This is a genomic window from Candidatus Edwardsbacteria bacterium, assembly GCA_031082425.1.
Taxonomy (GTDB): Bacteria; Edwardsbacteria; AC1; order AC1; family EtOH8; genus UBA2226.
Window position 1 is genome coordinate 213,784 of sequence record JAVHLB010000002.1, and the last position, 57,671, is coordinate 271,454.

At 50.3% G+C, this 57,671-nt stretch carries 42 protein-coding genes, 1 other RNA gene and 1 pseudogene (1 of these 44 running past the window's edge); 4 read left to right on the forward strand and 40 right to left on the reverse strand.

Translation table 11 applies throughout. The annotated features are described in order from the left end of the window. Positions 1–347: 347 nt before the first annotated feature. The 15 genes and pseudogenes from RDU76_02740 to thrS form a co-directional block, all read right to left on the reverse strand. On the reverse strand, positions 348–1,424 hold the full coding sequence (locus tag RDU76_02740) for an MraY family glycosyltransferase (protein MDQ7797847.1): 1,077 nt from the start codon (positions 1,422–1,424) through the stop codon (positions 348–350). A 414-nt stretch (positions 1,425–1,838) separates the two neighbouring features. Then, positions 1,839–2,066, reverse strand: a pseudogene (locus RDU76_02745) (phage antirepressor protein). Between the two features lie 144 nt (positions 2,067–2,210). Then, a complete protein-coding gene (locus tag RDU76_02750; GenBank protein MDQ7797848.1) occupies positions 2,211–3,719 on the reverse strand; it encodes a glycosyltransferase family 2 protein in 1,509 nt (502 codons plus the stop codon). A gap of 101 nt (positions 3,720–3,820) precedes the next feature. Next, entirely contained in the window at positions 3,821–4,801 is a 981-nt protein-coding gene (locus RDU76_02755) for a glycosyltransferase family 4 protein (GenBank protein ID MDQ7797849.1), read from the reverse strand. Between the two features lie 6 nt (positions 4,802–4,807). Next, positions 4,808–5,938, reverse strand: coding sequence for a glycosyltransferase (locus RDU76_02760; GenBank protein MDQ7797850.1), 1,131 nt, complete (start codon positions 5,936–5,938; stop codon positions 4,808–4,810). 56 nt (positions 5,939–5,994) lie between these two features. Continuing rightward, positions 5,995–6,543 (reverse strand): acyltransferase, encoded by a 549-nt coding sequence (locus RDU76_02765; GenBank protein MDQ7797851.1) that lies wholly within the window; start codon positions 6,541–6,543, stop codon positions 5,995–5,997. Beyond that, entirely contained in the window at positions 6,540–7,595 is a 1,056-nt protein-coding gene (locus RDU76_02770) for a glycosyltransferase (protein ID MDQ7797852.1), read from the reverse strand. Before RDU76_02770 ends, RDU76_02765 begins: the two co-directional genes overlap by 4 nt. A gap of 84 nt (positions 7,596–7,679) precedes the next feature. Further along, on the reverse strand, positions 7,680–8,534 hold the full coding sequence (locus RDU76_02775) for a class I SAM-dependent methyltransferase (GenBank protein ID MDQ7797853.1): 855 nt from the start codon (positions 8,532–8,534) through the stop codon (positions 7,680–7,682). Positions 8,535–8,574: 40 nt separating this feature from the next. Beyond that, positions 8,575–9,285 (reverse strand): class I SAM-dependent methyltransferase, encoded by a 711-nt coding sequence (locus RDU76_02780; protein ID MDQ7797854.1) that lies wholly within the window; start codon positions 9,283–9,285, stop codon positions 8,575–8,577. Positions 9,286–9,300: 15 nt separating this feature from the next. Continuing rightward, positions 9,301–10,416 (reverse strand): glycosyltransferase family 4 protein, encoded by a 1,116-nt coding sequence (locus RDU76_02785; GenBank protein ID MDQ7797855.1) that lies wholly within the window; start codon positions 10,414–10,416, stop codon positions 9,301–9,303. Positions 10,417–10,560: 144 nt separating this feature from the next. Continuing rightward, positions 10,561–11,853 carry an O-antigen ligase family protein gene (locus tag RDU76_02790; GenBank protein ID MDQ7797856.1) on the reverse strand — a complete coding sequence of 431 codons (1,293 nt, stop codon included), beginning with the start codon at positions 11,851–11,853 and terminating at the stop codon, positions 10,561–10,563. A gap of 3 nt (positions 11,854–11,856) precedes the next feature. Next, positions 11,857–13,188 carry an oligosaccharide flippase family protein gene (locus RDU76_02795; GenBank protein MDQ7797857.1) on the reverse strand — a complete coding sequence of 444 codons (1,332 nt, stop codon included), beginning with the start codon at positions 13,186–13,188 and terminating at the stop codon, positions 11,857–11,859. A 1,251-nt stretch (positions 13,189–14,439) separates the two neighbouring features. Then, entirely contained in the window at positions 14,440–14,625 is a 186-nt protein-coding gene (locus RDU76_02800) for a hypothetical protein (protein MDQ7797858.1), read from the reverse strand. Positions 14,626–14,827: 202 nt separating this feature from the next. Then, complete coding sequence (galE, locus tag RDU76_02805; GenBank protein MDQ7797859.1) at positions 14,828–15,847, reverse strand: UDP-glucose 4-epimerase GalE; 1,020 nt, start codon at positions 15,845–15,847, stop codon at positions 14,828–14,830. 836 nt (positions 15,848–16,683) lie between these two features. After that, positions 16,684–18,621: a threonine--tRNA ligase gene (thrS, locus tag RDU76_02810; GenBank protein MDQ7797860.1), complete on the reverse strand. Its 1,938-nt coding sequence runs from the start codon at positions 18,619–18,621 to the stop codon at positions 16,684–16,686. Positions 18,622–19,462: 841 nt separating this feature from the next. Here thrS and ssrA point away from each other — a divergent pair. Continuing rightward, positions 19,463–19,815: a transfer-messenger RNA gene (ssrA, locus tag RDU76_02815) on the forward strand. Positions 19,816–21,431: 1,616 nt separating this feature from the next. On the opposite strand, the gene RDU76_02820 is transcribed toward ssrA, so the two are convergent. From RDU76_02820 to acpS, 20 genes are all read right to left on the reverse strand, one after another. Further along, positions 21,432–22,448 carry a hypothetical protein gene (locus tag RDU76_02820; GenBank protein MDQ7797861.1) on the reverse strand — a complete coding sequence of 339 codons (1,017 nt, stop codon included), beginning with the start codon at positions 22,446–22,448 and terminating at the stop codon, positions 21,432–21,434. 675 nt (positions 22,449–23,123) lie between these two features. Next, positions 23,124–23,654, reverse strand: a complete 531-nt coding sequence (locus tag RDU76_02825) for a winged helix-turn-helix transcriptional regulator (protein MDQ7797862.1) — start codon at positions 23,652–23,654, stop codon at positions 23,124–23,126. 325 nt (positions 23,655–23,979) lie between these two features. Next, positions 23,980–26,553, reverse strand: coding sequence for a DEAD/DEAH box helicase family protein (locus RDU76_02830; GenBank protein MDQ7797863.1), 2,574 nt, complete (start codon positions 26,551–26,553; stop codon positions 23,980–23,982). Further along, complete coding sequence (locus RDU76_02835) at positions 26,550–28,256, reverse strand: site-specific DNA-methyltransferase (GenBank protein MDQ7797864.1); 1,707 nt, start codon at positions 28,254–28,256, stop codon at positions 26,550–26,552. The genes RDU76_02830 and RDU76_02835 overlap by 4 nt, the downstream gene beginning before the upstream one ends. An 11-nt stretch (positions 28,257–28,267) precedes the next feature. Continuing rightward, the gene (locus RDU76_02840) at positions 28,268–29,659 is read right to left on the reverse strand and encodes an ATP-binding protein (GenBank protein MDQ7797865.1); all 1,392 of its coding nucleotides are present in this window, start codon (positions 29,657–29,659) and stop codon (positions 28,268–28,270) included. 651 nt (positions 29,660–30,310) lie between these two features. Next, a complete protein-coding gene (gene mcrC / locus RDU76_02845) occupies positions 30,311–31,342 on the reverse strand; it encodes a 5-methylcytosine-specific restriction endonuclease system specificity protein McrC (protein ID MDQ7797866.1) in 1,032 nt (343 codons plus the stop codon). A gap of 2 nt (positions 31,343–31,344) precedes the next feature. Then, the gene (locus RDU76_02850) at positions 31,345–33,438 is read right to left on the reverse strand and encodes an AAA family ATPase (GenBank protein MDQ7797867.1); all 2,094 of its coding nucleotides are present in this window, start codon (positions 33,436–33,438) and stop codon (positions 31,345–31,347) included. Positions 33,439–33,640: 202 nt separating this feature from the next. Further along, positions 33,641–34,300, reverse strand: a complete 660-nt coding sequence (locus tag RDU76_02855) for a hypothetical protein (protein ID MDQ7797868.1) — start codon at positions 34,298–34,300, stop codon at positions 33,641–33,643. A 135-nt stretch (positions 34,301–34,435) separates the two neighbouring features. Continuing rightward, the gene (locus tag RDU76_02860; GenBank protein MDQ7797869.1) at positions 34,436–34,861 is read right to left on the reverse strand and encodes a JAB domain-containing protein; all 426 of its coding nucleotides are present in this window, start codon (positions 34,859–34,861) and stop codon (positions 34,436–34,438) included. Between the two features lie 64 nt (positions 34,862–34,925). After that, positions 34,926–35,069: a hypothetical protein gene (locus RDU76_02865; protein MDQ7797870.1), complete on the reverse strand. Its 144-nt coding sequence runs from the start codon at positions 35,067–35,069 to the stop codon at positions 34,926–34,928. Further along, positions 35,056–35,958 (reverse strand): zincin-like metallopeptidase domain-containing protein, encoded by a 903-nt coding sequence (locus RDU76_02870; GenBank protein MDQ7797871.1) that lies wholly within the window; start codon positions 35,956–35,958, stop codon positions 35,056–35,058. Before RDU76_02870 ends, RDU76_02865 begins: the two co-directional genes overlap by 14 nt. Positions 35,959–36,503: 545 nt before the next feature. Further along, positions 36,504–37,034, reverse strand: coding sequence for a hypothetical protein (locus tag RDU76_02875; protein ID MDQ7797872.1), 531 nt, complete (start codon positions 37,032–37,034; stop codon positions 36,504–36,506). A 273-nt stretch (positions 37,035–37,307) separates the two neighbouring features. Continuing rightward, complete coding sequence (gene ftsE / locus RDU76_02880; protein ID MDQ7797873.1) at positions 37,308–38,000, reverse strand: cell division ATP-binding protein FtsE; 693 nt, start codon at positions 37,998–38,000, stop codon at positions 37,308–37,310. Between the two features lie 336 nt (positions 38,001–38,336). Further along, positions 38,337–39,296, reverse strand: coding sequence for a 4-hydroxythreonine-4-phosphate dehydrogenase PdxA (gene pdxA / locus RDU76_02885; GenBank protein ID MDQ7797874.1), 960 nt, complete (start codon positions 39,294–39,296; stop codon positions 38,337–38,339). A gap of 212 nt (positions 39,297–39,508) precedes the next feature. Then, a complete protein-coding gene (locus RDU76_02890; GenBank protein MDQ7797875.1) occupies positions 39,509–39,862 on the reverse strand; it encodes a zinc ribbon domain-containing protein in 354 nt (117 codons plus the stop codon). A 3-nt stretch (positions 39,863–39,865) separates the two neighbouring features. Beyond that, positions 39,866–41,353, reverse strand: a complete 1,488-nt coding sequence (locus tag RDU76_02895) for a tetratricopeptide repeat protein (GenBank protein ID MDQ7797876.1) — start codon at positions 41,351–41,353, stop codon at positions 39,866–39,868. A 72-nt stretch (positions 41,354–41,425) separates the two neighbouring features. Further along, complete coding sequence (locus tag RDU76_02900; GenBank protein MDQ7797877.1) at positions 41,426–42,925, reverse strand: tetratricopeptide repeat protein; 1,500 nt, start codon at positions 42,923–42,925, stop codon at positions 41,426–41,428. Then, the gene (locus tag RDU76_02905; protein MDQ7797878.1) at positions 42,922–43,281 is read right to left on the reverse strand and encodes a sulfite exporter TauE/SafE family protein; all 360 of its coding nucleotides are present in this window, start codon (positions 43,279–43,281) and stop codon (positions 42,922–42,924) included. Before RDU76_02905 ends, RDU76_02900 begins: the two co-directional genes overlap by 4 nt. Further along, positions 43,282–44,829, reverse strand: a complete 1,548-nt coding sequence (locus tag RDU76_02910) for an NAD(P)H-hydrate dehydratase (protein ID MDQ7797879.1) — start codon at positions 44,827–44,829, stop codon at positions 43,282–43,284. It lies immediately after the preceding gene. A 91-nt stretch (positions 44,830–44,920) separates the two neighbouring features. After that, positions 44,921–45,292, reverse strand: a complete 372-nt coding sequence (acpS, locus tag RDU76_02915) for a holo-ACP synthase (GenBank protein ID MDQ7797880.1) — start codon at positions 45,290–45,292, stop codon at positions 44,921–44,923. A gap of 236 nt (positions 45,293–45,528) precedes the next feature. Between acpS and RDU76_02920 the strand changes: the two genes are divergently transcribed. Together RDU76_02920 and RDU76_02925 are read left to right on the forward strand one after the other, a co-directional pair. After that, entirely contained in the window at positions 45,529–46,530 is a 1,002-nt protein-coding gene (locus tag RDU76_02920; GenBank protein ID MDQ7797881.1) for an NAD-dependent epimerase/dehydratase family protein, read from the forward strand. A 47-nt stretch (positions 46,531–46,577) separates the two neighbouring features. Continuing rightward, positions 46,578–47,711: a CapA family protein gene (locus RDU76_02925; GenBank protein ID MDQ7797882.1), complete on the forward strand. Its 1,134-nt coding sequence runs from the start codon at positions 46,578–46,580 to the stop codon at positions 47,709–47,711. Positions 47,712–47,772: 61 nt separating this feature from the next. Here RDU76_02925 and RDU76_02930 read toward each other — a convergent pair whose 3' ends face one another. Beyond that, positions 47,773–48,498 (reverse strand): M23 family metallopeptidase, encoded by a 726-nt coding sequence (locus RDU76_02930; protein ID MDQ7797883.1) that lies wholly within the window; start codon positions 48,496–48,498, stop codon positions 47,773–47,775. Between the two features lie 317 nt (positions 48,499–48,815). After that, positions 48,816–52,307: a C25 family cysteine peptidase gene (locus tag RDU76_02935; protein ID MDQ7797884.1), complete on the reverse strand. Its 3,492-nt coding sequence runs from the start codon at positions 52,305–52,307 to the stop codon at positions 48,816–48,818. 174 nt (positions 52,308–52,481) lie between these two features. Between RDU76_02935 and RDU76_02940 the strand changes: the two genes are divergently transcribed. Beyond that, on the forward strand, positions 52,482–56,321 hold the full coding sequence (locus RDU76_02940; GenBank protein MDQ7797885.1) for a S8 family serine peptidase: 3,840 nt from the start codon (positions 52,482–52,484) through the stop codon (positions 56,319–56,321). A 62-nt stretch (positions 56,322–56,383) separates the two neighbouring features. Here the strand turns inward: RDU76_02940 and RDU76_02945 are convergent, their stop codons facing one another. From RDU76_02945 to nifU, 3 genes are all read right to left on the reverse strand, one after another. Next, positions 56,384–56,869 (reverse strand): type II toxin-antitoxin system MqsA family antitoxin, encoded by a 486-nt coding sequence (locus RDU76_02945; GenBank protein MDQ7797886.1) that lies wholly within the window; start codon positions 56,867–56,869, stop codon positions 56,384–56,386. A gap of 15 nt (positions 56,870–56,884) precedes the next feature. Continuing rightward, positions 56,885–57,178 (reverse strand): hypothetical protein, encoded by a 294-nt coding sequence (locus RDU76_02950; GenBank protein ID MDQ7797887.1) that lies wholly within the window; start codon positions 57,176–57,178, stop codon positions 56,885–56,887. Between the two features lie 90 nt (positions 57,179–57,268). After that, positions 57,269–57,671, reverse strand: the 3' portion of a protein-coding gene (gene nifU, locus RDU76_02955; protein ID MDQ7797888.1) for a Fe-S cluster assembly scaffold protein NifU. Its footprint extends 41 nt past the window's final position; only the last 403 of its 444 coding nucleotides appear in the window; the start codon falls outside the window, past its right edge; the stop codon is at positions 57,269–57,271.

Genomic DNA, 57,671 nt, shown 5'->3' on the forward strand with positions numbered 1-57,671 from the left:
AAAGACAATTTAGTTAATAGTTATTGGTTGTTAGTTATTCGGAAAAGATCCGTGTGAATCCCCGCCATTAGCAAGTGGTCCATATAGGCGGGCAAGCGTATATATCCGTTGAATCTGTGTGCTATGGTCCCCACTCACACATTCAACCTGCCAGGCAAGCCGGCCTTCTCAGTGTGACAGGCCTTTGTTACTTTTCTGGCCCACAGAAAAGTAAATTAAGGTCCAGCCGCCTGGTTTCCGTTTCCCATGAAATGACACCCTTCGCCCGGCACCGCAGGGGCGGGTTTCAACCCCGCCGCTACATTAATCCACCCTCTCCTAATGCGTTAGGGGAGGGCAGGGTGGGGTCACCCGTTGGCCCCCCTATCCAGGTCCATGTCCTCCACCTCGGGCAGGGCCGGCCGGCCCGGGCCGCCGGGCTTTTCCGGGGCGAACATCCCCAGCCCGGCCATTCTCCAGGTGAAGGCCAGCCAGGCCGCGGCCAGCAGGGCCGCCTGCTGCCAGGGCGGCAGGAAAAGGGCGGCATAGCCCAGGGCTGAAAAGAACAGCCCCAGGCCCCACATCATCCAGTCCACCCGCCAGACGCTGGAGGTCCTGGCCTGCAGCAGGTCGTAGACGTGCCGCCGGTCGCCGGTGAAGACGTCCCTTTTGCCCAGCAGACGCCGGACGATGGCCAGCCCGGTGTCCAGGACAAAGGGCGACAGCACCAGCAGCACCGGGATGATGGTCCCCGGCCCGGTCCTGACGATGTTCAGCCCCATCCCGGCCAGGTAAAAGCCCAGCATCAGGCTGCCGCAGTCGCCCATGAAGATCCGGGCCGGCGGCCGGTTGAAATGCAAAAAGCCCAGGGCCGCCCCCATGCACACCAGCTTCAGGCTGATGCCCTCGAAGGTCTGGAGCTGCAGTGACAGCAGCAGCAGCCCCAGGCCGGCGGCCACCGCCATCCCGGCGGCCAGCCCGTCCATCCCGTCCATCAGGTTGAAGGCGTTGCAGCCGCCCATCAGCACCAGCGCCGCCAGCAGGAAATCCAGCCGCTCATAGCCGGTCAGCGGGACCGCGGTCATTATCAGCACCGTCACCAGGCAGGCGGCCAGCAGCAGCACCGCCTTGACCCAGGGCTTGATCTCGCGCAGGTCGTCCAGCAGGCCCACCAGGAACACCACCATCCCGCCGATCATGTAGGCGATCATGTTCCGGGAGCCCATCAGCCCGGGATTGACCAGCATCACCGCCAGCAGGCCGGCGTAGAGCCCCATGGCTATGGCGATGCCACCGGTCCGGGCCAGATGGAACAGGTGGGTGCGGTATGACAGGCCATCCGGGACGTCCCAGGCGTTCATCCGCCGGCCCATGATCTGGGCGAAAGGCATGGCCAGCACGGTGGTGCCCAGGGCCGTCAGGAAGATGAAAAGGTATTTCAGCATCGGTCATCCGTTGGTTGATGTTTGGGGTATCCGGGGACCTTTTGCCACTAAGACACTAAGACACCAAGATACTTGGATCGTTACAGTCATTGCGATAACACTCCCTGCCGTGCAGATGAAGCAATCCTCTATATTGTCACCCCGGGGCTTTTTCACCGCCAAGACGCAAAGGACGCAAAGGACACAAAGACAATTTAGTTAATAGTTATTGGTTGTTAGTTATTCGGAAAAGATCCGTGTCAATCAGCGTTGATCTGCGTCCTATTGGCCCCCATCCTTTCAATTTCTAATATCGAAATCCTAAACAATATCAAACACCAAAGGATAAAGCAACAAACAGCCTTGAGTTTTTAATTTTGTTTTTGGTGCTTGTTTAGTAATTGGTAATTCGTATTTAGTAATTATCGCTTCTGCCATTTTCCCGTCCGGCGCCGGCATTTTTAAGTGGTGACAAATTGTCACCACTTGGCTGCCTTCATCCCTGAGACGCTGGGCCAGCTTATTCCAGTACTTTCTGGCAGCCAGATCGTCCGGCTGGTCGGTCAGCGCCTGAACCACATCCACCACCGAAAAATACCATTCCCCTTTATAGATGGTCCTTCTTACTTTTTTACCATTAAATACTGCAATATGGTTTTCCATGGGCAGAGCCTCTTTTCAATTTCTAATATCTAATATCGAAATCCTAAACAATATCGAATTCCAAAGGCTAAAACACTAAACCGTCACGAGTTTTGAATTTGGCGATTGGTGCTTGTTTAGTAATTCGTAATTCGTATTTAGTAATTATCGCTTCTGCTGTTTTGCCGCCCAGTAGGGAAGCGAGACCAGTCCCCAAATGGATCCCAGCCCGTAGGAGAAATGCAGGGTCATAAAGACGATGGGGAGCAATAGCAGGGAGCGTATCCGGTATTCCGTATTTGGTATTTGGTATTTGGTATTAAAACCCTCGTCGCTAGCTTTTGCGCCCAGCACAGTCTTAAAGTTGGAAAGTTCCAAAGTTGAATGTTCGGAGTTGATTGTTCCGGGTGCTTTAGCGTCACCGTCTTGCGTTTTACTTTCTGCTTTATGGACTTTATAAACTTTGTACTGGCGCCAACCCGCCTGCATGACAGCAATGAGCATCGTCCCAAAGTACACCCCCAACACCAATAACAGCAAACGCAGAGCTGTAAGTTGAAAGTTGAAAGTTGAAAGTTCAAAAACCTGGCTAAGGCTTGCAGCCGTTGATCCCATTAAACCTGTTGAACCTGTTGAACTTTTTAAACTTATCAAACTTGCTATTATCAGGAACAGAATAGTCGTAACGAACAGCAGGGGGATGAAATGCCGCAGGCTCAGCGCGTAGGGCGCAATATATTTGGTATAGACCACCCACTGGCCGTTCCGGAAGTTCTGGGACCACAGGCCCCTTAAGGTGTTCCGGCAGTAATAATAGCTTTTGATCTTGGGAGTCAGGTATATCTTGCCGGGGGCTTCTCTATCCGCAGATTGCGCAGATTTCCGCAGATCATTTTCTTCTTTTTCTGGTTTTTTGCCACCAAGACACAAAGGCACAAAGTTTTTTTCCTTTAACTCATTCTCGTCATTCTGAGGCGAACTACCTGCCTTACTATCCGAAGAATCTGGTCCTTCTTTCAACTTTAAACTTTCAACTTTAAACTGATCTCTCTGTCCGCTGTCCGCTGTCCGCTTTATTATTCCTTTTCTTATTCTGGCATTAAACTCTATGTCCTGGTTCCTGGTCAGCCGGGTGTCGTACCGGCCGTACTTGGCAAAGGTCTCCTTGGGGTAGCAACCGAAAGTAACCGTATCGGCAAATCCTTCAAAATTGCCCATACGAAAGGCACCGCCGCCCAGACCAAATGCGGAATTATGTGATATTAGGATCGCATCGCCGATTGCTGTGCCGTTGCTAATATTGATTGCCGGGCCACCCACGTTGTCGGCCTTGGTCTGTTCCAGGTATTTTACGCAGTTGGAGACGTAATCCGGGGCCATCACGGCGTGGCCGTCGAAGCGCAGTATTATATCGCCCTTGGCCGCGGCTATACCCAGGTTCATGGCATGGGGCACGGTACGGGCAGGATTGTCAATCAAATGAATTCTGAATTCTGAATTCTGAATTCTGAATTCCTCTATTTTTAGCGCCGTGCTGTCGTTTGACCGGCCGTCCACTATCAGCAGTTCCATCAGGTCCTTGGGGTAGTCCTGGGCGGCGATGGAGCGCAGGCAGGGAATGATGTAGTTTGCTTCGTTGCGGACGGGGAGGATTATGGAAACAAATGGCTGCATTATATTTTTGACAGGATTAACATGATTTTTACATTACTTATGGGCAAACAATAACATTTTGAACTTATAAAACCTTTACAACCTTTCAAACCTATTATGACTTACTTGCCTTTCATCACATCTTCCACGGCCTTAAGCAATGCTTCCTTCCTCTTTTCCAGAGGAAACACATCAATGATCCTTTGCCTTGCCTTTAAACCATAACCGTCCGGCAGGGCCAGGGCTTTTTTCACGGCCACGGCCACGGCCTCCGGGGTTTGTTCTTCGATGTAGATGCCGGTATCGCCCGCCACTTCGGGCAGGGCCGCCCGCCGGGATACTACCGGGATACAGCCACCCAGCATGGCCTCGGCCACGGAACAGCCGAAGGATTCGTGATATGAGGCCTGGACGTATACCTTGGCCTTGGCATACCGGTTATCAAGTTCAGGGCCGTACAACCCGCCGGTAAAAATAATATTTGGCGGGGCGTTCTTTTTTAATTCTTCCAGGCTGCCGTCATTGCAGGGACCAATCAGGTAATATTTTATATCCGGCAATAAGGAAGCTGATCGGACAAACAGCTTAAGACCTTTTTTAATTACAGTTTCCCTGGTAATTCGGCCGACGGTTATTACGGCATTATCTCTGGGGTTTTGGGGCAACGGTTCTTGGCCGAAACCGTGGTAAAGGCATTTAACCTTGTTTTCATCGGCCCCGGTATTTTTTATGGTTTCTGAACGATTGAACTCCGAAACTGATAGGACCAGGTCGCAATGCTTAAAGACATAATCCGGGCACCAACTTTTCCACCATTTTGTATATAGGCCGTAGCCTATGGCCGGTTCATTGGCCACGTCGTCGCCGCCGGCGACAACGATTGATCTTTTATTTAGCAGCCGGGCAAATATAACAGCCCAAAACGCCGGCATTTTCCCGAACCAGCAGAAGACCAGGTCACTACCATAAACAGCTTTTAAGACATTTAGCCTGGGCAAGAAAGAAGTTACTTCGACATTCTTTACCTGGTATGCGCCAGATAATATTTTAATGTCCTTCTCCACGAAAGACATCATTTTTTGGTGGACAAAACAGATACGCATATAATATTAAATGATCTTATCCAATGAGGCAATTATCTTTGCCGCCCTTTGTTCCCAACCGTTTTCTCTGGCATATTTTTTCCGGCCGGCCCGCAACAACACACTGTCTTGATCAAGGACCTTTTCAATGGCGGTTATAAATGCCTCGGGTGTGTCCGCTGTTTCCACCCATTCGCTGTATTTTCCCATCTCGGGCAACGAAGTGGTGACCACCGGCAGGCCCATGGCCATGTATTCGTGGAATTTATTGGGGTCAACATATTGGTTGAACCCGCAATCCAGCCGGTACGGTATTATCCCCACATCAAACAGCTTCAGATAACTTGGCAGCACTGTCCAATCAAGCCAGCCGGTCATGACCACATTTGGCATATTTTGCATTATTTTAAAGGCCGGATCATTCTTAAGTTTTACACTTTGCACCGGGCCGGCCAGCATAAAGGTCCATTCCTTCTTTATCTCGGCCAGCCTGGATATAAGCAATATATCCAAACCTTCATGGATGGTGCCCAGATAACCTATGACCGGTTTTTTGATTTTATCGGCCAGAGCACCACTTATGTCTTCTGCGGTTCCAACGTTTGAGAAATATTCATAATCGGCAGAATTAGGCAGGCATTGCACCTTGGCCTTGAATTCGTCAAGTTCACCGGCTAGATTTACAGAGGTGGTTATTATCAGGTCAGCCCTTTCTGCCAGTTTTCGGTCCAGCCCGGCAACTAAACTTGCCAGATCAGTATTCAAGACCACAGAATAATCATATTTATCGTATCTCTCATAGACAACTTTGCGGTCATGGGGTAGGTCCATTTCCATAAAGTGATATGGGTGAGATACCCACCAGGCAGTTTCTTTTGGGGAAAGACTATGTTCGTTTAATAACCTTTCTATCTGCTTGCGGTAGATCTTTCTTTGGTAACTATGGAACCCTGGCAACCGCCTGGCAATTAGCGGATGAACGAATAGCTTTGGCCTATATACTGTTATATTAGCGGCTGGTTTTATGGTCTGGCCGGTGAAGATCTGCATCCATCTTTTGGGGTTGCTGAACAGGTCGGACACAGCAAAGATCGGGCGATTTAAGCAAATAATCTGTCCGCCTCTTGGGGCCAGCTGACGCGCCAACTCCCGAAACATACTGGCCCGGTAGGATACTTCCCAGTCGGGCGAAAGGGAAACCACAAGATTTTTAATCACTGGAAAGGCAATATATATTCTAAGTTATATTTTAAATCCCGGCTGCGGGTGCCTATTTGCTTGGCCGGCATACCGGCAACGATAGCATATTCCGGCACGTCTTTTGTTACCACCGCACCGGCTGCCACTACTGCACCTTCGCCTATTTTTACGCCCGGTAGTATTACCGCCGCAGAGGATACCCAGACGAAATCCTCTATTGTTACCGGCTTCTTTTCGGTGTTGAACATGGGATCATTCGGCATGTGCTGCCAGGTGAATATTTTTACATAGGGCGAGATATTAACATTATCACCCAATGTTAACCCGGCTCTGAAATCCAAATGGCAATGATGGTTAATTACGCTGTTTTTTCCCATTACCAGCTTGCCAGGTTGTTTAAAATCAAAATGACAGCATCTTTGTATCACTGAACGGGGGCCAAACTTTGCCCTTAGCACAAAAATATATGCTATACGGCGGACTATCCAGAAAGGACAGGTATTTACGAATTGATTGATAACGTACATGCCAAAATAAAACATGTAGGCTTTTATTATTTTCATAAATATTCCCCGATCTGTTTTACCCGGTTGTCCCATGTTTGGGTCAAACCAAATTCTTTTCTTTTCATCTTAGTGGGATCATCTTCTTTAAGGGCCTTTTCTATGGCATCAATGAACTGATCCTTGTTTTCCGCCAGATACACATAATCCTTATACGGTCTCACCCCGGTCAGGTTCTGGCTTACTATTGGTTTGCCGGTAGCCATATAATCAAATAATTTTATGGGGCTTTCGCTGTCAACGAGTTTGTTGGACAAATGCGGCAATAAACAAACGTCAAATGAAGCAATGATGCCAGGCATTTGCTTATATTCCTTCCCATCGATAAAATATACGTTTTGGGGCCAGTCGATCTGAGCATCCAAGCTGTTGTTTCCGACAAGAACAATGCTCCAATCGGGCCTTGCTTGGGCAATGCTTTTGATAAGATCCACATCCAATCGGTAATTAATACTGCCGACATAACCCAATACCGGTCTGGGTATTCCCTTCAGTGCATCATTTGCATCACCGGCAGTAAAAGAAAATACCTTTTCGTCTACTGCGTTGGGTATTACTATAATATTTTTATTTAATGGGGACTTAACATCTCTTAGATGATCTGTTTGAACAAATACCTGATCCGCCTTTTGGGTCAGCAGGCCATCCCATTCAACTATATTGCTTTTGATCTTATGCCAATTAGTGAATTCGCTGAATTGCTCGCTGCAATCATATATTAGTTTATAATTGCCAAAATATTTCAGCCATAAGGCATCGAAAGGCAGACTGGACCAGTATATGTCCGGCTTAAACCCTTTGGGTAGTTTAGAAATTATGCTATAAGCTACTATTGTTGCATTTAAACTTACTAATGCCTTGGGTGTAAAAAATGGCAAGAAAGAAAAGGGTGTGATAATTGTAACCTTACCATGATCAAAGGAAAAACCCGACTTTAAAACCCTGGACCATCTTTGGGCCGATTCTTTGTCCGCCCGGCCCACCAAGTATTTGATGAACGAAGTGCCGCTTAACGGCAATTCGATATAATACAGCTTTTTGATTTCCGTCAATCTGGATAGCCTAAAGGCTATCTGCTGGCGACGGCGACACTTATCGTCCCAACTGTCAGCAAAATATAGTATTCGTTTTGGCATCTACCTACAACCAATAATACCTTTCCCCGGCATCTTAACAAACTCTTTCAGTGTATTTTTATTTTTTGCACCAACCACAATAATATTATCTCTAAATATCCACTTTGCAAATGGGACACTTTCTAACACAAATATTATTGTTCTATTAATTATTGAAAGATTGGTTATATTGCTTCGTCTTACCACATAAACATTTGTATAAAAACCAACCGACCGTAGATCTTTTTTCAAAGATATAGGATTTTTAATATTTACGTGCCCGGCCTCATATTCCTCAGCTTGTCGTTCTTTTACACTTTTCAATTTTTTCCGTTGAAGCACTTGCCGAATATTGCGTGTCGCCATATATGCATACTTTTGCAGCCACTCATTGGGGTGTGTACCTATTACAATCACGCCATCTTCTTTTAAAATACTATACGATTGCTTTAAGCATTCCAACCATTGCCATTGATACAAATGTTCCACATTGGCCCAACTCATAATTCTATCAAATAACATTGTCCCAAAGGGCATAGACTCCGCACATGCCTGTACTATCATAAATCTATTTTTGACGTCTTGGTTATAAAACTCTAAACATTCTTTCGCTTTTCTTATGGCCTCATAAGCATAGTCTAATCCAACGGCATATACACCCTTATTGGCTAAATACATAACTAATTCACCACGGCCACAACCTATATCAAGTGCTTTCATACCTGGCAATATTTTAACTTTGCACAAATCATCCAGCCGACAGGCCAGCAATTCAGTCCCTCTGCTCTTATAAAAATAATCGTAATTGCCAGGGGCCATCTGTTTAAAATAGTTTTCATCATATTTATTTTGCTCAAAATACTCTTTTCTTACCATTTAAACCTCATAATATACTTCCAGTTATTGCTCTTATACTTTAATCTTGTCTATCTTTTATTGCCCAAAATATCACATGGCCACAAAACATTAATTTTGTTAGGTTCGTTTTGTTTGATTCCCATTTACGTAAATAGCTTATTGCATCAATTACTTTATTCAAAGGTGATTCATTATTAAACCATTTATCAAACAACTTTAATCTATTAAAGCCCCTTCTAATAATCAATGTTAAACCGTCAATGCCCGGTCGTATTTCCTTAAGGGTTAAACCATCTTTATTGAATAATTTGCATACACCGTAAATCGTATAATTAAATATACTGAATGAATGGTACGGTTCTAGTTGCGAGACTGAACCAATGATATGACCACCTGGTTTAAGAACTCTAATAATTTCCTTTATTAACTCATGTGGATACTCGACATGTTCAAACACTTGTCTGCAATAGATAACATCAACGGAATTACCATTTATTGGAATGCTTATACCGTCATATGTAATAAGATTGTTGCTTTTATTGTATCTTTCCCTTACCTCCGGGGAGTCTTTTACATCTATTCCAATCCAAGTAATACTTGGATTTATTTTTTTCAGTATTACTTCAGTTTCGCCACGACCACAACCCAAATCTATGACAGTATAATTATTATTATCTGTCAATAATTTGGCAGCATAATATGTAGCTGTTACTTGCCTGGCATGATCATTTGCCAAGAATTGATTAAGAAATAATACCTGTTCTGTCATTTTAATTGTTTATTGTTATTTTATAGATTTTAGATGTTCTTCAAGCATTTTTGCAATTTTTGGCCAAGCGAACATTTCCTCAACGCGTTTCTTCCCATCAATACCCATTTTACTGCGCATACCTTCATTTTCAATAAGTTTAAGCATTGCATTAATTAGTTGTGTTATATTACCGGCCGCAACTAATATTCCGCTAACGCCACCCGCTATTGCATCTGGCACCCCACCTTGACGTGTTCCAATAACAGCTTTACCACAAGCACCAGCCTCTAAATACACTATCCCGAATGTTTCAATATCTCCATTAACGATTTTTGATGGCAAAACAAATAAATCACATTGCATCATCTCATCATATATTTCATTTACTGGTTTTTCGCCAACAAAGATAATACTATTGTTTACCCCTAACTGTCTGGCTAAGGACTCAAGATTAACTCTTTCCGGTCCTTGCCCAACAATTTTCAAAGTAATCTTTGGATGTTTTTTTATCACTGTAGCAAAAGCAACAATAAGGTCATCCAGGCCTTTCTTGGGAACAAGTCTACCTACAGTTAGTATCACTATTTTGCTGTTCTTGACAACTCTTGTTATTCCTATTGTTTTATATATTTTATTAGGCCACACACCGGGGTTTAGTATTTTTACCTTTTTGCTCATGTCGTGGTATTTTTTTAATACTTTATCTTTGGTAAAACTGCTATTGGCTAATATTAGGTCAGATGTCCTTAGCATCTTGTCAAGAAAATATTTGTCGATTTTATTTGATATAACGTAATCTAGATCATTTCCATGGGTCAGAACGATTAACCGGTTTAAGTTAAGCTTTCTGGCAATTATTCCACCAGCACTTAAAGTGCTGGCGGCGTGGCCATATAATACAATATCATACTTTATTGTCAGACTTAAATATAAAGTTATCAAACTTGGCCATAAATTAGCAAATCTCATTGTCCTCTTATACCGTATTACCCGGTATGGTAAACCCTTATCACTTGCGTTGGGTAAATTTGGTGCCAAAACAAACATCTGGTGACCAGCCAAAGCCATACTTTCCGCGATACCTTGGTTAAAGCTTGCTATGCCGCCCAAGCCTGGGACAAAATCAGCTGTAACAATTAGTATTTTCATTGTTTACGATGTCTGATCAAACCACCGATCAAAACATATAATATTATTATTAACTGTAAAAAGGACACCACCTGATATATTGTTGACACCTTTATCACAATATACCCAATAAAAAGCATTATTATAAAAATGATCCAGATCATTTCATGCATCCTTGATAACGTTTATTGAGAGCCCCAACAAGAACCAATACAGTTCCCTCAACTGCCCGTAATTAAATGTGTAATCAAAAAAACTTTGAAATATAAACCAACTCAAGGCAATTACGCAACCCAGGGTCATTATCCTTTTGTTTTTATCTTTTTGTTTCAGGTACGCTTTTATCATTACCCTCAGCCATACCACGTTCAATAAGATGAGTATAATTACGGGATAGATGCCATAGGACCAGGCTTCCTGCAAAAACAAATTGTGAGCATGTATTGCCGTAGGTCCCTGAGTGTATCCTCTTACTAAAAGTGAATAGTTGTACCCTTGCCCAAACCATATGTTCTCAATAACTTTTGCAAAATACGCCTGGTATATTGACCATCTTGAAAATTCTTGTATCGGTGTTTTCGTAAATTCTACGATATGACTTTTAGTACCATACGGCAAAACAGCTAAAACAAATGTTATCATAATGACGCCAATGACTATCGTATAAAACACCTGCGTTTTTTTTGCCCGACCAAAGAACATAAATACAAGGAACAAAACTATTATCGAAATTGCCATCAATCCTGCCCGGGATTGCGATAATATTATGTTTGTTAGTGCCAAAGCCAGTATAACGACCCAAAGCCACTTGTTTTTTTCTTTTTCTACCAACACTAGTGTAACAGCAAAAGATGATACCATACCAAGATAAACGCAATAAGGGTTGGCATAAAAGAAAGGCCCTATAGCCCTGGCCAAACCCATTGCTGCCACCGGCTGCCAGTACCAACCGCCCATTTTTGAGGCATACTGGGCATAGTCACCGTAAATAAACCCGCCTATTTTACTGCTTATCAAAGCTGATATCCAACTGGCACCCATTATGACCTGTACCAAGCCCAGCAAAGTTGAAACAACAGATACGTACAATAATAACTTTATTAATTTAAGTGCTTGCTCATAATTGTCAGCAGCATATAAACCGGCAAGGAAAAACATAAGGCTGCTGATTACCACCAAATAATCCGACAATGTTAAATCTGGTTCGGGTGTTATAAAAAAACTAATCGCTCTGGCCAACAAATAAAGTATTATTATCAAATTAAAGGGTGTGTATCTGGGCCATGTATTTAATCTCTTTATGTTCGCTAAAAACATAAATAACACTGCAAGGTTAGCCAAAACTTCCGCCATGGTTAAACTTATACCCACAAAACCTTTCAAATAACCCTGAAAAGGTATCGCCAGCACTAGGGCAAAAATAGCAGCATGGCCAATATTATAAAAATATTTAGTCATGTCTTAGGTTTTCTTTGCAGCAACAATATTACGTGTCATTACTACCGTCCATGCAATGTGTAGCAAATATGCAAAAAGATACGTGTAGGAAAGCCCAAGGGAGCCCTTGTTCCTTAATATATAAAATAACACTATCAATGTTATGCCGTTTATGCCGTTGAGCATAAAACCTATCCACATCTTGCCTGATGCGGCTATAGTATGCCCCAAAGGCATTTGGATCGCTAAAAACACGGCGGACAAAGCCAATATTAACAAACTTGTATTGCCTGCCTCAAACGATTTACCATAGCTTTGCATTATGATATTTTTACCGAATAGAATTATGATTGCTGCCGGGATAACTACTGCCATATTAAGCAATAAATTTGTTCCTACCATTTTTCTTACGCTTTTATTGTCGCCGGAACCAAATTTATCTGATAGTATGGGTGTTATTGTTTGTCCCATCCATCGGGGGAATATCAGCAACGAATTGCGCCATTGGTTGGCCGCGTTGAATAAGCCAAGTTCCGCGTAACCTCCTGTAGTATTAACCATAATGGCATTGATCACCCATTGTATCGGACTCACCATTACATTAGAAAGCAAGGACGGCAAAGAAAACCTCCAAAGGACTCTGATTTCTTGCCGCCAATCTTTGTAATTGACTTTAATTTTTGCCGATCCAAGTATTTTTTTTAATGAAATATGATTGAACACGCAACTCACCCCGCTTGAGCATACAAAGCCAACGATTGAACCACTGAGGCCCCACAAATAAGTACCAAGCAGCACAAAGACAAAATTAAGGATCGAAATTATGGCATTGTTTCTGGCAATGACTTTAAAGGCCTCAAATCCTGTCAGGGCTCCAAATTGTGCCCCAACCAATGTACTGAAAAACAATAATCCGCAGCTAAGTCTTATCTCATCGGAAAGGTGCGGTGCATTTATGACATTTCTGGAAATATAAGCCGAAAATACAAGCAAAACCAAAGAAGCAATTAAGCCCGTGCTTATAGCCAGTAAATTGGTCAAGCCCAACACCCGGCCGGCTTTTTCAACGTCCTTGTTTTTATATTCCGAAATATATTTTGTAGCCGTTATACCCAAACCAAACCCGGCAAAAACACCGAATATTTCCACTGTACTGCGGATCATGGCCAATTCGCCGAACCCGGTCCTGCCAAGCATTCTGGCATTCAATATAGATAATACAATAGCTAATACCCCTACGATAACATTCCCGGTTACAGTCCAAAAGATCCCTTTAGCGAACCTGTATCTGAGCGTATCGTAGGGTAATTTATCATTGATATATTTTATTACGCCTTCTGGCAAAAAACGTTGCATTCTATTGTTTAAATTCTTAAAAACGTTTAATCACTTGCCATTTTTTACTTTACTGTTTTCCGCCTTTTAAAAATAGCCCCCTATCACCCTTCAATAGCTGGCTATTACTCCCCGATAGTACGCTATTACCCTCCAATAGCTGGCTATTACTCCCCTATAGTACGCTATTACCCTTCAATAGCTGGCTATTACTCCCCGATAGCTGGCTATTGCCCTTCAATAGCTGGCTATTACTCCCCGATAGTACGCTATTACCCTTCAATAGCTGGCTATTGCCCTCCGATAGCACCCTTTCTCCCCTAATAAGGGGAGGATAGGAGGGGTGTCTTGCCCCTATCAAGGGGAGAGACAGAGGGGTGTCCCCCGGCTACCTTTAACCACAGAATGCACAGAAAACACAAAGGGTTTACTTCTTTTAAACTTTGCACTTTAAGCTTTTAAGCTGGGTATTGTCAACTGTCAACTGTAAACTGGCATCTGCTTTCTACTTTATGAACTTTAAACTGCGTACTTTCCCCGGTTACTGTCTCCTGTCTCCTGTAGCCCCCACATTCAGCCAGCCAGGCAAGCCAGCCTTCTCAGTGTGACAGACCTTTATTCTTTCAACTTGTAACTTTCAGCTTTGAACTGCATCCCGGTCCCCGCCTTCAGCAATTTTGCCCAGGCAGAAACGGGCGTATAAAATTCATTGCGGAGCTTGGCTCCCCGCCCCGGTCAAGGAATTTAGTCCGGGGATATCATTCCTGCCGGAAATTGCTGGGCGGTTAAGGCTCTTTTGTTACTTTTCTGGCCCACAGAAAAGTAAAGCAAGGTCGCTTGGTTCCCGGTATGGTGTTTGTTGCCCGGCACCGCAGGAACGGGTTTCAACCCGCCGCTACATTAAATTTTTATCCGTCCCGGTCCCCGGGTTCTTGGTACCCCGCCTTCAGCAATTTTGCCCGGGCAGAAACGGGCGTATAAAATTCATTGCGGAGCTGGGCTCCCCGCCCCGGTCAAGGAATTTAGTCCGGGGATATCATTCCTGCCGGAAATTGCTGGGCGGTTAAGGCTCTTTTGTTACTTTTCTGGCCTACAGAAAAGTAAAGCAAGGTCGCTTGGTTCCCGGTATGGTGTTTGTTGCCCGGCACCGCAGGGCCGGGTTTCAACCCCGCCGCTACATTGATCCTCCCTCTCCTTTCGGGGGAGGGCCGGGGTGGGGTCCGTCCCCCGTCAACCGTTGTTTATCCCGCCCCATCCGTGTCAATCCGTGTGCTATTGGTTCTTCTTCCCGTACACCCCGAAGGCTAACCCCGCTATCAGAAACAGCTGGGCCAGGTCGATGTAGGTATGGTGCCGGATATCCAGGAACTCGTTGGGCAGGATCCCGCCCTTGGACAGGATGCCCACCAGCAGAGTCAGCCCCGCCAGGATCATCATCGCCATCATGGTCTTCTTCATTTTGTTTCCTCCTTTTTGGTTGATGGTTTTTGATTGCCTTCCCCACGCTTGTCCGCCTATAGATGCTAACTTGATAATGGCGGGAAACACACTAAACCACACGAAATCTTTACTTCTTTTAAACTTTGCACTTTAAGCTTTTAAACTGGGTGTTGTCCCCTGTATCCTGTAAACTCGTCGTCTGCTTTCTACTTTACAAACTTTATACTTTTAACTGATTCCTTTCCCACCTCCAGGCGCTGGACATCATCTCCTCCAGCCCGTGCCGGATCTCCCAGCCCAGCACTTCCCTGGCCTTCCGGTTGTCGGCGTAGATGGCCGGCAGGTCGCCGGGCCGCCGCGGCCCGATGTGGTAGTTCAGCTTGATCCCGTTGGCCCGCTCGAAGGCCTTCAGCAGTTCCAGCACCGTGGTGCCGGCGCCCGACCCCAGGTTGAAGAATTCATGGCGCCGGTCGGACATTTTGTTCTTGATGTAGGACAGGGCGTCCACGTGGGCCCGGGCGATGTCCATCACGTGGATGTAGTCCCGGATGCAGCTGCCGTCCCGGGTGGGGTAGTCGGAGCCGTGGACGGTGAGCTTCGGCAGGCGCCCGGCGGCGAAGCGGGTGATGTTGGGCACCAGGTTGTCCGGCTGGCCGGCGGGGTTCTCGCCGATCAGCCCGGAAAGGTGGGCCCCGGCCGGGTTGAAGTAGCGCAAAGAAACGAACCGCCCGGGGTAGCTGGCGGCCAGGTCCGTGATCATCTGCTCGCCCATCAGCTTGGTCCGGGCGTAGGGGCACTCCGGCTCCCCCAGGGGGGTCTGCTCGGTGGCCGGCAGTTCTTCCACCCGGCCGTAGACCGTGCAGGAGGAGGAGAACACCAGCTGTCTGACCCCCTGCTTTTCCATGGCCCCCAGCACCGACAGCAGCGAGCCGTTGTTGTTGGCAAAATACAGCAGGGGATCTTTTACCGACTCGCCCACCGCCTTGTAGGCCGCAAAATGGATCACCGCCTCGATGTCCTTATTTTCGGCGAAGATCCGCTGGGCGGCCGTTTGGTCCTTGAGGTCCACTTGGTAATTTTTGACCCCGGTCCCGGTGATCTTTTTGACCCCCTCCAGCATGGCCGGATCGGAGCGCGAGTGGTCGTCGGCCGAGATAACGTCGTATCCCCGCTCCAGCAGGCTGACCAGGGTATGCGAGCCTATGTATCCGCCCCCCCCGGTGACCAGTACTTTACTCATAACAATATTTTAAATTAAATGGTTTCTCTTTTAACCGCAGATCTTTTGAACCGCAAAGACGCAAAGGGGCGCAAAGGCTTTTTAACCACCAAGGCACAAAGACACCAATGGTACTTGGTTCATTACAGTCATTGCGAGAAGACATCCCGCCTTGCAGATGAAGCAATCCCCCATTGTCACCCTGAGACCTCTTCCCGCCTTTCAGGCCGAACGGGTGACGATCTTCTATATTCACACATTCAGCCCGCCAGGCAAGCCAGCCTTCTCGGTGTGACAGGCCGTTAACTGCGCCCCGGTCCCCGGTCTTTGGTTCCCCGCCTTTAAGCAATTTTGCCCTGGCCAACAGGGGCGTGAAAAATTCATTGCAGAGCTACTCTCCCCGCCCTGGTCAAGGAATTTAGACCCTGGGCATCATGGCTTCCGAAATTGCTGGGCGGTAAAGGCTCTTTTGTTACTTTTCTGGCCCGCAGAAAAGTAAGATGAGGACCGGCCGCCTGGTTACCATTCTGCCTCCGATCGGGACCGTTATGCCTTTGCCCGGCTCCGCAGGGGCGGGTTACAAACCCGCCGCTACATTAAATCTTTATCCGCCCCCGCAACCCAACACCAGAAAAGATCCGTGTTCATCCATATATATCCGTTGAATCCGTGTGCTATTGGTCCCCGGGGTACCTTTCACCACAAAGTACACAAAGAACACAAAGACAATTTAGTTAATAGTTATTGGTTGTTAGTTATTCGGAAAATATCCGTGTGCATCCGTGTCCTATTGGTCCCCCGTCCTTCCCCGTTTACTGTCTCCTGTCCACTGTATACCCTTGTGGGCTTTTATCTTTTCAGCTTTTAGCTTCCACCTCCGCCTTGAGCTTGGCCATCAGCTCCTCTATGGTCATCTGCCCGATGTCCCCCTGGCCGTGCTTCCGCAGCGAGACCCTCCCGGTCTCCATCTCCCGGCCGCCCACCACCGCCATGTAGGGGATCTTCTCCATCTCGGCGTCCCGGATCTTGGCCCCCACCTTCTCCGACCCCAGGAACTTCTTGACCCGGAACCCGGCGCTGGCCAGCTTCTCCATCAATTGACCGGCGTAGCCGGCCTGGGCATCGGTGATGTTCATCACCGCCAGCTGGACCGGCGCCAGCCACAGCGGGAAGTTCCCGGCGTAGTGCTCGATCAGGATCCCGAAGAAGCGCTCCAGGCTGCCCAGCAGGGCCCGGTGCACCATGTAGGGCCGGTGCTCCTTGCCGTCCTCGCCGATGTAGGTCATGTCGAAGCCCACCGGCATGTTGAAGTCGAACTGGATGGTGGTGCACTGCCACAGCCGGCCCAGGGAGTCCCGGATCTTGATGTCGATCTTGGGCCCGTAGAACACCGCCTCCCCCTCCATCCTTTCATAGTCGATGTGGCGGGCCTGGAGGGCCTTGACCAGCGACTGCTCGCCCTTGACCCACATCTCGTCCGAGCCGGCGTACTTGTCCAGATTTTTGGGGTCCCGCACCGACAGCTCTATTTTGACGTCATGGAACCCGAAATCGGCCATGATCGACAGCGAGAAGTCCAGCACCCGCAGGATCTCGTCGTCCATCTGGGCCGGGGTGCAGATGATGTGGGCGTCGTCCTGGGTGAAGCCCCGCACCCGGAACAGCCCGGTCAGGGTTCCGCTTCTCTCATAGCGGTAGACGGTGCCCAGCTCGGCCCAGCGCAGCGGCAGGTCCCGGTAGGAGTAGTGCCCGGACTTGTAGATCAGGATCTGCATCGGGCAGTTGACCGGCTTCAGGTAATAGTCGGTGCCGTCGATGTCCAGCGGGGAGTACATGTTCTCCTTGTAGAACTTCAGGTGGCCCGAGGTCTGCCACACCCATTCCTTGCCGATGTGCGGGGTGTAGACGATGTCGTAGCCCCCGGCGAAATGCCGTTTGCGCCAGTGGTCCTCCACGATGGACCGCATCCTGGCCCCCTTGGGATGCCAGCACACCAGCCCGGCCCCCATCTCCTCATGGAGCGAGAACAGGTCCATCTCCTTGCCCAGCTTGCGGTGGTCCCGCTTCTTGATCTCCTCCAGCTTCTGCAGGTGGGCCTCCAGCTGTTCCTTCTTGTCGAAGGCGGTGCCGTAGATCCGCTGCAGCATCCTCCGTTTCTCGTCGCCCCGCCAGTAGGCCCCGGCCACCGACAGCAGCTTGTAACAGCGCATCCGGCCGGTGGATGGCAGGTGCGGCCCCCGGCACAGGTCGGCGAACTGGCCCTGGCGGTAGAGGGAGATCTTCTCGCCCTCCGGCAGGTCGTTGATCAGTTCCACTTTATAACTTTCCCCTTTGGAGCCGAAGTATTCCAGGGCCTCGGCCCTTGACAGCTCCTGCCTGGTGATCGGCAGATCGCGCTTGACGATCTCGGCCATCTGGGCCTCTATCCTGGCCAGGTCCTCCGGGGCAAAGGGGGTATCCCGGTCGAAATCGTAGTAGAAGCCGTCCTCGATGGACGGCCCGATGGCCACCTTGACATCCGGGTACAGCTCGGTGACGGCCTGGGCCATCAGGTGGCTGGCCGAATGGCGGTATATGTCTTTTCCCTCCGCCGAATCAAAGGTCAGGGCGGTGAAGGCGGCGTCATGGTCGATGGCGGTGCCCAGGTCCACCGGCTTACCGTCTATTGTGGCCGCCAGCGAAGCTTTGGCCAATCCGCTGCCGATGGATCTTACCACCTCGGCGGCGCTGATCCCTTTGGGGTACTCCCTGACGCTGCCGTCCGGCAGGGTGATCTTGATGCTGTTGCTGTCCATGTTGGTTCCCTTATTCTCTGGTGATAATGCCTATTTTTTAACATTTTATATTACCATTATATGCGGCTTAATGTCAATATATTTTAACAGGTTACGTGGATTTATAATTGGCGGATTATCCCCGGCCGGATAGGGGTTCCGGGCTTTTGAACCGCAAAGACGCAAAGGGCGCAAAGGCTTTTACTTAAAAAGGAACAGTCATTGCGAAAACACTCCCTGCCTCCCAGCGGAAGCAATCCCGTATTGTCATCCCGGGGCACCTTTCAATTTCTAAATTCTAATATCGAAATCCTAAACAATATCAAATACCAAAGGATAAAACACCAAACCGTCACGAGTTTTGGATCTGGTGCTTAGTGCTTGTTTAGTGTTTAGTAATTCGTATTAAGTAATTACCGCTGCTGCTGCTTCCCCGCCCGATCCGTGTGCATCCCTGCCGATCCGTGTTAATCTGTGTGCTATTGGTCCCCCGTCCTGCCTATGCCCGGCACCGTAGGGGCGGGTTACAAACCCGCCGCTACATTAAATTTTTATCCGCTTCCGCAACCCAACACAATAAAAGATCCGTGTGCATCCGTATAGATCCGTCTAATCCGCGTTCCATGGTGCCCGGTATCCCATACTCACACATTCAACCTGCCAGGCAACGATGCCTTCTCAGTGTGACAGGCTTTCTGCATTATAACTTACTGTAAACTGTATGAAACCTTGACTTTTTCCCCTTTATGGGTTATCTTTATCATGTCTTCGCGTTGTGAACTATGAACTGAAAACTTCTATCCCAAACTGCTTGGGCTTTCATTCTTTAAACTTTAAGCTTTAAACTTTAAACTTATAAAAGGGGGGCGACAGGTTTCGACGGATCAAGATAGATCAAAGTGGCATGTCGAGAAGGTCAGAGGGCTCGTTAAAATACTGGCAAGCCATCTAAATGGCAACTATAATTACGCTTTAGCAGCTTAATTTTAAGCGCTATGTCGCTGCAGGTCTCCGCCCATCGGGCCTGCAAACGACATCGTAAAGAAGGGCTGGTTCCGGGTGATGTCCCGGCATTCGGAACGAGATCTCAGGGGCTGCTCCGACCAGGACCGTGTTTATGCGGGCCTTTAGGAAAAGACAAAACATAAACTAAACATGTAGAGGCTTCGGTTGTTCTTTTTTCGGACGTGGGTTCGATTCCCACCGCCTCCACCATTTTGCGGGAACCGCCTTAACTCGTTGATATTTCAATATCGAAACGGGTTCAATCGGCGGTTTCTGCTTTTTAGGACCATCATGAAACTGCTGGATGATCTCAAAGGGCGGAAGCAGCGTAATCATTACGTTCCGGTCCTTTATGGACAGGTTCAATCCGATAGACCGTAATAGCACCCGGATATCCTCCTGGCTGCCATTTTGGAAGCGCCTTACGATCTCGCTGGCTGTATCAAAGACGCCAATGGCCTCATCGATCCAGCTCTTTAGCCGGTGCTCAGACCCTTCCAGGATCATCTTGAGCTTCTCATGCTCCTTGGACAGATCATCGTTCTTCTGATTGAACGCTTCCTCGCTGACACTACCCGCCAGCATCAGGTCCAGCAGTTTCGCCTTCTTGTCTGCACATAGGGCCAGGGTTTTCTTCCTGGACTCGACCTCGGCCTGATGATATGCCACTTCGGTATCCTTCATCTTCTGTAGTTTCGATACCGCCCAGGCATGGACCTCCGGCCTGACCTGTATCCGTTCCAGCAGGGCAAGGACCTGGGTAGCGATCTCTTCTTCCTTTATCAGACCCTGGGGGCACTTGGGGTCATTTGACTTGGTGCACATGTAATACACCCACCGATGGACATTACCGTTCTTCTGCTTCTTGACCTTCTCGAAGGCAGTAATGCATGACCCGCAACGAGCGCATTTGAAAATACCCCGATAAAGGAATACCCGGCTATGAGCCCTGGGATTATTCGGAGAGTGAATGTAATCCTGCACACGATAAAAGTCCTCCTCCGTTACCATGGGTGGATGGATGCCCCGCATCATCGGCCGGTTGCCGAACTTAAAGTATCCGCAGTAGAACGGATTTGAGAAGATCCGGTAGAAGGAACTCTTGGCCAGCTTCTTTCCGGTGACGGTGCGAAGGCCGTCCACATTTGTGGCTATCCGATGGATCTCGCTTAGAGGATATCTCTTTTCTATTAACCATTTCCAGTACTTGCATAACAGGGGAAACCTTACCGGATCTTTTATGATGATCCGTTTTTCCCTCTGTTCGGCGCGGGCATTAAGATATCCGATGGCAGGCCTGCCGGGCATGATGCCCTTTTCGCACTTGGCTCTAAGCCCACGATTGATGTGATCGCGCAGGCTCTTGATGTACTCGGTAGCCACACCGAATTCAAACATCATGTAAAGGACATTGTCTCCCGGATAATGACTTTTCTCTCTGGTCCGGATATGTAGGATCACACCCTTCTCCAACAGGTAGTTGATCTGGCCGCCATCCCAATTGTTCCTAGCCAGACGGTCCAAAGAGAAACACAGGATCCCCGATGCCTTGCCCGACTGGATCTCTTTTACCATGCGGTTGAACTCCGGCCGGCCCGTGTCCTTGGCTGACCGAGATTCCGTGATGACCCCGACTATCTCGAGGTTCTCTCTCTCTGCGATGGCTTTCATCTCCCTGACCTGCGAATCGATGCTAGCCACCTGACGATCTCGGTCCTCGGTTGATTTCCTCGCGTAGAGAAAATACTTGGGTCGCTGTTTCATGATACCTCCTTGTATAAAAAAGTTTAGGGGGCAGCCTCTTTATGAGACCGCCCCCGTTTCCGTTACTCCGGGAAGTACTGTATCAGTTCCTCACGTATCTCATTATAGGTGATGTCCTGATTCTGTACCATGGCAGATAACCGGAGGTTGATGAATTTGCGGTATCGCCACCTGGCCTTGGCATCGAAGCCGTGGTCTATGAGAACCTGTTCCAGAGATTTCAGGTTTCCGGCCAGGGATACCAGTTTATGGATTCCATAGAACTTGATCAGCTCGTTGAAGGAATCCTTTTCTCCGCTGACAGCAGTTATAGCTTTCAGGTCATCCAGGATGTTTGCCACACCCACAGTATTTTCCGTGTAATGATGTGCATTCAATGAATCCTGGATCTGCCGGGTAAAGATATCCTTTACATCCTGCCAGTGCTCTATCAGAAGGGCATAGGTATCAAACCCCAGCCGCTTACTAACCGACAGGCTGGTAAGATACCGTAACTCCCAGCGCATTAGATTATCACCCAGTCCAAAGGTGCCGTACTGTTTAGAACGTAATTCCGCAAGTTTGTCATAGATAACCATTGCGAACTGAGAATTGGAATACTGGACACCTGTCTCATAAACCACTTTGGATAACCGGGACAGGGTAAGGTCCTCCAAGGCCGGTTTGTAGTGCATGAATGGGTTTCTGGTAGCGACATCTGTAAAGACGTCAAGGCGGACTATCTTTGCCCCGTTTAGGTCAAAGGTGAATCCGGCCTCGGTTTCCAAATGGTGCTGAACTCTTTCCATGATGGCGATAAACTCCTCCTTGGAAAGAGAACCAACATTGGCTCCGCCTCCATTAGCGAAACGCCTGGGATTTACGGTCAGGTACAAATGACCCCGGACCGATTCCAGCCTGAGGCCGGGATAATCATACCGCAGGGACCCATATGTTATCTCCGTACCGTTGTCGAATTTAAGGGCGATACCCTGGGCAGTAGGCTGACCGTCCTGTTCAAAACGGTTAGCCAGGGAAAGCTTGTGGCCTGCAGACTTGACAGCATGACTGCTGATCTGCAATCTTAACTTGTCTATCATAGAAGTATACCTCCTACTAAAATAAATAAGATAAGGCTACCTTAATATTGATACTAAGGTAGCCTCGTTGTTTACGGGCAACCGCCCGGGCTTTTACTGCAAATAATGCGGTAAATCGATAAGAGCCTCGCCACCTGATCACTAGCCTCGGATATATCGAGGTCTATACCATAAACTTTCTTGTACAGACTGCGGTATTCCTCAACCTGGGGATCAGAGACAAGGCTCTCTTTTAAAACCACTACGGGTTTATCTTCAAAGTTGTCTACTGGCTGATATCACCTCCTTTCTTATTTTTATTTAATAGTGGTTATCTTCTATTCCGGATTTCAACATCCAAGGGGGAAAGGCTAAACGGTTACTCAAGAGACTAAAAGAAAGAGAAAGATGAAAGGGAGAAAAGAAAATTCAAAAGAGAAAAGCGTATAGTTTACACAAAAAACAAAACCCCCATGCCTACAGGCACAGGGGAACGGAAAACCCTAAAAAAACTTAAAAGACCAAGAAAGCCAAAGAGCCAGCAAAAAGAAAGCACCAGTGGACAGCCCCCCCAAAGGAATACCCTTGAAAAACTAACCCCAAAAGGTGTCAAAATGACATACTATATATTATAGGCTTATATAATAATTTGTGTGCCATAATGGCATTATCAATGTTTGTACAAGGTAAAAACAGCTATTCACTTTGATCCTCGTGCAATTTCATAATGGCATCCATGGCCTCTTCAGCATTATCCGGCATAGGGGGTTCGCATATATAGACATTTTCACGACCCTGAAAAAGCTGCTCTCCCTTACTGTATCTGATTATTGTAATATATTCCCCTTTTTCGAGATTTTCCAAGCATCGATGCACGGTTCTCAGAGATATTCCCAATCTTTTAGATATGGTTGTGCATGTAACAGTAACAAAGGGCATATGAGTACCCAGCTTATAGAAATAACCATAGACCAGCTTATCAGCGGCATTCAATTTCTTTGTTTCCAATACGGCCTTGGGGATCCGGATGTGGTTGTCATTGCTGTTAGCATTGTAAGAAGGCATATAGCCGGGCTGTTTCCTTATCCATCGTTCAAAGATACGGAAATCCCGTGAAAGCTTCTGTGATGCTTTGGATTGAGGGTTGGCATCCTTAATTATCGCCCTGCGCTTGGCATCGTACTGGTCTTTTAAATCTTTGAACTTTTTATATTGATCATTCTTCATAAGAGCACTTTCGTCCAAATCCACTCAAAATGGAGTATTTAGGTACTTTTTTAGCCCCTTGTAAAACAATATACAGCCCAACAAATCAATATAATGCGTTATTGTGCAAGGGCATACACTGCTTCAGTGGCGATCGTTTTAAAATAATGGAGGTAGAGCAAAAGGGTACGAACAGCACAGAACGACCAGGTGAAAGGGGGTGAAAACAGGATTTACTCTTTTCCATATAAGGACCCCGGAGGCACGAAAATATTTCCATTTCAAAGAGATAATATCTATAGGCTCAATAAAAAATCCCAAATTTTAGGAATTTGCAATAAGAACTTTAATCAACCTTTGCGCGAATAGCTGCCCAATCTTTACCCCTCGGCATTATGAACAATCCCTTGCCATTGCTTCGGTGCTCCCAAAGTTCTCCAATCTGACGTTTCTCTTTGCTGTCCGGTAAATCCCAATCCCGCTCATTTTTATATTCGACAACCAGCACCCGGCCGTCCTCCAATAGGCACACAAAATCAGGGTAAAAACGGTCCGTACTAGTCTGCAAGGAGAATGAAGTAGACTTATGGGATATGTTCCGGACCCAGTATTTAACACCTTCTAACTGAGTGGCCAGGAATACAGCACACTCAAACTCTTCGCCATCGGCCTTTAGATCCCCGATAACAGGGAAGAAGTGCTTAGGCAACTCGGTAAACCCGTTATATGGAGTATTATAGGCATACTTGCCCTGTTCAAACAACATAAAACAATGGTCATCAGCAATGAAATTATCAGGCAAGCCCATAAGTCCCTGATGGACTGATTTCATAGCCTTCAATTTAGCCGATTTAATCTTTTCGTCAAGCCTGGACCGCAACTGGAATTTCAGATAAGTTAATTGTTCAAGAGTAAAGCCTCTTTGCTCGACAAGATTGGTGATAGCTTTGTTCAGAAAGGCAGCCTTTTCATCCGGTGAAATGGTGTCTTCCGGAATATTCCGTTCCAACCACCTTGTTAATATGCCCTGATCCCACACCTCCTGGTGTTCTACAAACGCTAACTCGGTTGTTAGTTTATCGAAATATTCAAAGTTAACCTTCCCCTTGGTGCTGATATTGAATCGGCCTCCCTGGACGGCGCTTTCATCTTTGCTAAATTCGCTTTCCGATAACTCACCGGGATAATCCAATAACCGCCATTCGCCCTGGAGCAAATGGGTTTCCTCAAATGCTTCCCACAGATCGCCATTTCGATAGGACAGTAATGGTACCTTGAATTTTACATCCATTTCAGAGGGAAATTTTGGCTTATTAGAGATAGGGGTTTTCAGCTTTTCAAAGGCTTTACGAAATGCGTTCTTGCCTTCAGCGGTTTTAAATACACTGACCGCTTCTTCCGCTTGTTTAGCGCTCCAATTCCCTTTTATGGTAATGGAACCGGATTCCGGTATAATTTCAAACTTATCTTCCCAATTTGAAGGGATTGTTTCAGGATCAAGAACTTCGGGCGTGGCAAAAGTAATCGAGGTGGGGCTGAATAGCTCTAAAGCCTCTGATTCTTCCGGAGCATGGATAAGATCCTTGGTTTCCTGCTTCTCAAAGCCATTTCTAACCAAACCATCCCGCAAGCTTTCCACCGTAGCCTGAAAATCCGATGAGGTTACGAATGCATAGGCTTCATTTAGCTCTGGGCACTGCTTTTTATAGGCCCTTGGCATCCTCAATATACGGCCCAAAACCTGCTCGGCGGCTGTAGATGAGTTAGTATTGCGGAAGGTGCACAATATATAAGCAAACGGGCAATCCCAGCCCTCTTTTAGCTTGTCAACCGTAATTATATACCGCAAACGGCAGGTCTCACTAAGAACATCTTCTTTACCAAGCGTATCTTCGGCTCCGGTAGCTATAGCTATTTCTTCCTCCAGTATGCCGAAATCTTCCATCAAGGCCTTTTTTACCTTTTCCGGCACCAGGGTTTCCCGGCCGGCATCATGTCGCTCTGCTTGCAACAACATAACCGGCCGAATATACTCACCAGTAAGCTTCTTTTCCTCGTTGGCTTTTTCCTGCAGGTGGTTAAGCCGGGCTATAGCATCCCGTAAAGCATCCTGCCAATTAGGCCTCCGGATCAACTCTAGGGGCAATTTAATCATCTCGGCAGCCTGCAGTGATGCCGCGGACACACTGTATAGAACGTTGCTGGGCTGGTGAGAACGGTCGGGGGTGGCTGTCAATTCCAGGATAGCACAAGGTTCAAAACGGGACAATGTTTCAAAAGCAAGGGTGGTGCCCTGGTTATGGGCTTCGTCAACAATAACGAAGGGGTGGCGAAGCCTTAACATATCAACAAAAGAGGTATTACCCCGCACTTGTGCATCGGTAATACCATCAAAATGTGAAACCATGTCTGTATTCTGCTTATAGGCAGTCAAACGGTCTTTATCGTCCTGTTTAAAAGACTGCATGGTGGAAACAATTATGACATTGCTGGAATTGGCAACGGCTGGGGTTATCCGCATTGCTTCGTCAATATCCATTACCTCTACCGAATCGAGCGCAGAAAAGACAGCCTGATGAAGGAGATTGTTTGGGTCTTTTAAAGCTTTCAGGGTTTGGGTCAATATCGGCTCGGACGGCACAAGCCACAAGGTTATGCTATGCTGGACAAACAAATAACTTTGATTAACCCGCGGAATGGTCATCCCGGCAACTAAGGTTTTACCACCGCCGGTGGGGATCCGCAAACAGACATAGGGCACACCGGGCAGTTTTTTCAAATTACGGTACAAAAGTGGTGTACCATACCATTCCCTGGTGGTTTCTTCGTAGGCTTGGCTATGGCTTGGTAGATCACGACAACGGCGCAGGAACAGCTCGTACCAATCAATGGCTTGCTGCTGATATTCCTTTAAAATCATAGTGCATCCACCCTTATCTTATAAGGCAGCTGTTTAAAAGTGATTTTCTCTTGCCTGAGTCTATTTGCTCCCAATCTGCAGGCTGTGCCATAAATAACCTTTGGGCCTTTGTGCTTTGGCAAATGAGATAGCACAGCGGTAGTTAATACATTTCCACCATCAGGTGTTTTGTCTTTCAATATCCCATTATACAGTAAATAAACACCCACATCTCTGCATACGCCAATAAGAGGGTTGTTTAGTTTAGCTTGCTTATGTATGGGTTCCCCAGTTTCTGTAAAATAGACATGCCGGGCAAGATCTGCAAAACGCACAGTATTGCGAATGTCCCCCTTTTCATCAAAAAGTGAATCACCCAGGATAGAATAACGGAAACCCATACCACGCTGTGTTATTGTTGCTTCCCTATTTATTATATTACCTAATCTCTTCCTTGTTACATTTCTAGCAATTTCATTATCAAGTTCAATCAATACAAATTTGCGCTCACTATCAGGTATTTCATTATTGAGCTTTAACACTGCATGACCAGTACTCCCCGAGCCAGCAAAAGAATCAAATACGATATCTTTTGATTTGGTTGTCATATTAATTAATTCTGCAATTATCTCAGGATCCTTCGGATACTCAAACTTATTTTTACCAATAATATTTTCTAAAAGAAGTGTTGCTGCACGCCCATCTTTATAAAAAACAGAAGGAAATGGTTCTTGGTTAACTTCATATAAATATGTCTTTCGACAAGGTATAGTAGTCTCATCGGGACCAAAATGAACATATGATAACATTTCCGCCCATTCTTCTTTCGTAGTTGGTTCCTCCCACCTCCAACCCGTTGACGGTTTTTTACAAGACTTACCTGTTAATGGATGGGGAATATCGTAGCGTGGTCTGTTTTTTCTCCCATCATCTGGACCAGATAAGTCTGCCGCAAAATACAAATTCCTCTCATCAGACCATTTATAATGTTTATGTGCCTTAGCTGGGTCACCCTTTTTTAATGATTTATACCACTTCATCATTTCAATATGAATAATATCGTGGTGATTGCCATGTATTTCTTTCAAACTGCTATAATATGCAAGTACCTTATCAACCCCTTGTTTATGCCTTTTCCACTTTGTTTTAAGGCTAACCAGTGTACTTTTTGATTTTGCATAAACAAGGATATATTCATGTGTTTTAGAAAAAAATGTTGAGTCACCCTTTTTCCCCTTTTCCCAAACCAAAACAGCCAATCTATTCTGCTCTTTAAATATACTATCAGCTAACAAAATCAGATTAGATAATTCATTGTCATCAATACAAATAAATATGACGCCATCTTCTTTCAAAAGAAGTCTTAGTAATGTTAGTCGAGGATACATCATACATAACCATTTATCATGACGTGTGAGATCCTCTGCTTCACCACCCACAACATCACCCAACCAATCTTTTATTTCGGGACTATTGACATTATCATTATATTTCCACTTTTCCTCGCCGGTGTTATAAGGCGGGTCTATAAATATACACTTTACCTGGCCGGCATAATAAGGCAATAGGGCCTTTAAAGCAAGAAGGTTGTCGCCTTCCACCAATAAATTCCCAGAACCGGGATCGCCAACTGACAATTCCGGCAATTCTTTTAAAAGGTGAAAGGGAACCTCTCGGTGGTGATTTTCCACAGCTTTTTTACCGATCCAAGATAGTGTAGGCATAATAATTATAACTATCGTTTACGTGAAAAGTGTTTTTCTATCATTTCATCAATTATCTGATTACTCAAAGAAAACCCATCGAAAATGTTAAACAAGGGATTCACCACTTTACTTACATAATCACCAATTGCGGATAAAGGTGTTTCAAGAGGTATTTGCACACGTTGCTCAAATAAGTCCTGATATGATATTTTACCTGAGTTCATATACCTGTCATAATTTGCCCATGAACTTAGTTCCCTACCTTGCAACCTAGTCCATTTAAAAGAGAAATATAATGTAGTTTTATCAATTTCACAGCGCATTGCTTTAGCAAAAGCCATACCTACTGCCATAGCCTCTGCCGTTCTCAATATCGCTAAACCAAAATCTAATTCTTTAAACGGTTCTGGTGCATTCCTTCCTTCTCTCAAGTCATCCTGAAGTGCACGCCTAAGATAAAAACGCCCTAATGGATCATATATCATAAAATCAACATGACTTAAAATGCTCATCCTGCTGGCAGCATATGTTTCCCAGGTGTTGCTATTAACATACGGTCTTTCACTTTCATGAAAACTACGCGTATCCAACCATATAGGCCAACCTGTATAATTTGGGTTAGCGGAAGCTATAAGATTCAGAAATTCTTTATTAGAGTGATATTGTGGCACCTCACCCAATATAATTAAAGCTACTTCCCATGTACCAAAATCAGGTAATTCAACAGCTTTTTCTCTACGCACTACTTCATATCTTGAATCGCAATAACCAATAAAGTCAGACATTATTTGTTCAATTGTTTTTTTTTGGTTCGTACCGGTAAACAAAGCAGTTAAAACACTTTGTACTTCCGGCAAAGCCAAAGCAGATAAATGCCTCCTAATGAAGCGCCCTATGTCAGCTTCCCTATTGTCGAAACAAATATCAATTACTTTCGGCCAATCTTTCCATTTTACAATTGAAGTGCTTGGCGTATTGTTTGATTCCAAGGTTCTAACATATACTGCATCAACCGCTAACAATTTATTCCCCTCGTGAATCAAATCCGACTTGCAAGCTACGGGCTGTTTCACCCCAGAGGGAATTATTATCACAGGATATAGCTGTTTTTCTCGCTCCGGATATTCGATATCTATCTCAAATAATTCCGAAGAATACTTTGAAATCAAGCCTTGTATTTTGTCTTTATTAAAAATACTTCTAACATCGGCAGGAATATTGTTTTGATCAGGGAGTAAAGTCTCATTGTCAAATCCAATAACTAAATACCCTCCGTTATTATTCCTTAAAGCAAGTGCTGCCCTCACCATTTTGCATATACCGTCAGGCTGATCAGGGTCTATCCAACGCTTTAATTCAATCGAAAGACTTTCTTGTGGTCTTCCAATAAGGCTATTTATTTGCTCATCATCTTTTGACATAAAAGAACCATGAATATTAACATTAATCATTAATAAGTAGAGATTTTAAAGAGTTTGGGGCAGCGCCCTGGCGGCCACCTGTGTTATTAAATCTTGGCTTAAAACCGTGATAATAAAAACTACGAAGTGGACAATCACCAGGGATAGATGCCTCCAGTTTACATACACCTGGGGAGCTTCCGTATTGTTTTTTACCTTCATTGGCATTCCTCCTTCTTCGATCATATAGACCGATTTAGAATAGATAGCCGCCGAAAAACGCTGCTCCGGAGATCTCGCTCCCCCAAACTCTCCTATCTGTTAATACTAATTATAAAATACACCAAGTCATACTTACATTAAGAATACATCATAAAGATGAAAAAATGCAAGCAAAATACTATACCTTAGGATAAACCCCCAGCCCGAAGTCCGAAGGACTGCCCCTGAAAGGGTCGTGTTGGGACGGACACGACAGCATCCGCCCCCTTAGGCGCTTTATCTTAATTGCGCCAGAGCAGCCCTTCACTTTGGGAGTTCCGAAGATGGTGGGGGTTGCCAGGGATGGGTGTCCAGAGGGAAGGGCTCGGCAGGGGGCGGGCTGGCAAGGATGCCGACAAAAAGCCTATCTGCTGTGACGAGGCAGACGGCAGGGCTGGGGACACATTATAATCAATCAAGGATAGCAATTAAATCGTTATGAACATTTTTCCAACCCTGATTTAAATTTATGGTTAATACCTTCAATTTATGCCCTTGCGTTATAAATTCCTTCTTATATGGCCTATCCACTGAGGGATAGAGCAAATAACCTTCACAGTTTTCGTTTACCCCGCCTTTTCTTTCAATTTGCTTTACATAAGTGAATAGCTGACTTAGATGCGCTTGCCTGAGGTTTTCACTATCATAATGCCTTTGGAATATATCCTTATAAAACTTCGTATCAATAATGATTTTCTTTTGTCCGTTTTCCAGAGATATGTCGGTTTGCATCCTGGGCAATCCATGGTAAGAAGTATCATCGATAGCTGCAATGTCCCATTCGATGTATTCTCTTGAGACATAATATCGGTTCTGCTCAAGCTTGTAGAAATTCCTCACAAATTCCTCGAATAATGACGCCATCTGCATCTCATCCCTGGTAAAATCCCTGAACCTAACCCGGCCATCCTCTTCATTGACTATTATATTGTCATGTATGATCTCACATATATTCATAAGGAACTTATAGAAGCTGTTATTGCTGTTCAACTGAACCTTATGGAAAATCGACTTATCAACAGGCATCTCCGAGATCCCCGCTAAAGGTCTCATCAGCGACTTTAAAGAAGCCCTCAAATCCTCATTTAGTGAACTTATTCGGATAAGCCTACATATGGTAGTTTTCAATATGCGGTTGTGCAGCACATTCTCGTTGAAGGTATCATAGGTGCAGAAAACTTTTCCGTTTTCCAGAGATCCTTTCTTAATGCATTCACTTATTTGCAGGCGGCCCTTGAGGACCCTGCCCTCGCTTTCCTCGGGAATATACCCTCGATCAATTCCCCGGCGCAGCAAATAGCGAACACCACTGACCAGCACACTAGCAAACAAGTCCTGAAGCTTCCATTCATCCTTAGCATCCAAGTCTACCAGGTTGCCCTCTTCAAGCTTGTTAAAAGCGTAGCAGAGAAGATAATAAATATTTTCTATGGGAATGTCCATTGTCAGGGCTCTAAAGACCGTATCTCTTTCAGTGCCTTCTCGACGTCATCAGACCAATATTCCCTGATTAAAGGAGCAAGTTCCATCTTCACAACGGAGGAATACCATCCAGCATCTGGTGTCATACCCGGCGGGGGACAAAAATAACTGTGCCCGATCCTAAAGCCCGGTCCAAGGTTCTTGTCGGTGGCAATTCTCTCGTTGAACGAATTCATCCTGTCCACGATACTCTTAACTAATTCTGCAGAAACCCCAGAATCCAAAAGGTATTTCCTATATTTAGTGGAGCTGAACTCAGGGTGCAAGTCTGCAAAGCGGAAACGTCTGCGAAGGGCATAATCGACAAAAGCCAATGACCTGTCAGCAGTATTCATCGTTCCTATAAAGTAAACATTCTCAGGTATAAAAAATCTGTCTTCATCATCTTCTGAATAGGTCAGAAGGAGGGAGTAGTCGGCACCTCTTTTATCGGGTTCTATCAACATCATTAACTCACCGAAAATCTTGCTGAGATTGCCCCTATTTATCTCATCAATGATGAAAACATACTTCCCGGTCGGATCCATCTGCGCCCGCTTACAGAATTTGTAGAAAATCCCATCCTTAAGTGCAAATTTCCCACTGTCATTTGGCCGGTACCCCTGCATAAAATCCTCATAGGAATATGACTGATGGAATTGGATCATCTCCACCTTGTCCTCATCCTTGCTGCCAATAAGGGAATAAGCTATGCGCTTGGCGACATAAGTTTTTCCCACGCCTGGAGGTCCCTGCAGAATGATGTTCTTTTTCGCAAACAGGATGCGCAGGATTTCATCAAAACTGTCATCCGACATAAAAAGGCTATTCAAGGCATCTGCCCTAGTATATTCAGGGGCAGACTCCCGCACCTCCTGTACCGGAATCTCAATTGCAGCAGGACCCGATTCACCATTAACTAACTTCCGTAGCATTGCCACATACTTTACATATTTGGTGAGGTTGGTGACAGCCTTCATCGCAAACATCTGATCACTTTCAACCAGCCAACTGCCTTTCTTGTGCCAGGTTACCTTCCTGACTTGTTTGTACCGGTTCCTGGAATCATCAAATATATAGTCAGACGTCACGGTTCCATAGCCAACTATCTCTCTCCGACCCACCTTGGCAAACACCTCATCCCCGATTTTCATCAGGTTCGCGAAAGAATAACAACCCAGTGCATTATTCTTTTTAGATGAATTTGGCTCATCATCAAGCTGGCGCAACTTGCTGGCTATTGCCTCCTGGTCATGATAGCCTCGGAGATCACCAAGCCGATCCCAGCCGATAGCAATAATGCCGTTAGCATAAAAATCATCCCAAGCCATCCCACCCTCACCTGCGGCAATGAGCCATGTATTCACATCAGGAGAAGAAGCATCTTTATATCCAGCTTCCACATGTACAGCATCTTGGTTGGATTTCCATGCCTCATGAGATATCTGATAAAATGGTTTCCCGTCATTCTTACCCCTAACTTCATCTAATATGTGATTATAACCATTCCAATCATCGAAGTCAGCAGCAATACCCAAGCCGGACAATAAGGGGCGAGTTTGCCGGTCTATAGGCAAAAAATACGAAGGCCTGACCCAAAACATTGCTTGAGTGAGCTTCGCGACACCAACCCAAGGTAAATTTAAAGTATCAACAAAAGTTTTCTGCTTTACCTTGTTTTCCAAGCATTCTTTAAATAATGACCATAAAAGAGGAACATCATTACTATCCCGCTCGTATGAATATCTTATAAACCAGCTTCCCCTGGGATTCGACGAAGGAACACCATCAAAATCCACAGGCGCAGGGCTTTGCAAAGATAATTTTATCTTCAGATTTTGAACTATCGTAAACCTTTTATCAATCCCATATTTATTTATCTGTGAAAAAAAGGTAAAAGGATCCAGAGCCTCAAACTTAATATCCCTTCGATTTTCATCCTTATCCAGAAAGCCGCCGACAACGCCACTATTAATTAATATATCTGCTAGTTGTTTCTGTTTATTTTCATATTGTAAAAGCTTCGTTGCAAGTTCCTCATAAAAAGGAACCCAGCTATATGATGACGGTTGAGGCATAATAATACCTTCTATTTAATAAATATTAATAAGTGTTTAAATTAAGTATATTCCCTACGCCTGACAATTTCAAGAATGATTTGTCGGTTGCAGATATTAAGTGCCATATTAATGTAAAACATATTTAACAGGTGGACTAAAACCCTGCAAAACGGCAGAGGCAGACGGCAGGGCTGGGGACACCATATTATCAAGGAATGATTTAATGCATTGTAAAGCTTGTACGGCACGAAGGGCAAACGTGTGTATCATACAACGCGTTGTATGTATCTTCATGAAATTCAATTATCTTTTTACATCCCGGACACTTCATTCTCAAATAACTTTCATTTATAAAATCCTCACCACCACAATCTGGACAAGGTATCTCTGCTTTTAGGTAATAATTAATTGGACCAGTAATAAAAGTTCTCTCACACGTTTTACACAAACACTTTTCAATAAAGTCAAACGAATCTGCCTTTTGAGGCGTCTTGTTCACTATGCCGTTTATTCTTTGGGAAGCTGAGGCATCCGCCAATAACGGCATTTGAGATTTCTGTTTAGGTGCTTTACCAAATGCATACCCGCATTTACGGCATTTTGTGGTATTTCCCCTGGTCTGTTTTAGGCCGCACAAAGGGCAGTACTTTAAATTATTATTAACTGGCGCAACTATTTCATTTCTTTTACTACTAACTGGTATAACATTCTTATCCTTATTCATGCACCCATTGGGGCAGACAGAATAATATTCAGTTCCACAAACAGAACATCTTCCGGGATTATTATATGAACTTTTGTCAACGGCATTGCCTTTGTCCTTCTTAACATTTACGAGAACAACGACTACTAAAACAATTAAAATTAAAATGTATTCCATTGCTGACAATCTTTTAATATTTGTATAAGAAACTATTCGACAATGTTAGATCGATATAAATATTAAAGATGGATTTTACCCCACGTAGAACCCAAGACAATATCCCCCTACACATGAAACAAACAACATCAAAGCCTACTTGTGCTGTTCCTCGCTGTAAAATCCATCTGCACCAATAACCAAATTATCCAACAACCTAATTCCTAATAATCGGCAAACCTCTCCCATGGTCCTCCAAAGTTGCCTATCCTCGATGGAAGGGGTGGGATCCCCGCTGGGATGATTATGTACCGTAATAATACCGGCCGCACCGCTGGCCACTGCTCCCCTAAGTACAATTCCAGGGGATATTGCACAGTGATCCACGGCTCCCATGGCTGTAAGTTCCTTCTTAATAATACGATTTTTAGTGTTTAAATGCAATACAAAAAACAGCTCCCTATCAGCCAGCGCTTCGTCTTTCATGTACTCAAACACCGTTTTGGGGTTGCTCATAGGAATGGAGTGGATAGTTTCCGATACCCGGATGATCTCCAAGGGATATCTCTTATATTTGGACATATCGCTCTCCTCAAATAAAAAAGCCGCCCATGTTTAAATGGGCGGCTTGGTTTAATAGGTGGGGTTAGGTATCCAGGCGGTCCTGGCAGTTGGGGCAATACCGGTCCGGACAAAGGACCACGATCTCCTTATTCTCATAATCCTCAAGGAAAAGGGCTTCATGCCCGCACAAGGGGCACTCGGCAATGCGGGTATCAATAGTTGGCATGATAATCTCCTTCCCAAGTTGAAGCTTCGGCGATATGGTTGTCTTTTACCCCGATAATGTAATTTGCGGCCTTGCTGGCTGCAGCCGATGCCGACAGGATAAACCAGCGGTCGTTATTCAGGGCTTCCAGCCAACCGGCGATATAGCTGGCCTGGTTGTCAATGGTTTTGGGCGATATCCTGGAATAGGCGCATAAAAAGGCGCTCCCCAATTCAGCCACCAGCTCTTCCCGGCTGTAGTCCTCTTTCATGGAATAGCGGGGGGCCTTGACCTCCCGATTAAGACGGCTGGGATGGCTGGTGGAATGCACCATTTCATGAAACAAGGTGGAATAATACTCTTCGGAGTTGACAAACAGTTTTTTGGATGGAATGCCGATGGTGTCCTTGGCCGTGCTGTAGTAGGCAGAGCTGGCGGTCTCAATAACCGGCCGGTTAGGCATCTTCTGAACGATCCTTTCACAAAGGCCGATAGGAGGGACGGCGGCTTTCTCAACCTTGGGCAGTTTGTCCTCCGGGATGCCGCCCACCTGTTCCAGGTTGAACACCACGTAGTACTTTAAAAGCGGAATAGTGGTCAGCTCTCCCTGGGGGGAAACATGCTCGAGAATCCTCCAATAGATGATGCGGAATCCCTTGCTCCCGGCAACGATATGGCCGCCTAATTCCTCAACCTGTTTGAAGGTCAGGTAATATGGGCTGGAATAGGGCGAAAACGACAGCAGCAGCAAATTTATTCCCTTATAGACCTTGCGGGATATCAGGTTCTTGGGCAATTCAGTTTTCCAGGGCTTGCGCCAGGGAACGATGCCGCGATCCAAAGCATCCAGGATCTGATTGGTCACTATCTGGGCGACATCAGGCTTATGTGGTTTTGTTCGGGTTATCATATTTTCTCCTTATAAAAAGAAAAAGGCCCACCCGAAGGCGAGCCTTGACTTTGTTAGTGATAGTTGTTATGATTCCTTTGCGGTTTCCGAGAATCGTGACAAATAGTAGGTTTTAATCGAGTCTATGCATCTCCACCATATCTGCTCCAGAGCACGGCAGAAGCCCCGATAGCGAAAGCGTATCGGGGCACCACTCCAAAGTGTAGAGTTTGGCAGAAGCCCCGATAGCATTAGCTATCGGGGCTTTTCATTCACCGGTTCCGCGCCACAGGGCGCCCAAAGTTTATGGGGAGAGTCAGAGGGGTGTCCCCCGTCCCCAGTTGGTTGTTCAGAAAAGATCCGTATGCATCCGTATAGTCCGTGTGGATCTGTGTGCTATGGTTCCCCCGGGGCTTTAACCACAAAGAGCACAAAGAGCACAAAGAGCACAAAGACAATTTAGTTGATAGTTATTGGTTGTTAGTTATTCGGAAAAGATCCGTGTTAATCTGTGTGCTATTGGTCCCCCGTCCTTCCCCCGCTGACCCCTGCCCGGCCAGGCAACGCTACTGGGTCATCTGCTTGGCAAAGGCGCTGATGGTGGGTTTGAGGTCGATGTCGCTTACCGGGTACTCGAAGATCTTCTGCAGGTACGGTTTCATCTTCTGGTGGGCCTCGCCGAAACCCTGCGACGACTCCCGGGCGTCCCACCGCCACTTGTCGGCCAGGTCCACCTTGCGGTCGTATTCCCTGGACCCGTTGGCCTGCTCCTCGCAGTCCAAAAACTCGGTGCCGAAGACAAAGCCCGCCTTCTTGGCCTTGTTCAGCAGGTCTATGAAGTCGTTGTTGAACTGCCGCAGCTTCTTCGAGGAGGGCGGGTACACCAGGATGGCCTGCCTGCGCAGCGCCTCGATGTTGGCCGAGAACTTGTCGAAATCGGCCGGCAGGTAGTTGTTGAAGTTGTTGGCCAGCTCGGCATACTGCACCACCAGCGGCCGCATGGCGCGGAGATACTCCTGGTCGCGGGGGGCCGGCCCGCAGCCGGCCGCTGAGAGGACGGCCGAAAAACATGCCGCGGCAATGATGAAATATCGCATTTTACCTCCTGGTTAAATAATATCTATTTCCCTCTCCTGATGCTTCAGGGGAGGGTAGGGTGGGGTCCGTCCCTGTCCGTTTTTCGATCCACCACCAAGCACACAGAGGTCACCTATAATCCTAAAATACTGTAAAAATCTCCCGCCGCTTCAAGCACCGTCCTGCCGGCATAACAGGCTTCTCGATCATTTCAAACATCGCTTTGCTCAAATATTGCCCACCCCAAACGGTTCCCCGCCTATCTCCCATTATCCCTTCCCTGTAATCCGATCTCACTCCTCCCGCCTCCGCTGGGTGATCCTGGCCGGCAGGTCCCTCTCGATCCTGCCGTTGTCCAGCATCAGCACCCGGTAGGGCATCTTCTTCACCAGCTCCTGCTCGTGGGTGGCCATCAGCACCGCCGTCCCGCTGGCGTTGATGTCCTTCAGTATCTGGATGATCTCCAGGGTCCCCTGGGGATCCACGTTCCCGGTGGGCTCGTCGGCCAGCAGGATGAAGGGGTCGTTGACCAGGGCCCGGGCGATGGCCACCTTCTGCTGCTCGCCGCCCGACATCTGGTGCGGCAGGGAGTGCCGCTTGTGCGACAGCCCCACCTGGTTGAGGGCCGCCATGGATTTCTTGTGGACCATCCCGTGGGAGGCCCCGGTCACTTCCAGGGCAAAGGCCACGTTCTCGTAGACCGTCCGCTCCGGCAGCAGCTTGAAATCCTGGAAGATCACCCCCAGCTTCCGCCTCAGCTGGGGTATCTGCCGGCGTTTGATGCAGTCCGAGGCGAACCCGGCCACCTTGATCACCCCCCGGTCGGGAAACTCCTCCATCATCAACAGGCGCAGGATGGTGCTCTTGCCGGAGCCCGAGGGCCCGATCAGGAAGACGAACTCCCCCTTGTCGATGGTGAAGTTGATCTCGGCCAGCGCCTGCCAGCTGTTCTGGAAGGTCTTGGATACGTGCAATAATTCTATCATGCTCTCATTATTTATTTTATCTTTTTGTTCTTCCCGCCAGCCGGGCCGCCGGCAGCACCGCCCGGACCATCGGTCCCACAGCAACGGACAATGCTCTTTTCATATCGTCCTATCATCCGGATGCCGGCATCCCGGTCGATCCGGGACTGCCTGCATCCAGGGGTTTGGGGTGCAGTAGCGTTATAGGGCGTGGCCGGGAGCGGAAGCGGAGGCCGGACACCAAGACGGCCTGAAAACATCGCCAGATATTATTTATGTTGGCAGTATTTATCCGCGCAAGCCCTGCACCCCAAGGGTTCTTTTGTAACTTTTCTGTCGGCCCGGAAAAGTTAATGCTTATTGCCGGCTTTGATCATTTCCCGGCTTTCCCGCCAGCCGGGCGGCCAGCAGCACCGCTTTGACCATCGGCTCCGGGTCGGCCTGGTTCTTCCAGGCGATATCCCCGGCCGTCCCGTGGTCCGGCGAGGTCCGGATGAACGGCAGGCCCAGGGTGATGTTGGTGGCCCCGCCCAGGACCTTCAGGGGCAGCAGCCCCTGGTCGTGATACATGGCCAGCAGGGCGTCGGCCTTCCCCTCCTGGCACCATCTGAACCCGGCCTCGGCCGACACCGGCCCGGCGGCATTGATGCCCGCCTTCGCCGCCCGGGCCACCGCCGGGGAGATGACGGTCGTCTCCTCCCGGCCCAGCAGGCCCTGCTCCCCGGCATGGGGGTTGAGCCCCAGCACCGCGATCCGGGGCCTTTTGATGCCCCACATTTTTTTCAGGGCGGCGTCGGTCAGTGACAATTTATCCATTATCAACTGTCTGGTGATCAGTCCGGGAACCCTGGCCAGCGGCTGGTGGATGGTGGCCAGGGTCACCCTGAGCTTTCCGGCGGCGAACATCATGGCGCAGGGGCCCGAGCCGCACAGCTGGGCCAGCAGTTCGGTGTGGGCGGTCTGTTTATAGCCCGCCAGGGCCAGGGCCTTCTTGGAGATGGGGGCGGTGGCCATCCCGGAGACGGCGTTGTCCAGGGCCATCACCGCGGCGGCGATGACGGATTCGGCCGCCATCCTACCGGTCTGGGCGCTCTCCCGGCCCGGCCCGATGTTGAACCTGGGGCAGTAGATGTCGTGCACCGGGACATCTGTGAGCTTCAGCCCGAAGACCCCGGCAAATTCCCGCCACAGGTCCCTCGGGCCCACCAGCACCGGCTGGCAGGCCCGTCTGACCCGGCTGTCCAGGGCCGCTTTCAGGGCCACCTCCGGACCGATCCCGGACGGGTCCCCCATGGTTATGGCGATTCTGGGTTTCATTTTCATCTACCTATTTACCACAAAGTTCACAAAGCCCGCCGAGACAATTTCAGTCCAGTATTTTCCCTTATATCTCATATACCTTTCCCACCTTTCAAACATCGCCCGACAGCCTGAATAACCTCTCAAACTATTCGAACATTGCCCGGCACAATGTCAGACTCCTCAAACCTTTCCCCCATCTTTCAACCGCTGCCCGGCCGCCTGTCCGGCTACTCAAACGTTTCTTCCGGGCCGTTGCTTTTATTTGTTTCCTCCTCCATGGTCTGGTCCACCATCTGATCGAAACCCTCTCCGGCCTCGTCCCCCAGCTCCCGGCCCATCTTCTTGGCCCATCTGGCCACCGAACCCGGATCGTTCTCGTCCAGCCCGGTGAAGGATGAGGGGTCGGCCAGCTTCTCCATCCGCCTTTCTTCGGACTGCGGGGTCCGGAAACGGGACATCAGCCGCTCCAGCTCGGGACTTCCGCAGTGGGGGCACTTGGGCCGGCCGTAGCTGGAGGGATTCAGTATCAGCAGGCTGATTTTTTTATGGCAGCCCCGGCAGGTGTATTCGTATATCGGCATGCTTCACTTTTCCTTTGGCCGGGAGCTTTCCCACTTTTCCACGATCTGGGAGATGATCTTGTTCTTGGTCAAAAAGCCCCTTCGCTCCTGTTCATCATCGATGTTCCGGGCCTTGGCCTGCACTTCGTTGTAGGCCAGCTCCAGATATTTCCCGGATTCCTCAGGCTTGCCCATCCGCTCCAATATCAGGCAGTGGGTGAAATAGCTGTTCTCCTTGTAGACCTCAAAAAGCTCCTGCTTAGCTATCATTTCTATGGCCCGGTCGGAATGTTCAAAGGCCTGGTCCATTTCCCCGGTATCGTAATAGATGTCGGCCAGCGAGGAGTAGAGCGTGACCATCTGGCTGTGGTTGCCCGAGTCATTGATGACCTTCAGGGCCTCCTGGCCCACGGCCTTGGCCCCCGGATAATCATTCAGGTTCTGGAGGTATCCTATCTTTTGGGTCAAAAAGTGCCCGTAGTAGCTGCGGCTGTTTATTCTCAGGCCTATCTCCAGCGCCCGGTCGATGTACTCCACCGCCCGGCGGTAGTCGTCGGTGATGGCATACAGCGTGGCCAGGTTGCCCAGCTTCCGCATCTGCCCGTCCTGGTTGCCGGTGGCGGTGTCTATCCTCAGGGCCTTTTCGAAATAGACCATGGCCTGGTCGTGCTTTCCCATCGAGCCCAGCATCACCGCTATGTTGTTCAGCTTGGATGCCTGGCCGGTCAGGTTGCCCAGCATCTCGTCCAGCTTGATTCCCTGGCTGTAATGCTCCATGGCCTTGGAGTAATCGGCCCGGCGGAACATGATGGCCCCCAGGTTATTGTGCAGGGTGCTCTGCTTGGCCAGGTCGCCGATGCGGCGGCAGATGGCCAGGGCCGCCAGATAGTTCTCCTGGGCTTTTTCCATTTCGTCGGTGGCCAGCAGCACGTTGGCGGTATTGGTCAGCACCCCCGCCATGGAGCGGTCCTCGCGTTCGGTCTCGAATATCAGCCGGGCCTGATCCAGGCGCGTCAGCGCTTCATTGAAAAGGCCCATCTTCCATTGGATCAGCCCCGAATTGGCCAGGGAATTGCCCCAGCCGATCCGGTCGCCCCGGGACCGGTAGATCCCGGAGGCCAGCTCCCTGAATTCCAGGGCTTTGGGGTAGTTGGAAAGGCTTTGGCAGGCCTGCGACAGCTGCCCGTAGATCTCGGCCAGCTTTGTATCATCCCTGTCCCGCCGGCACAGCTGCAGGGCCTCTTCGGAAAGCTCCAGCGCCCTGGCGTATTCCCCGGAGAAGATGCAGACCTGTGAATTGTAGAGCCGGTCGGTGATGCCGTAGCGGGGGTGGTTCCGGGCCAGGGCGGAAATTTTGCCGGCGATCTCCCGGCTGCGGGCCCGGTCCCCGGCCACGTCGCACACCTCCCATTGACGTTGCCAGATGACAAAGGGGATCAAGTTGGAGATCTCTTCGGCGGTCCCCGATCCCCCCCCGTTGGTTTTTATCCAGTTTACTGTTCCGCTTCTCATCCGGTTTTCGCTGATCGGTTATTGCGGTTCGGCATCATCGGACCGGCTCTTTCATCGCCATGACATATTCGATCATGGATCGGCCTGTGATGCTCGGCTCTTCTCCAGCTCCCCCCACTCCCTGATGATGGTCTGGTTGGATTTATTATTATTATAGAATTTCTCCAGTTCCTGGGGGTCATTTATGTCCCGGGCCTTTTTTTGCACCTCCAGATATGCCATTTTCAGAAATTCCCGCGACTGCTGTTGGTTGCCCATCTTCCCCAGGATCAGGTGCCGCCGGTAGTACATCTTCTCCAGGGCCACCTCGAAGGTGGAATGCTTGGTTATCAATTCCATCGCCTGGTCGGAGTACTCCAGGGCCTTGGCCGGCTGGCCCATGGCGTCGTAAAGATCGGCCATGTTGGACAGCCCCATGCTCAGGACCGAATTGCTGTCGATCTCCCGGGCCAGGGCGATGCCTTCCAGCCCGTAGGCGACCGCCTCCTGATATTTCTTCATCCAAATGCACAGCAGGACATTTCTTATCAGTGCGTGGGCCAGATAGCCCTTGGAATTTATCTGCCGGCTCAGGTCGACCGACCTCTGGCTGCATTCGAAGGACTTTTGAAAATCCTCCTTCATGGCCCACAGGTCGGCGATGTTGCTCAGCTTGGAGATCTGCCCGTTGAGGTTGCCGGTCGAGACATCTATTTCCAGCGCCCTTTTCATGTATTCCAGCGATTGGTCATAATCGCCCAGGGTCCCCTGGAGCACCCCGATATTGTTCAGTTTTGTCGCCTGGGAGGTGATATCCCCAATGGTCCGGTCGATCTTCAGACCCTCTTGAAGCCTAACCAGCGCCTCCTGATAACGTCCCTTTCTTAACAGTATGACCCCCAGATTGTTCAAAATGTTGCTCTGCTTTTGGATATCACCCAATTGCCGGGCCTGGACCAGGGCTTCCTGGTAAAGGTCATAGGCTTGGTCCGCTTGATCTGTCCGCAACATGGCCCCGGCCACATTGGCTTTATTGGTGGCCATCTTCCGGATATCGTTGAATTTTTGGTAAACGGACATGGCCTGGCGGTAAAAGTCCATAGCCTTTTGGTTATCTCCCATCCGCCAGTAGGCCAGCCCGATATCTCCTTTGACATCGCCCGCTCTCACTTCCATCCCCAGCGATTGGTAGATGGCCAGGGCGTTGAGCCGGTGATCTATGGCCTTGGGGTAATCGGACAGATTATAGCAGGCCTCGCCCATCAGGCCGTACATCAGGGCGGTTTTTTCCCGGTCCCCCCTATCCCGGGCCATTTCCAGTCCCTTCCGGGACAGATCCAGTGACTCCGAATATTTGGCCTTATACTTGGCAATAGCGTACTGATAATACAGGGCGTCTATCTGGTAGGCGTCGTTTTTCTCAGCCAGAACCCCCACCCGCCGGGATATCTCTTCGGATATTCTCCGGTTGGCTATTACATCGCAGACCTCCCACTGCCGCTGCCAGACGGCAAAGGGAAGGCCCTGCTCCAGGCGGCCTCCGGCCCCGGCCTCCCTGACGTTTCCTATGATCCAGCCGCCGAGTCTGCTCATTTGGTCAGGATCATTTTTACCGCGATAGCCAGCAGGAATACGCCGAATGAGCGCTGCAGCCAGGCCCCGGAGATCTTCTCGGCCAGCACCGCCCCCAGCAGCCCGCCGAAGAAAAAGCACACCGCCATCACCCCGGCCGCCTTGATGTCGACATGCCCGGCCGAATAATAACGCCAGGCCGCCAGCAGACCTATGGGCAGCAGCAGGGTGGCCAGCGAAGTGCCCTGGGCCTGGTGCTGGGAGAATTTGAACAATATCACCAGCGCCGGCACGATCACCACCGCCCCGCCGATGCCGAACAGTCCGCTGACCACTCCGGCCAAGGCCCCCAATAACGCATATCCCAGCCAAACCATCTAGCTATCCTCCATTATTTTTTTAAAAGCCCGGGGGAAATGATCGATGATGTCCCCGGCCAGCAGGCAGTATTCTGTCTTGTCTGCGGCCGCCAGGTCCCCGGCCAGCCCGTGCAGGTAGACCCCCAGCACCGCCGCCCTTTCTGCCGACAGCCCCTGGGCCAGCAGCCCGCCGATCAGCCCGGCCAGCACATCCCCCGACCCGGCGGTGGCCATGCCGCTGTTGCCGGTGGAGTTGATCCAGGCCCTCCCCTCCGGCAGGGCGGTGACGGTGGGGGCCCCCTTCAGCACTACCGTCTGGTTGAACCTCCTGGCCGCCTCCAGGGCGTATTTGAGAGGCTGGCGCTTTATCGGGGAGATGTCGGTTTTCAACAGCCGCGACAATTCCCCGTAGTGGGGGGTCAGGACCAGGTTTGCGGCGGACCCCAGCAGCTCCGGCCGGGCGGCCAGGGCATTCAGCCCGTCGGCGTCCAATACGGCCGGGATCTTGATGGACTTGACCGCCGTCCGCACCAGTTCCGCGGTCTCGGGATGGCCGGACAGGCCCGGGCCGATGACCATCGAGTCGGCTTTGTCTATCAGCTTAAGGATCCTTTCCAGCGCCGCCAGCGACAGGGTCCGGTTTCTGGTCTCCGGCAGGGGTTTGGTGATGACCTCGGTCAGCTTGGCCTCCAGGATATCGTTCAGGCTCTCGGGGACCCCCAGGCAGACCAGCCCGGCCCCGGAGCGCATGGCGGAGTTTGATGCCAGGCCGGCCGCGCCGGTCATGCCGGCCGAGCCGGCCAGCACCAGCACCGTTCCGCAGCTGCCCTTGTGGGCGTCCGGCTTTCTGGCCGGCAGCCAGTTCCTGGCCATCTGATGCCCGGCCAGGTGGACATTTATCTTTTGTTCCGCAAGGCATTTTTCGGGAAAACCGATGTCGGCCACGATCACCCTTCCGGCCAGTTCCTTCCCGGGATGAAATAAAAGGCCGGTCTTCAAAAGCCCCATGGTCACCGTGACGCTTGCCCTGACAGCGGGTCCTGTTGCCTGCCCGGTCTCACCGTCCACCCCGGAGGGAATGTCGGCCGACAAAACCTTTCGTCCGGAAGAGTTGATTGCTTCGATCGCCTGGCCCGCCAGCTTGTCGGCCGGGCCCTGGAAGCCAGTTCCGAAAATGGCATCGACCACCAGATGGGAACCGGCCAGTTCTTTTTTCAGGAAGGCCAGCCCCGCGGCCGAGACTATCTCCCTGACCTTCGATCCACTCTTGCCCAGCTTTTTGGCCTGGGTCAGGGCCTCGCCTTTGACTTGACCGATCCGTCCCAGCAAAAAAACCGTGGCCCGGAAATCTTTTTCCGCCAGCATCCTGGCGGCCGCGAAACCATCCCCCCCGTTGTTCCCCTTGCCGCAGATCAGGCAGACGCTCCGCTGGTCGCCCAGCATGGCCGCCGCCTGATCGGCCAGGGCCCGCCCGGCCTTCTCCATCAGGGCCAGCCCGGTGATTTTATATTTCTTTATGGCCCGGGCGTCTATCTCCCGCATCTGGGAAGTAGTGACTACTAACATTTCAATTTATCCTTTTTCCTTGCCCGCCAAAAAGACTGGAACTAAAAAATATTTTAGCGTCATTTTGTGTGTTTGGTGGGCAACTCCCGTATTAAACTTTCTCCATCACCGCCACCGCCACCACCATGCTCCGGTCGTGGGACAGCGAGAGATGGATGGCGTATCCCTTTCCGTGTTCGGCCGCCGCTCCGTGAAGTTTTACCGTGGGACGGCTCTTTTCGTTGTCCACGATCTCTATCAGGTTGGGATGGACCCCCCGCCGGAAACCGGTCCCCAGGCACTTGGACACCGCCTCCTTGGCGGCGAACCGGGCGGCATAGCTCTGGTACTTGTTGGGGCGCCCCTGGCAGAAGGCGATCTCGGACGGGGTGTAGACCTTGTCCAGGAACCTCTGCCCCCAGCGGTTTATGGCCTGCTCGATCCTGCCGACCTCGGCGATGTCTATCCCGGTCGATGCTATCATAGAAAGCCGATCTCGTTCTGATGTGATTTATGGAATAATTTTTTCGCCGGTTCTTTTCCGGAAGGTCCCGATCTGCTCCGGATGGATAGAGGGGTGTCCGGTCCGGACAGTTACCGTCAACCTCCGGCCGGTAATTGATAAATTTATCATAATCTGGCGAAATGTCAAGAAATAATATTAAAACCAGGGGCGGGGGAAATGTTGACAGCCGCGATGATTTAAGTTAAACTAACGGGATGATCAAACCGGAGGAAAAATCTTTGGCCCTGCTTACCGGGGCCAGCGGATTCATCGGCAGCCACCTGGCGGAAGGCCTTTTGGAAAAAGGCTTCCGGGTCAGGGCCCTGGTCCGGACCGCCAGCAACTTAAGATGGCTGAAAGGTCTGGACCTGGAGCTGGCCTATGGGTCGTTTGACGACCAGCCATCGCTGTATGACGCCGTCAGCGGCGCGGATTACATCTTCCACCTCGCCGCCGCCAAGTCCGGCAGCCGGGACAGGATCTTCCACCATAATGTGGAGGCCACCGTCAACCTGGCAAAAGCCGCCATTGAAAATGCCCCCGGCATCAGGAGGTTCGTCTTCTCCTCCAGCCAGGCGGCGGCCGGGCCGTCGGACCGCCTGGAGGAGCCCCGGTGCGAGTCCCACCAATGCCGGCCCATCTCCGATTACGGCCGCAGCAAGCTGGAGGCCGAGCGGCAGTTGCTGAAATTGGCGGAGCAGATCCCCATAACCATAGTCCGCCCGCCCACTGTCTACGGTCCCCGGGACACCGATGTCCTGTTATATTTCCAATGGATAAACCGGGGGCTGGCCCTGCTGCCGGGATTCAAAAAAAGGTACGCCCACCTGATTTTTGTTGGGGACCTGGCCCAGGGGATGGTCGCCGCGGCCCGGTCCGATGCCGCCGCCGGCAAGACCTATTTCCTGTCCCACCCCCAAAGTCATTCCTGGCAGGAGATATCCTGGGCCATCGCCCGGAGCCTTAACAAGAAGCCTCTCCCGCTGATGGTCCCGCTGGGCCTGGCCAATTTCGCGGCCCTGCTGGCCGAAGGCGGGGCTTTGGCAACCGGGGGAAACAGCATCTTCAACCGCCAGAAGGTCCGGGAGATGTCCCAAAAATACTGGACCTGCTCCCCCGGCCGGGCCCAAAAAGATTTCGGGTTCAACTGCCGTTATGATCTGAAAAGGGGCCTGGAGATCACCGCCCGGTGGTACCGGGAGAACGACTGGCTGTAGGATTTTTTGTCTTTAAAAACATTCGATCTTGAAAGCGGTTTGAGCCTATGAAAAAAACCAGGTTTTACGCCATCATCGGGCTTTCCCTAGTGCTGCCGGCCTGCGGCACCGTCCGTCTGGACCGGGCCGTTAACACCGCTCCCGATACTGTGGCCGTCGTCCTGCAACCGGCGGATACTGCCGCAACCGAGCTGGTTGTTGATGATCCGGCCCTGCCGGATTCAGCGCCCAAGGGCAACTTGACCGTCGCCGCGGTGGGCGACATCATGATGGGCAGCTGCTATCCGGCCCCGCTGCTGCCGCCGGAGGACGGCCGGCGCTTGTTCGACGACTGCCGGGAGATCCTTGAAAAAGCCGACCTGGCCTTCGGCAATCTGGAGGGGCCGTTGTGCGATTCCGGCCAACCGGCCAAGGTGGCAAAAAATGGCAGGGCCTACGTCTTTCGCACCCCGACGTCTTTCGCTGACAATCTGGCCCGGGCCGGGTTCGACGTGATGTCCCTGGCCAACAATCATGCCAATGATTTCGGTTCCAATGGCAGCCGGTCTACCCGCCAGGCCCTGGAAAATTCCGGCATTCAGTACACCGGCAAAGAGGGCGCTGTCGCCGAATTCAACCTAAAGGGAGTTTCCGTCGGGGTGATCGCCCTGGCCGCCGGGGCGCCTCCCCGCTCCATCGTCCATCCCGAAGAAGCGCTTAGCGAGATCGATTCCCTGGCCAGAATTTACGATATCCTGATCGTCTCGATCCATGGCGGCGGGGAGGGAAAGGCCGCCCTGCACATCAAGGACGCTCCGGAGAGATACCTTAACGAGCCGCGGGGGCGCCTGATAAAATTCTCCCATGACGCCATTGACCGGGGGGCCGATCTGATAATCGGCCACGGGCCCCATGTCCCCCGGGCCCTGGAGGTCTATCGGGACCGGCTGATAGCCTACAGCCTGGGCAATTTCTGCACCTACGGCGGCATGAACTTGAGCGGGGAGTCCGGCTATGCCCCCCTGCTGTGGGCGGAACTTGACAGCCGGGGAAGATATCTGAGCCTCAGGGTGCATTCCTTCATTCAGGCCCGGCCCGGCGGCCCGAAAATTGACCGGATGAACCGGGCCTCCGAACTGATGCGTAAATTATCCCTCCAGGATTTTCCCCAAAGCCATCCCTACCAGGCGGAGGATCTCTGAGTGATCGTTGATCCAATAAAAAAGGCCAGGAGCTATCCTGGCCTTTAAAATTTCATTGCCGTCAGAACATCCGGGCGGAAAGAATATAGTTGATCGGATCATTGGCCTTGTCGTTGGAAAGCACCTCATAGTGCAGGTGAGGGCCGGTGGTCCTGCCGGTGGATCCCACCAGGGCGATGACCTGGCCGCGCGACACCTTGGAGCCTTGGCTGACCCTGATCAGCGAACAATGCGCGAAGCGGGTCGTTATCCCGTAGCCGTGATCCACCTCCAGGCACAGCCCGTAATTGCCGCGGGAGCCTACCGCTTTGACCACCCCGTCGGCCGGAGCGGTGATGATGGTCCCGCCCGGAGCGGCGATATCCACCCCCTCGTGCATCCTCATTTCGCCGGTCAGGGGATCGCGCCGGTAGCCGAAATTGCTGATGATCCATCCGGGGGTGGGCTGAATGGACGGCATATGGTTCCACTTTTGCTGCTGCTGCTCAAGAGCGGCTGTCAGCTCCTGGAAACTCTCGTTCTGCAGTTTGGCCTCCCTGATAAGCCGGCCCAGGTCATCCTCCACCTCCCGGATGAAAGAGCCGGTCTTCACCGAAACCCCTTCGGGAAGCTCCTCCTGCCTGTCGCCCCCGATGCCCACCTGCCGGATGTCGGGATCAATGATCCGGAGTCCGGACATCATCCTGACCTTGGAGTCGAAATCCACGAACAACGCTATCTGCTCCTGCAGATCGGCCGATTTTGCCGCAAATTCTTTCAGTTTGGTCCTGAGTATGCGGTTTTCCACCTGTAGCTTCTGCAGCATTGAGACATCGACAATCTTGTTGATATAGCCGGTGGTTACCAGACCCAGGCCCAATAAAAGAAATAACCCAAAGCACCCCAGGCATACCAGAAGCCATTGGGGCACCCTGACACTTACGGTATTGCCCCCGTGGTGGGGGATAAATACTATGGTAAGTTGTGTTTTTTCTTTTAGACCCATAAACAAAAACAATCGCTAGGTTTAAAATTTAAGCGATAACAATGTACACCATAGCACAGATCGGCGGTTCTTGTCAAGTAAAATATCAGCCAAACTTCATAACTTATTATGAACTTTCGTTACCTTACCAGGATCAGTTTCTGGGTCAAAGTGACCGCTCCGGCCGTCAGACGGTAAAAATAGATGCCCGAAGCCATACTGTTTCCCCGGCTGTCCCGGCCATCCCAATTGACTTGGTATAGGCCGGGAGCTTTCTCCCCGGAATCCAGCATTCTGATGGTCTGGCCCAGGATATTGTAGACCGTCAGGGTGACCGGTGATTTGCCGGGTATTTGGTATGATATCACGGCATTGGAACGCATGGGGTTGGGATGGCTGCGGTTAAGCCTTAAGACCCCTGAAAGTTCAGGCTCCTCCGGACGGGCGGCCACTCCGGCCGGGCTGGTCACCGAGATGTCATCGATATGCCAGCCGCTGTAATTCAGGGAATAGTCGGATGTGAAGCGGAACCTCAGCATCACCCGGGAACCCACCGGGATCCCGTTTATATCATATGATCGCTGGGTCCAGTTGCTAAGGTTTCCGGTATAGCTGGCCAGCCCGGCCCAGCTGGAGCCTCCGTCGGTGCTGTATTCCACGAAGCCGTAATCATATCCGTTTTCGATGGCATATTTGTGCCAGAACGATACCGTGGCCTGGGAGCCCACCGCGAACTCGGGGGTGATCAGGGATGAATTCATGTCGTCAAGGTAATTTTGATCGTCCCCCACCCCGCAGCGCCAGCAGGTGGTCGGGCTGTATGAGGTATATTCGGTGGTATGCCACAGATCCCCGACCTGGTATCGGTTGGTCAGAATGCTGTCCTCCACGTTGTCGTAGAAGCCGGGGCTGGCGACGGCCAGCATAAAACTGTCATACTGAACCAGCGCACCCCCCAGGGTTTTCATCTGGAGCCTGAGCCGGGCATAGTACGGGTTTTGGGGCGGGGTCCCGAAGGTCAGCAGATAGGGAATGACCGAGCCGCCGGCGCTGTCGGGCTGTATGTTTCCGTAGCCCGAGCTGTCGCTCACTATGGTAATATACGGATCACTGCTGGCCAGGATGGCCGTGACATTGTCCGCCGTCTGCAGCCCCGTATTCTTAAGATATACCCTCAGGCTGTCGGTCTCCCCGGGCTCGGCAAAGCCGTTGTTGTTGGCCGGGGCCGGGTCGATTATGCTGTAAGTGCTGTACCACAGCTTGGGGGCCGAGACCTTCACCGAGAAATTTGTGGTCCAGCTGTTCTCGGTATCATGGCATTCCAGGGTGAAGGGGATGACGGTCCCGTTGGTGCAGGCCGGCGAGACGGTGAATTTGTATCCCGCAGCGTACTGGGCCGAATCCCCGGAGTACACCAGGCCGAAATTATATAAGCTGTCGGTGACGGCGGCCTGGCTGCCGGCGGTCCTCAAGGTGCCAGTGACCGTGCCGGTGGATATGACGCTGCCGTAATTTTTCACCCATAGGGGCATGATCATCGATTCCCCGGGGTTTGCCTCACCGTCGCCGTTGCCGGCCGGATCATCAATGGTGTGTTTGTAGTGCAACACACAGGGGCCGGTCACCGAAACATTGATCTGCCCGGCATACGGCGCACAGTTATGGGCGGTGACCACCACCCCGATGCTGTCGATGACGGTGGTCACGATATCCAGCGATACATTGCCCGAGGCATCGCTGTAGCCCGAGGCCAGGACCTCTCCGTTTGATCTATAGGTCAGGCAGACCAGGGCGTTCTGCACCGCGGCCCCGGCCGTTACATTGACATTCACCGTGGCCGGGCCCAGCGGCACCGTGGCCGGGTGGCTGACGGTCAGGGCCAGGGGCTGCCGGGTATAAAGGTCTATGGCCCCGTTGCCCAGGATGTTGTACATCTCGAAATATCTTTTGGTCATGGGGATATTACCCCAGGTTCGGAAGTAGTCCAGCTTGGACTTTGTGGTCATGCCGCCTATCCAGGCATAACCGCTGTCCAAGAATGCATTGTACAGCCTGCGCTGGAGGATGTCATCCTCGTCCCAATAGGAGGTTACGGATGAACCCCAATAAGCCATGGCCCCTTTATCCGCCGCCCTTATCCAGGTCTCCCCAAAACACTCGGAATAGGTGTACTGCCCGGTCAGGCAGGCAAAGCTGGTCACCAGGGCATATTTGTCGGTATTGGCAAGGGCATTTACATTGGACTGGTAGAAGGTGGGGCCGTCCCAGTAAGTGACGGCGCCATGTCCGGTATAGGTCATGATGCCGCGGCCCTGGTTGAAGGCGTCGGACACCGGGGTGCCGGTGCCGTAATAGTAGTAAAGCGAATCGCAGGTCATGGAATGGGATCTGGCCAGGGCCATGCAGTAGTTGTTAGTGGCCTCGGCCAGACCATGATAGCTGTAATCATTGGAAGCGGTGAAATAGGCCTTCTGCATCCAAGAGTGATCGCCGGTCCAGGCCCCCTGCTGATAGCCCAGGTATTTGACTATGTAATTGTGCAACTGGACGGTGTCGGCCACCGAGATCCGGCTGACATAAAGATCCGGCAGGTAATCGGCCCCGGCCATGGTGGAATAATACAGGTCGGTGGCCGGATTATCCGCGGAGCTGGCAATATAGGCCGGGATCACATCCACATCACCCACCAGCAGGACAAAATCCGGCGGGGTCTCGCCGTCATACTGGCTTTTGATATACTGGCGGATATGACTGGTGTCGGCCCCGCCCGGGATCTCCGAGGTCCTGGTGACGAATACCCGATACCCCTTCCGGGTGTCCCAATCCACCAGCGGCGTCAAAGCGTCATAATATTCATCGCCCGCGATGATCAGCTGGTTGATGGGCAGGGTTGGAACGGCCTTGGCCGATTGGTATGTGCCGTAGTTGATCAAGGTCGATGACAGCGGGCTGTCGTATGCCGCCGAGCGGTATTTGGTTGCCATCTTCCGGGTCTGGGCTATATCGGAACCCGAAAGCTTCAGGTTTATCCGGGCCTTGGTTATCACCTTGACTTCGCCGCTGACCGGATTGTAGGCTACCGGCCAAAAAGTGACCAATACCGCCCGGTGTCCCCTCATCTGAACCGGCTGGGATAGTGTGACCTGGGCTTTGCCGTAAAATTCGTTGTTGGAATATACGGCTCGGTCGATGCTGAAGGGAACCTTCTCCTCCGCTCCGGGCATCTTGGGCACCGGCAGCTGGACCGGCAGGATCTTTTTATCAAAGCCCCTGTCCTTCAGGTTAAAGTTCTCCGAAGAGATCACCTCCAGAAAGGCTTCGACCCTGGCTCCCTGCGGGATCTCCACCCATTCGGAGACCACCGGTAATCTGGGATGGCCCGGCTCGGTGTTATATCCCTGGTCCGGAACCGAGAGCAGGACATATGCCCCGTCCTTGGTCTTTGCCTCCGAGATATCCAGCCCCGGCAGGGTCACCTCCAGCGTGATGGCCTCCGGGCCGGCGCCTGATAATCCTACCGTCCGCCCGGAATTGCTTTGGGCGGCCAGCGGGACCCATTGCCCGGCCAAGGCCGCGGTGGCTGAAATTGCCAGGATCAGGGCGGCCAGTGATCCGATGGTTCTATGATTCATAGTTGGACCCCTAAGTCAGTTTGAATATATTGGTATAACTTTATATTACTTTTGCCTCTTTGTCAAGGGTTCGGGCTTATTTTACCTGCGATATGATATTGACAAAGCCGGCCTTCGGTAGTAACATTAGAGATGGTGCCAAAATCTTGCAATCAATAACAGAAAGGATGATATATGAAAAAGTACCTTGCGTTTGCAGCCCTGCTCCTGACGGCTTCTTTCATCTCCGTCAGTCTGGCCGAAATGCCCGGCAGCACCTCCCGGCAGGTTTACCTACCCGGGGTGGTGATATTCAAACTGAAGGCCCAGCCGGTTATGGACGCCAAGGGCACATCCACCGGCAATTCGGCGGTAGACGGCGTTTTAAACAGCTATGGCCGGCAGGAGGTCAAGCAGCTTTTCGGGGCCAAACAGAGCGCCAAGACCGCTTTGGGCCGTTCGCTGGCCAATATCTGCCAGGCCAATGTCTCAAAACAGACCGACATTCTCCAGCTGTGCCGGGACCTGGTGAAGACCGGGCAGGTGGAATACGCCGAGCCGAGGTATGGCTACCAGATGGAGGCCACCACCCCCAACGACCCATCATACGGCGCCCAGTGGTTCCTGAGCAAGATCCAGGCGCCCGATGCCTGGGACATCTCTAAAGGGGACACCACCGTCTGGATCGGCATCGTGGACTGCGGGGTCCAGCTGACCCATCCCGACCTGGCGGACAATATCTGGATCAACCCGATAGAGGATATCAATCACAACGGGATATTCGACAATTTTCCGGTCGGATCGGGCGGAGATATAGACTCCCTTGACAATGATATGAACGGCTTTGTTGATGACGTCCAGGGCTGGGACTTCTGCGGCCCGGACACCGCCAACCTGGCCTATGCCGGGGATAACGACCCCAACGTCTACGGGTCCAACAACGACCACGGCACCCACGTGGCCGGCGACGCCTCGGCAGTGACCGACAACGCCGTCGGGGTGGCCGGTATCGGATGGAGCTGCAGGGTGATGGCCATAAAATGCTCCTTTGACAATGACACCCGGGCAGACGGCGGAAAGTCTTACATATATTTCGGATACGACGGCATCGTCTATGCCGCCGACAACGGGGCCAAGGCCATCAACTGCAGCTGGGGCGGTTCCGGCTACAGCCAGTTCGCCCAGGACCTGGTCAATTATGCCTGGGAGGGCGGATCGGTGGTGGTCTGCGCCGCCGGCAATGACAACAGCCCCGACCCCCATTATCCCTCGGCCTACGACAACGCCTTGTCGGTAGCCGCCACCACCTCTTCGGATATCAGATCTTCCTTTTCCAATTACGGCACCACGATCGATGTCTCGGCCCCCGGCTCTGCCATACTGAGCACCGCCTACTCCAATACCTATGACTCCTGGGACGGCACCTCCATGGCCAGCCCGGTGGCGGCCGGAGTGGTTGGCCTGATCTGGGCCAACAATCCCGCCTGGAACAACACCCAGGTGGCCACCCAGCTGATGATGACCACCGATAACATCGATGCCTCAAATCCCTCCTACGTCGGCCTGCTGGGCACCGGAAGGATCAATGCCTATAAGGCCCTGACCACCACCCCGGTCCCGCTGGTTAAATACCATTCCCATCAGGTCATCGACGGCGGCAACGGCATCGCCGAGGCCGGGGAGTCGGTATTTTTGAGCCTTTCGCTCAAGAACTGGTGGGGCGATGCCGCCAGCGTCAGCGCCACCATTCACAGTGACGACTACGCTGTCCAGATCGGCACCGCAACTGCCGGCTACGGGGGCATAAACGGCGGGAACACCACTTCGGTCTCCGGCTTCGATTTCACGGTGGATAACACCGCCCTGCCGCACTGGGCCATGTTCACCGTGGACATCTCGGCCGATGCCCAGAGCCGCACCGATACCTTCTACGTCCAGATCGAGAAATCCCCCATCCTGCTGGTGGACGACGATACCGGGGCCCTCAATGTTGACACCTGTTACAGCAAATCCATTTCCCAGCTGGGCTATTTTTACGACCATTACGACCATTCCCAAAAAGGCGCCCCCGACACCGCCCTGTTGAATTCCTATAATACCGTTATCTGGCTTTGCGAGTGGGCCTTCCCCTCGCTGGACTCCATGGACCGGGCGGCTCTGAGAAGCTACCTGGATAAGGGGGGAAACCTGTACCTGTCTGGACAGGATATCGGCTGGGATCTGGCCGATCCCACCGGAGCGCAGTACAGCGCCGAGGCCGAGGCTTTTTATCAGGACTATCTGCATGCCACTTACGGCGGCGACCATAGCGGAGTATCGTCTGTCGTGGGCACGGCCAGCGATCCCATCGGCGACGGCCTGGCCTTCTCGATATTGCAGCCCTATATCGGAGCTTCCCAGTATTACGATTACTTTTCACCCCGGGCCGGAGCCGATGTCATCCTTGAATATTCTGGTTTCTCCTCGGGCCAGGCCGGAATAAAATATTCCGGGGCCCATAAGGTGGTCTACACCGGATTCGGCTTCGAGGCCATCACTTCGGGATCGGTCCGGGATACCGTCATGGACCGGATAATAAAATGGTTCCTGGGGGATATCCAGATCGCCCACACCCCCCTGACCGACACCGAGGATACCTTGTCTGATTATGTTGTGCAGGCCAACGTGACCTCCAGCGCCGGCGTGGCCCAGGTCTACCTGTACTGGGACGACGACGGAACCCTGCCCTTTGCCAACCGGACCCTGATGACCGACCTGGGCGGCGGCCTCTATCAGGGGTCGATCCCGGCCCACAGCGGCAACCAGCTGGATTACTTCGTCTATGCGGTCAACAGCAACGGTCTGGCCAAGACCCAGCCCGGCGGAGCCCCCTATAATTACTACTCCTTCTATGCCGGGCCGGACCCCTACCCCCCGGCCATCAGCCACACCCCGCTGGCCAACACCATCAACCTGTCCGGCCCCTACCGGATTGATGCCGTCATCACCGACAACTACGGGGTGTTCCCGGATTCCAGCTACATTCACTACAAAATAAATTCCGGTCCGGAAAATACCCCCGTCCTGATGACCTCGGCCGGCAGCGACTTCTCCGGAAGCATCGGCCTGCCTGCCCACCTTTACACCGGGGATACCATCCATTACTACATCACGGCCGTCGATACCTCCGGCCAGCGCAACATCGGCCGCAGCCCGGCCAGCGATTTCCACTCATTTGTGATGGTGGATTCGATGATGGTCACCAATTTCGACAATGCCCAGTATCTTTCGATGTGGGACAGCCTGGGCGGAACAATGCCCTGGAGAACCTTTACTGCAAGCCCCCGCTCTGCGCCGGCAGCCATGAGGACCGGAACCGCTAACTATCTGGTCAATTCGACCCTGGTGCTTCAGCTGAAGCCCGATCACGGGCTCAACCTGGACGCTTATGCCGACAACAACAACTGGGTCAAGCTGTACTGGTATCAAAAGGGGGTTATTGGCGCCGGAGACAGCGCCTTCATTGAAGCCAGCAAGGACGGCATCGCCTGGCAGGTTTTAAAATACCGCACCGGCGTTACCACTTCCTGGCTGCTGGACAGCGCCGATGTCGGCGGTATTTTGGGAACCAAAGCCGGCAACGACAGCATTCTTTTCCGGTTTAACTTTAAATCGAACAGTGCCACCACCGCTTACGGCTGGCTGTTGGATGATGTCTACCTCAAGGTCCAGCCCTTCCCCAGCGGAGTTGCCGGAAAACCAGAAGAGGTGAACGTCGGGGTATTCGCCCTGGACCAGAACCGGCCCAACCCCTTCCGGGGCCAGACCGCCATAAAATACCAGCTGCCGTCCCAGAGCCCGGTTAGGCTCAACGTCTACAACATCTCCGGCCAGCTGGTGAGGACCCTGGTGGACGCCAAACAGCTTCCGGGTTATTATAACATCGCCTGGAACGGCCGGGATAATTCCGGCCGGCCGGTCTCGGCCGGTGTGTATTTCTACCGCCTCAACGCCGGCGATGCCAACCTGACCAGAAAAATGGTTTTGTTAAAATAATATTTTAGCAATGGAAAAGCCTCTCCTAAATATTTAGGAGAGGCTTTTGTACTGTGCAATGTTTAAGCGGCTTTTGCACTCCATCCGGCAGCATCCGCAATTATCTCAAAGCGAGATTGTTTTTGATTTTCGTTTTTAACTTCCCGCAATAGTTCCAGGGAATAACTATCAACCGGTTTTTGCTGCGCAATTATCAACCTAAGAAGCCTGTCAGCAACAGGACCCATGGACTCTTTATCGTTCTCCCATCGAGATACTGTTTCAGGTGCCACTCCCATATATTCAGCAAAATCTTTTCCAGACCAACCAAGATACTTACGTAGAAAACGGATTTCTTCTGCAGAAAGCCGTTCTTTCTTTTTAATGACAGCAAAAGCTATGACACGATGCAATTCTTCAATTTTTGGAATAGACACTGTCTGTTCACCGCATTTTTTACAATTGCAGATTTCGACATTATTCAGGGTGATACGGTTCAGGCCGGATTCGGTATATAAGTAGTTGCCTTTCCGTTTAACCATTTCTGATCTGCAGCTAGGGCATTTCATTATGAAATCTCCTTTTCAGGTCTTTCTCCATGCTGTAACAAGAACGAGTTCTTTTTCGCTCTCAAACTCAATAACGACATAGATTTTAACAGTATTGACCCGGTATCTCCAAGCTCCATTTACCCATTCCGCAGGTTCAACAATACCTCCACGGAGCACATTGACGCAATCCACACTGGTCAGATTGTCAGCAAGCATCTCTTGCTTTGCATGACCTGTTATAATTACGGTTCCATCTGATATGATAGCTCGTATGAGCTGTTTGGCTTTAGCTGGATTATAAGCCTCTTCTAATGGAGTGTTACTCACGGAATTATCGCAACATTGATATTATATCATATATTGATTAAATGTCAAGTCTATTGTCAGAATATATTCTTTTTTTAAGGATGCATCAAATTACTTTTCCTGTCCTTTATGGTCATTCTCACTATGGTCGTGCTCGTGCCCGCCTTGCTTCAGCTCCAGCCCCGGCCGGCCGTTCTTGACCAGGTAATCGTTGATGGCCGCCCTCACCCCGTCCTCGGCCAGCACCGAGCAGTGCATCTTCACCGGGGGCAGGCCGTCCAGGGCCTCGGCCACCGCCTTGTTGGACACCTCCAGGGCCTCGGTCAGGGTCTTGCCCTTGACCAGCTCGGTGGCCATGCTGGAGGTGGCGATGGCCGCTCCGCAGCCGAAGGTCTTGAACTTGATGTCGGTGATGACGTCCTTCTCTATCTTCAGCATTATCTTCATCATGTCTCCGCACACCGGGTTCCCCACCATGCCCACCCCGTCGGGGTTCTCGATCTCCCCCATGTTG

What these genes read in the sequence shown, in the direction of transcription:
- RDU76_02740 (MDQ7797847.1), bottom strand. Translation starts at nt 1,424, where the DNA reads ATGCTGAAATACCTTTTCATCTTCCTGACGGCCCTGGGCACCACCGTG.
- RDU76_02750 (MDQ7797848.1), bottom strand. Translation starts at nt 3,719, where the DNA reads ATGCAGCCATTTGTTTCCATAATCCTCCCCGTCCGCAACGAAGCAAAC.
- RDU76_02755 (MDQ7797849.1), bottom strand. Translation starts at nt 4,801, where the DNA reads ATGCGTATCTGTTTTGTCCACCAAAAAATGATGTCTTTCGTGGAGAAG.
- RDU76_02760 (MDQ7797850.1), bottom strand. Translation starts at nt 5,938, where the DNA reads ATGTTTCGGGAGTTGGCGCGTCAGCTGGCCCCAAGAGGCGGACAGATT.
- RDU76_02765 (MDQ7797851.1), bottom strand. Translation starts at nt 6,543, where the DNA reads ATGAAAATAATAAAAGCCTACATGTTTTATTTTGGCATGTACGTTATC.
- RDU76_02775 (MDQ7797853.1), bottom strand. Translation starts at nt 8,534, where the DNA reads ATGGTAAGAAAAGAGTATTTTGAGCAAAATAAATATGATGAAAACTAT.
- RDU76_02780 (MDQ7797854.1), bottom strand. Translation starts at nt 9,285, where the DNA reads ATGACAGAACAGGTATTATTTCTTAATCAATTCTTGGCAAATGATCAT.
- RDU76_02785 (MDQ7797855.1), bottom strand. Translation starts at nt 10,416, where the DNA reads ATGAAAATACTAATTGTTACAGCTGATTTTGTCCCAGGCTTGGGCGGC.
- RDU76_02790 (MDQ7797856.1), bottom strand. Translation starts at nt 11,853, where the DNA reads ATGACTAAATATTTTTATAATATTGGCCATGCTGCTATTTTTGCCCTA.
- RDU76_02795 (MDQ7797857.1), bottom strand. Translation starts at nt 13,188, where the DNA reads ATGCAACGTTTTTTGCCAGAAGGCGTAATAAAATATATCAATGATAAA.
- RDU76_02800 (MDQ7797858.1), bottom strand. Translation starts at nt 14,625, where the DNA reads ATGAAGAAGACCATGATGGCGATGATGATCCTGGCGGGGCTGACTCTG.
- galE (MDQ7797859.1), bottom strand. Translation starts at nt 15,847, where the DNA reads ATGAGTAAAGTACTGGTCACCGGGGGGGGCGGATACATAGGCTCGCAT.
- thrS (MDQ7797860.1), bottom strand. Translation starts at nt 18,621, where the DNA reads ATGGACAGCAACAGCATCAAGATCACCCTGCCGGACGGCAGCGTCAGG.
- RDU76_02820 (MDQ7797861.1), bottom strand. Translation starts at nt 22,448, where the DNA reads ATGATAGACAAGTTAAGATTGCAGATCAGCAGTCATGCTGTCAAGTCT.
- RDU76_02825 (MDQ7797862.1), bottom strand. Translation starts at nt 23,654, where the DNA reads ATGAAGAATGATCAATATAAAAAGTTCAAAGATTTAAAAGACCAGTAC.
- RDU76_02830 (MDQ7797863.1), bottom strand. Translation starts at nt 26,553, where the DNA reads ATGATTTTAAAGGAATATCAGCAGCAAGCCATTGATTGGTACGAGCTG.
- RDU76_02835 (MDQ7797864.1), bottom strand. Translation starts at nt 28,256, where the DNA reads ATGCCTACACTATCTTGGATCGGTAAAAAAGCTGTGGAAAATCACCAC.
- RDU76_02840 (MDQ7797865.1), bottom strand. Translation starts at nt 29,659, where the DNA reads ATGTCAAAAGATGATGAGCAAATAAATAGCCTTATTGGAAGACCACAA.
- mcrC (MDQ7797866.1), bottom strand. Translation starts at nt 31,342, where the DNA reads ATGGACATTCCCATAGAAAATATTTATTATCTTCTCTGCTACGCTTTT.
- RDU76_02850 (MDQ7797867.1), bottom strand. Translation starts at nt 33,438, where the DNA reads ATGCCTCAACCGTCATCATATAGCTGGGTTCCTTTTTATGAGGAACTT.
- RDU76_02855 (MDQ7797868.1), bottom strand. Translation starts at nt 34,300, where the DNA reads ATGGAATACATTTTAATTTTAATTGTTTTAGTAGTCGTTGTTCTCGTA.
- RDU76_02860 (MDQ7797869.1), bottom strand. Translation starts at nt 34,861, where the DNA reads ATGTCCAAATATAAGAGATATCCCTTGGAGATCATCCGGGTATCGGAA.
- RDU76_02865 (MDQ7797870.1), bottom strand. Translation starts at nt 35,069, where the DNA reads ATGCCAACTATTGATACCCGCATTGCCGAGTGCCCCTTGTGCGGGCAT.
- RDU76_02870 (MDQ7797871.1), bottom strand. Translation starts at nt 35,958, where the DNA reads ATGATAACCCGAACAAAACCACATAAGCCTGATGTCGCCCAGATAGTG.
- RDU76_02875 (MDQ7797872.1), bottom strand. Translation starts at nt 37,034, where the DNA reads ATGCGATATTTCATCATTGCCGCGGCATGTTTTTCGGCCGTCCTCTCA.
- ftsE (MDQ7797873.1), bottom strand. Translation starts at nt 38,000, where the DNA reads ATGATAGAATTATTGCACGTATCCAAGACCTTCCAGAACAGCTGGCAG.
- pdxA (MDQ7797874.1), bottom strand. Translation starts at nt 39,296, where the DNA reads ATGAAACCCAGAATCGCCATAACCATGGGGGACCCGTCCGGGATCGGT.
- RDU76_02890 (MDQ7797875.1), bottom strand. Translation starts at nt 39,862, where the DNA reads ATGCCGATATACGAATACACCTGCCGGGGCTGCCATAAAAAAATCAGC.
- RDU76_02895 (MDQ7797876.1), bottom strand. Translation starts at nt 41,353, where the DNA reads ATGAGAAGCGGAACAGTAAACTGGATAAAAACCAACGGGGGGGGATCG.
- RDU76_02900 (MDQ7797877.1), bottom strand. Translation starts at nt 42,925, where the DNA reads ATGAGCAGACTCGGCGGCTGGATCATAGGAAACGTCAGGGAGGCCGGG.
- RDU76_02905 (MDQ7797878.1), bottom strand. Translation starts at nt 43,281, where the DNA reads ATGGTTTGGCTGGGATATGCGTTATTGGGGGCCTTGGCCGGAGTGGTC.
- RDU76_02910 (MDQ7797879.1), bottom strand. Translation starts at nt 44,829, where the DNA reads ATGTTAGTAGTCACTACTTCCCAGATGCGGGAGATAGACGCCCGGGCC.
- acpS (MDQ7797880.1), bottom strand. Translation starts at nt 45,292, where the DNA reads ATGATAGCATCGACCGGGATAGACATCGCCGAGGTCGGCAGGATCGAG.
- RDU76_02920 (MDQ7797881.1), top strand. Translation starts at nt 45,529, where the DNA reads ATGATCAAACCGGAGGAAAAATCTTTGGCCCTGCTTACCGGGGCCAGC.
- RDU76_02925 (MDQ7797882.1), top strand. Translation starts at nt 46,578, where the DNA reads ATGAAAAAAACCAGGTTTTACGCCATCATCGGGCTTTCCCTAGTGCTG.
- RDU76_02935 (MDQ7797884.1), bottom strand. Translation starts at nt 52,307, where the DNA reads ATGAATCATAGAACCATCGGATCACTGGCCGCCCTGATCCTGGCAATT.
- RDU76_02940 (MDQ7797885.1), top strand. Translation starts at nt 52,482, where the DNA reads ATGAAAAAGTACCTTGCGTTTGCAGCCCTGCTCCTGACGGCTTCTTTC.
- RDU76_02945 (MDQ7797886.1), bottom strand. Translation starts at nt 56,869, where the DNA reads ATGAAATGCCCTAGCTGCAGATCAGAAATGGTTAAACGGAAAGGCAAC.